The organism is Streptomyces sp. NPDC126503, assembly GCF_040302405.1.
Lineage (GTDB): Bacteria > Actinomycetota > Actinomycetes > Streptomycetales > Streptomycetaceae > Streptomyces > Streptomyces gulbargensis.
In genome coordinates, this window is record NZ_JBEORS010000003.1 from 281,460 (window position 1) to 337,456 (window position 55,997).

At 75.0% G+C, this 55,997-nt stretch carries 53 protein-coding genes, 1 pseudogene and 1 riboswitch (2 of these 55 cut by a window edge); of the genes and pseudogenes, 33 read left to right on the forward strand and 21 right to left on the reverse strand.

Annotated features, from left to right (window positions below):
- From ABTY40_RS06440 to ABTY40_RS06450, 3 genes are all read left to right on the forward strand, one after another.
- Positions 1-512, forward strand: partial view of an ATP-dependent Clp protease proteolytic subunit gene (locus tag ABTY40_RS06440; RefSeq protein ID WP_352058456.1) — the 3' portion only. The gene continues 112 nt to the left of window position 1, outside the view; only the last 512 of its 624 coding nucleotides appear in the window; its start codon lies beyond the left edge, outside the window; it ends in the stop codon at positions 510-512.
- A gap of 7 nt (positions 513-519) precedes the next feature.
- Positions 520-825 carry a hypothetical protein gene (locus ABTY40_RS06445; protein WP_352058457.1) on the forward strand — a complete coding sequence of 102 codons (306 nt, stop codon included), beginning with the start codon at positions 520-522 and terminating at the stop codon, positions 823-825.
- Positions 826-1,164: 339 nt separating this feature from the next.
- Positions 1,165-1,347: riboswitch (cyclic di-AMP (ydaO/yuaA leader) on the forward strand.
- Between the two features lie 3 nt (positions 1,348-1,350).
- Positions 1,351-1,827: a C40 family peptidase gene (locus ABTY40_RS06450; RefSeq protein ID WP_345284725.1), complete on the forward strand. Its 477-nt coding sequence runs from the start codon at positions 1,351-1,353 to the stop codon at positions 1,825-1,827.
- A 233-nt stretch (positions 1,828-2,060) separates the two neighbouring features.
- Here the strand turns inward: ABTY40_RS06450 and ABTY40_RS06455 are convergent, their stop codons facing one another.
- Both ABTY40_RS06455 and ABTY40_RS06460 read right to left on the reverse strand, forming a co-directional pair.
- A complete protein-coding gene (locus tag ABTY40_RS06455) occupies positions 2,061-2,495 on the reverse strand; it encodes an ATP-binding protein (RefSeq protein WP_352058458.1) in 435 nt (144 codons plus the stop codon).
- Positions 2,496-2,742: 247 nt separating this feature from the next.
- Positions 2,743-3,924 carry an 8-amino-7-oxononanoate synthase gene (locus ABTY40_RS06460; RefSeq protein WP_352058459.1) on the reverse strand — a complete coding sequence of 394 codons (1,182 nt, stop codon included), beginning with the start codon at positions 3,922-3,924 and terminating at the stop codon, positions 2,743-2,745.
- Positions 3,925-4,067: 143 nt separating this feature from the next.
- On the opposite strand from ABTY40_RS06460, the gene bioB reads away from it, so the two are divergent.
- The 11 genes and pseudogenes from bioB (at position 4,068) to mug (ending at position 15,074) form a co-directional block, all read left to right on the forward strand.
- Positions 4,068-5,279, forward strand: coding sequence for a biotin synthase BioB (bioB, locus tag ABTY40_RS06465; protein ID WP_352058460.1), 1,212 nt, complete (start codon positions 4,068-4,070; stop codon positions 5,277-5,279).
- 7 nt (positions 5,280-5,286) lie between these two features.
- Complete coding sequence (locus tag ABTY40_RS06470; protein ID WP_352058461.1) at positions 5,287-6,567, forward strand: adenosylmethionine--8-amino-7-oxononanoate transaminase; 1,281 nt, start codon at positions 5,287-5,289, stop codon at positions 6,565-6,567.
- 256 nt (positions 6,568-6,823) lie between these two features.
- The gene (bioD, locus tag ABTY40_RS06475) at positions 6,824-7,561 is read left to right on the forward strand and encodes a dethiobiotin synthase (protein ID WP_352058462.1); all 738 of its coding nucleotides are present in this window, start codon (positions 6,824-6,826) and stop codon (positions 7,559-7,561) included.
- 4 nt (positions 7,562-7,565) lie between these two features.
- Positions 7,566-7,910: a VOC family protein gene (locus tag ABTY40_RS06480; RefSeq protein WP_352058463.1), complete on the forward strand. Its 345-nt coding sequence runs from the start codon at positions 7,566-7,568 to the stop codon at positions 7,908-7,910.
- 60 nt (positions 7,911-7,970) lie between these two features.
- A complete protein-coding gene (locus ABTY40_RS06485) occupies positions 7,971-8,846 on the forward strand; it encodes a TIGR03621 family F420-dependent LLM class oxidoreductase (protein WP_352058464.1) in 876 nt (291 codons plus the stop codon).
- 89 nt (positions 8,847-8,935) lie between these two features.
- Positions 8,936-9,440 (forward strand): annotated as a pseudogene (locus ABTY40_RS06490) (GNAT family N-acetyltransferase).
- Between the two features lie 219 nt (positions 9,441-9,659).
- Complete coding sequence (locus ABTY40_RS06495; protein WP_352058465.1) at positions 9,660-11,000, forward strand: hemolysin family protein; 1,341 nt, start codon at positions 9,660-9,662, stop codon at positions 10,998-11,000.
- Positions 10,997-12,016, forward strand: a complete 1,020-nt coding sequence (locus ABTY40_RS06500) for a hemolysin family protein (RefSeq protein ID WP_352058466.1) — start codon at positions 10,997-10,999, stop codon at positions 12,014-12,016. The genes ABTY40_RS06495 and ABTY40_RS06500 overlap by 4 nt, the downstream gene beginning before the upstream one ends.
- Before the next feature lie 172 nt (positions 12,017-12,188).
- Positions 12,189-12,998, forward strand: a complete 810-nt coding sequence (locus ABTY40_RS06505) for an SGNH/GDSL hydrolase family protein (RefSeq protein WP_352058467.1) — start codon at positions 12,189-12,191, stop codon at positions 12,996-12,998.
- Positions 12,999-13,071: 73 nt separating this feature from the next.
- On the forward strand, positions 13,072-14,514 hold the full coding sequence (gene purB / locus ABTY40_RS06510) for an adenylosuccinate lyase (RefSeq protein ID WP_352058468.1): 1,443 nt from the start codon (positions 13,072-13,074) through the stop codon (positions 14,512-14,514).
- A gap of 29 nt (positions 14,515-14,543) precedes the next feature.
- Positions 14,544-15,074: a G/U mismatch-specific DNA glycosylase gene (mug, locus tag ABTY40_RS06515; protein WP_352058557.1), complete on the forward strand. Its 531-nt coding sequence runs from the start codon at positions 14,544-14,546 to the stop codon at positions 15,072-15,074.
- 48 nt (positions 15,075-15,122) lie between these two features.
- Here mug and ABTY40_RS06520 read toward each other — a convergent pair whose 3' ends face one another.
- Positions 15,123-15,560, reverse strand: a complete 438-nt coding sequence (locus ABTY40_RS06520; protein WP_352058469.1) for a hypothetical protein — start codon at positions 15,558-15,560, stop codon at positions 15,123-15,125.
- A gap of 151 nt (positions 15,561-15,711) precedes the next feature.
- Here ABTY40_RS06520 and ABTY40_RS06525 point away from each other — a divergent pair, with 151 nt between their 5' ends.
- Positions 15,712-16,869, forward strand: coding sequence for an ROK family transcriptional regulator (locus tag ABTY40_RS06525; RefSeq protein ID WP_352058470.1), 1,158 nt, complete (start codon positions 15,712-15,714; stop codon positions 16,867-16,869).
- A 70-nt stretch (positions 16,870-16,939) separates the two neighbouring features.
- On the opposite strand, the gene ABTY40_RS06530 is transcribed toward ABTY40_RS06525, so the two are convergent.
- The 3 genes from ABTY40_RS06530 to ABTY40_RS06540 all read right to left on the reverse strand — a co-directional run bounded on the left by ABTY40_RS06530 (position 16,940) and on the right by ABTY40_RS06540 (position 20,109).
- Positions 16,940-17,680, reverse strand: a complete 741-nt coding sequence (locus tag ABTY40_RS06530; RefSeq protein WP_352058471.1) for a GntR family transcriptional regulator — start codon at positions 17,678-17,680, stop codon at positions 16,940-16,942.
- A gap of 255 nt (positions 17,681-17,935) precedes the next feature.
- Positions 17,936-18,775 carry an RNA polymerase sigma factor SigJ gene (sigJ, locus tag ABTY40_RS06535; RefSeq protein WP_502990505.1) on the reverse strand — a complete coding sequence of 280 codons (840 nt, stop codon included), beginning with the start codon at positions 18,773-18,775 and terminating at the stop codon, positions 17,936-17,938.
- Positions 18,776-19,107: 332 nt separating this feature from the next.
- Positions 19,108-20,109, reverse strand: a complete 1,002-nt coding sequence (locus ABTY40_RS06540; RefSeq protein WP_352058473.1) for an EamA family transporter — start codon at positions 20,107-20,109, stop codon at positions 19,108-19,110.
- Positions 20,110-20,260: 151 nt separating this feature from the next.
- Between ABTY40_RS06540 and pdxR the strand changes: the two genes are divergently transcribed.
- From pdxR to ABTY40_RS06565, 5 genes are all read left to right on the forward strand, one after another.
- Positions 20,261-21,745, forward strand: coding sequence for a MocR-like pyridoxine biosynthesis transcription factor PdxR (gene pdxR, locus ABTY40_RS06545; RefSeq protein ID WP_352058474.1), 1,485 nt, complete (start codon positions 20,261-20,263; stop codon positions 21,743-21,745).
- Between the two features lie 220 nt (positions 21,746-21,965).
- The gene (locus tag ABTY40_RS06550) at positions 21,966-23,546 is read left to right on the forward strand and encodes an alkaline phosphatase D family protein (RefSeq protein WP_352058475.1); all 1,581 of its coding nucleotides are present in this window, start codon (positions 21,966-21,968) and stop codon (positions 23,544-23,546) included.
- A gap of 139 nt (positions 23,547-23,685) precedes the next feature.
- Entirely contained in the window at positions 23,686-25,056 is a 1,371-nt protein-coding gene (locus tag ABTY40_RS06555; RefSeq protein WP_352058476.1) for an SWIM zinc finger family protein, read from the forward strand.
- On the forward strand, positions 25,053-27,761 hold the full coding sequence (locus ABTY40_RS06560) for a DUF7824 domain-containing protein (RefSeq protein WP_352058477.1): 2,709 nt from the start codon (positions 25,053-25,055) through the stop codon (positions 27,759-27,761). The genes ABTY40_RS06555 and ABTY40_RS06560 overlap by 4 nt, the downstream gene beginning before the upstream one ends.
- Positions 27,762-27,849: 88 nt before the next feature.
- Complete coding sequence (locus ABTY40_RS06565) at positions 27,850-29,274, forward strand: GNAT family N-acetyltransferase (protein WP_352058478.1); 1,425 nt, start codon at positions 27,850-27,852, stop codon at positions 29,272-29,274.
- On the opposite strand, the gene ABTY40_RS06570 is transcribed toward ABTY40_RS06565, so the two are convergent.
- Positions 29,201-30,412 (reverse strand): trans-sulfuration enzyme family protein, encoded by a 1,212-nt coding sequence (locus tag ABTY40_RS06570; protein WP_502990501.1) that lies wholly within the window; start codon positions 30,410-30,412, stop codon positions 29,201-29,203. The two genes, ABTY40_RS06565 and ABTY40_RS06570, sit on opposite strands and share 74 nt — an antisense overlap.
- Before the next feature lie 59 nt (positions 30,413-30,471).
- On the opposite strand from ABTY40_RS06570, the gene ABTY40_RS06575 reads away from it, so the two are divergent.
- The 3 genes from ABTY40_RS06575 (at position 30,472) to ABTY40_RS06585 (ending at position 33,235) form a co-directional block, all read left to right on the forward strand.
- Positions 30,472-30,969: an Lrp/AsnC family transcriptional regulator gene (locus tag ABTY40_RS06575; RefSeq protein WP_309050979.1), complete on the forward strand. Its 498-nt coding sequence runs from the start codon at positions 30,472-30,474 to the stop codon at positions 30,967-30,969.
- Between the two features lie 40 nt (positions 30,970-31,009).
- On the forward strand, positions 31,010-32,719 hold the full coding sequence (locus tag ABTY40_RS06580) for a DUF885 domain-containing protein (RefSeq protein WP_502990502.1): 1,710 nt from the start codon (positions 31,010-31,012) through the stop codon (positions 32,717-32,719).
- A 69-nt stretch (positions 32,720-32,788) separates the two neighbouring features.
- Entirely contained in the window at positions 32,789-33,235 is a 447-nt protein-coding gene (locus ABTY40_RS06585) for an Lrp/AsnC family transcriptional regulator (protein WP_345284775.1), read from the forward strand.
- A gap of 36 nt (positions 33,236-33,271) precedes the next feature.
- Here ABTY40_RS06585 and ABTY40_RS06590 read toward each other — a convergent pair whose 3' ends face one another.
- From ABTY40_RS06590 to ABTY40_RS06600, 3 genes are all read right to left on the reverse strand, one after another.
- Positions 33,272-36,325, reverse strand: a complete 3,054-nt coding sequence (locus tag ABTY40_RS06590) for an AAA family ATPase (protein ID WP_352058480.1) — start codon at positions 36,323-36,325, stop codon at positions 33,272-33,274.
- On the reverse strand, positions 36,322-37,491 hold the full coding sequence (locus tag ABTY40_RS06595) for an exonuclease SbcCD subunit D (protein ID WP_352058481.1): 1,170 nt from the start codon (positions 37,489-37,491) through the stop codon (positions 36,322-36,324). The genes ABTY40_RS06590 and ABTY40_RS06595 overlap by 4 nt, the downstream gene beginning before the upstream one ends.
- Positions 37,492-37,619: 128 nt before the next feature.
- Positions 37,620-38,246, reverse strand: a complete 627-nt coding sequence (locus ABTY40_RS06600) for a YigZ family protein (protein ID WP_352058482.1) — start codon at positions 38,244-38,246, stop codon at positions 37,620-37,622.
- A gap of 182 nt (positions 38,247-38,428) precedes the next feature.
- Here ABTY40_RS06600 and ABTY40_RS06605 point away from each other — a divergent pair, with 182 nt between their 5' ends.
- A complete protein-coding gene (locus ABTY40_RS06605) occupies positions 38,429-38,851 on the forward strand; it encodes a CoA-binding protein (RefSeq protein ID WP_345286420.1) in 423 nt (140 codons plus the stop codon).
- A gap of 31 nt (positions 38,852-38,882) precedes the next feature.
- Here ABTY40_RS06605 and ABTY40_RS06610 read toward each other — a convergent pair whose 3' ends face one another.
- A complete protein-coding gene (locus ABTY40_RS06610; protein WP_352058483.1) occupies positions 38,883-39,446 on the reverse strand; it encodes a YbaK/EbsC family protein in 564 nt (187 codons plus the stop codon).
- Positions 39,447-39,489: 43 nt separating this feature from the next.
- Positions 39,490-40,083: a helix-turn-helix domain-containing protein gene (locus ABTY40_RS06615; RefSeq protein WP_352058484.1), complete on the reverse strand. Its 594-nt coding sequence runs from the start codon at positions 40,081-40,083 to the stop codon at positions 39,490-39,492.
- Between the two features lie 142 nt (positions 40,084-40,225).
- Between ABTY40_RS06615 and ABTY40_RS06620 the strand changes: the two genes are divergently transcribed.
- Positions 40,226-41,089 carry an EamA family transporter gene (locus ABTY40_RS06620; protein WP_352058485.1) on the forward strand — a complete coding sequence of 288 codons (864 nt, stop codon included), beginning with the start codon at positions 40,226-40,228 and terminating at the stop codon, positions 41,087-41,089.
- 44 nt (positions 41,090-41,133) lie between these two features.
- On the opposite strand, the gene ABTY40_RS06625 is transcribed toward ABTY40_RS06620, so the two are convergent.
- The gene (locus ABTY40_RS06625; RefSeq protein WP_352058486.1) at positions 41,134-41,892 is read right to left on the reverse strand and encodes an acyltransferase; all 759 of its coding nucleotides are present in this window, start codon (positions 41,890-41,892) and stop codon (positions 41,134-41,136) included.
- Positions 41,893-42,011: 119 nt separating this feature from the next.
- Between ABTY40_RS06625 and ABTY40_RS06630 the strand changes: the two genes are divergently transcribed.
- On the forward strand, positions 42,012-42,539 hold the full coding sequence (locus ABTY40_RS06630) for a gamma carbonic anhydrase family protein (RefSeq protein WP_352058487.1): 528 nt from the start codon (positions 42,012-42,014) through the stop codon (positions 42,537-42,539).
- A gap of 175 nt (positions 42,540-42,714) precedes the next feature.
- On the opposite strand, the gene ABTY40_RS06635 is transcribed toward ABTY40_RS06630, so the two are convergent.
- From ABTY40_RS06635 to ABTY40_RS06645, 3 genes are all read right to left on the reverse strand, one after another.
- The gene (locus ABTY40_RS06635; RefSeq protein WP_352058488.1) at positions 42,715-43,377 is read right to left on the reverse strand and encodes a DedA family protein; all 663 of its coding nucleotides are present in this window, start codon (positions 43,375-43,377) and stop codon (positions 42,715-42,717) included.
- 201 nt (positions 43,378-43,578) lie between these two features.
- On the reverse strand, positions 43,579-43,998 hold the full coding sequence (locus tag ABTY40_RS06640) for a helix-turn-helix domain-containing protein (RefSeq protein WP_352058489.1): 420 nt from the start codon (positions 43,996-43,998) through the stop codon (positions 43,579-43,581).
- 114 nt (positions 43,999-44,112) lie between these two features.
- Positions 44,113-44,550, reverse strand: coding sequence for a DUF4442 domain-containing protein (locus ABTY40_RS06645; RefSeq protein WP_345286576.1), 438 nt, complete (start codon positions 44,548-44,550; stop codon positions 44,113-44,115).
- Positions 44,551-44,683: 133 nt separating this feature from the next.
- On the opposite strand from ABTY40_RS06645, the gene ABTY40_RS06650 reads away from it, so the two are divergent.
- Positions 44,684-45,826: a DUF8017 domain-containing protein gene (locus ABTY40_RS06650; protein ID WP_352058490.1), complete on the forward strand. Its 1,143-nt coding sequence runs from the start codon at positions 44,684-44,686 to the stop codon at positions 45,824-45,826.
- A gap of 98 nt (positions 45,827-45,924) precedes the next feature.
- Positions 45,925-47,247, forward strand: coding sequence for an MFS transporter (locus ABTY40_RS06655; RefSeq protein ID WP_352058491.1), 1,323 nt, complete (start codon positions 45,925-45,927; stop codon positions 47,245-47,247).
- Here the strand turns inward: ABTY40_RS06655 and ABTY40_RS06660 are convergent.
- From ABTY40_RS06660 to ABTY40_RS06675, 4 genes are all read right to left on the reverse strand, one after another.
- Entirely contained in the window at positions 47,209-48,054 is an 846-nt protein-coding gene (locus tag ABTY40_RS06660; RefSeq protein WP_352058492.1) for a spermidine synthase, read from the reverse strand. The genes ABTY40_RS06655 and ABTY40_RS06660 overlap by 39 nt on opposite strands.
- 33 nt (positions 48,055-48,087) lie before the next feature.
- Positions 48,088-48,945 carry a patatin-like phospholipase family protein gene (locus ABTY40_RS06665; RefSeq protein ID WP_352058493.1) on the reverse strand — a complete coding sequence of 286 codons (858 nt, stop codon included), beginning with the start codon at positions 48,943-48,945 and terminating at the stop codon, positions 48,088-48,090.
- Between the two features lie 48 nt (positions 48,946-48,993).
- The gene (locus ABTY40_RS06670) at positions 48,994-49,281 is read right to left on the reverse strand and encodes a hypothetical protein (RefSeq protein WP_352058494.1); all 288 of its coding nucleotides are present in this window, start codon (positions 49,279-49,281) and stop codon (positions 48,994-48,996) included.
- A gap of 136 nt (positions 49,282-49,417) precedes the next feature.
- Positions 49,418-50,179: a DNA alkylation repair protein gene (locus tag ABTY40_RS06675; RefSeq protein ID WP_352058495.1), complete on the reverse strand. Its 762-nt coding sequence runs from the start codon at positions 50,177-50,179 to the stop codon at positions 49,418-49,420.
- Between the two features lie 100 nt (positions 50,180-50,279).
- On the opposite strand from ABTY40_RS06675, the gene ABTY40_RS06680 reads away from it, so the two are divergent.
- The gene (locus ABTY40_RS06680) at positions 50,280-51,098 is read left to right on the forward strand and encodes a TVP38/TMEM64 family protein (RefSeq protein ID WP_352058496.1); all 819 of its coding nucleotides are present in this window, start codon (positions 50,280-50,282) and stop codon (positions 51,096-51,098) included.
- A 291-nt stretch (positions 51,099-51,389) separates the two neighbouring features.
- Here the strand turns inward: ABTY40_RS06680 and ABTY40_RS06685 are convergent, their stop codons facing one another.
- A complete protein-coding gene (locus tag ABTY40_RS06685) occupies positions 51,390-52,559 on the reverse strand; it encodes a thiolase family protein (protein ID WP_352058497.1) in 1,170 nt (389 codons plus the stop codon).
- Positions 52,560-52,676: 117 nt separating this feature from the next.
- Between ABTY40_RS06685 and ABTY40_RS06690 the strand changes: the two genes are divergently transcribed.
- The 4 genes from ABTY40_RS06690 to lnt form a co-directional block, all read left to right on the forward strand.
- Positions 52,677-53,147, forward strand: a complete 471-nt coding sequence (locus tag ABTY40_RS06690) for a winged helix-turn-helix transcriptional regulator (protein ID WP_309056615.1) — start codon at positions 52,677-52,679, stop codon at positions 53,145-53,147.
- Between the two features lie 81 nt (positions 53,148-53,228).
- The gene (locus ABTY40_RS06695; RefSeq protein ID WP_345286450.1) at positions 53,229-54,101 is read left to right on the forward strand and encodes an undecaprenyl-diphosphate phosphatase; all 873 of its coding nucleotides are present in this window, start codon (positions 53,229-53,231) and stop codon (positions 54,099-54,101) included.
- A gap of 93 nt (positions 54,102-54,194) precedes the next feature.
- The gene (locus ABTY40_RS06700; protein WP_352058498.1) at positions 54,195-54,638 is read left to right on the forward strand and encodes a nuclear transport factor 2 family protein; all 444 of its coding nucleotides are present in this window, start codon (positions 54,195-54,197) and stop codon (positions 54,636-54,638) included.
- 101 nt (positions 54,639-54,739) lie between these two features.
- Positions 54,740-55,997, forward strand: partial view of an apolipoprotein N-acyltransferase gene (lnt, locus tag ABTY40_RS06705; RefSeq protein WP_352058499.1) — the 5' portion only. Its footprint extends 371 nt past the window's final position; 1,258 of the gene's 1,629 nt are visible here — the first part of the coding sequence; its start codon is at positions 54,740-54,742; its stop codon lies off the right edge, out of view.

Here is a 55,997-nt window from a genome sequence, read left to right on the forward strand (position 1 = left end):
CCGTGGACGAGACGGCGGCGACGGACGTCATCGCGCAGCTCCTGCTCCTCGACCACCAGGCACCGGGACGGGACATCGCGCTGTACATCAACAGTCCCGGCGGCGACCTCGGCGCCATGACCGCGATCCACGACACGATGGGGTCGCTCGCGAGCGACGTGGAGACGACCTGCCTGGGGCAGGCCACGGCCGCCGCGGCGGTGCTCCTCGCGGCCGGCGCACCCGGCAAACGGATGATGCTGCCCGGCGCCCGCGTCACACTCCAGCAACCGTCCCTGGACGAGCCGTTGCGGGGGCAGCTCGGCGACCTCGACCTCCACGCCCGCGAACTCCTGCGGCTGCGGGCCCTGATGGCCGGGCTGCTCGCCGGGCACACCGGGCAGCCCCGGGAGCGGATCGACGCCGACCTCGACCGGCCCACCGTCCTCGACGCGCCGGCGGCGCTCGCGTACGGACTGGTGGACCACGTCCTCACGAGCCGGCGGGGTCCCGCCGGCGGTTCCGGCAGGTGAGGCGGCCGTGTTCCCCGAGCTTCCGCCGCTGCCCGCGCTGACCCGCGCGGAGGGCGAGTTCATCGACGCGTACCTCGAAGTCGTGGACCTCCTCGGGCGGATCAACCCGTCCCGGGGGGCGCACACCTACGGCGCTCTGCGCGCGGCGCAGGCGCTGGTGGGCCAGGCGCGGGCACTGCGCGAGGCCCTGACGCTCATGCACATCCGGGGCGAGAGCGAGGTGCACGCGGGCACGCTGACGGAGGCTCTGCGCGTGCTGGACGGAGAGCGCCGGGCGGACCGCGTCACGCTGCCCCGGCGATCCGTCAGTTGACATTCCCGCGTGTCGTGTCGAGCCCCGGACGGCCCACGCGAACTGCGGAAACGCTCCCTCGTTCGGCGTAGTCGACGTATCGACATGGAGAGGGGGTGACTTGCACAACAGGTGTACGCATCTGGCGGAATGAGACGTTCCACCCCTGGTGCGGGGCTCGTTGGCCAAACCTACGACGATCACGAAACCCGCTTGTCCACCCGTATGGATCAGTCGTGAGGAGCCTCACAAATCGCCGTTTCCGCTCGGTTTTCGGCCGTGTCGTGGGTCAAGATCCCTCACGACGACAAGCCCCCGCCACCGCGGCGGGGCGGTCCGGGCGGACGCCGAGTCCTGCCGCTGTCCCGGACGCCTGGTCGACAGGAGTGGATCGGCAGGAGTGGAGGACCCGAGCAGTACGGGACGTGCGCGCCGCATACCGCGACGCGACCGGCCCTCGGGGTGAAGCCGCAGCCGCGGCCGGGCATCTTCGCCTGCCCGAACCCGACAGGTCATCCTTCACAGGCGGCTGACGAAGGGTTGCGCATGACTGCGCAGATGCATGTCCCGTCCCTGCTGTCCCGGGCCGGAGCCGTCTCGGCTCTCACCCTCGCCGCCGTCGGCGGCACGCTCGTCGCGCCGGGTGCGGCGCCGGAGGCCCAGGCGGCCACGGCCCACGCGAGCAAGGCACTGACCGTCGCGGCGGCCAAGAAGGGGGCGCCCTACAAGTACGGGGCCGTCGGACCCAGCCGGTTCGACTGCTCAGGACTGACGCTCTACGCCTACAAGCAGGCGGGCAAGACGCTGCCCCGCACCGCGCAGCAGCAGTACAACAAGACCCGGCACATCTCCGCCTCCAGCCGGCAGAAGGGGGACCTGGTCTTCTTCCACTCGGGTGGAAGGGTCTACCACGTGGGGATCTACGCCGGGAGCGGCAAGATCTGGCACTCCCCCAAGACGGGGTCCTGGGTGAAGCTCGACAAGATCTGGACCTCGAAGGTCCTCTACGGCCGGGTCCGCTGACCCGGCTCCGCCTCCGGCCGCCGTCCCGCCCGGGCGGCCCGTCCCCGCCCTGGCGGCGCGGGAACCGGGGTCCGGGCCGGGGCCGCGCGTCAAGCGGCCCCTGACGGAAGGGCCGGAAGGCCGGAGAAGAACACACCGGCCCCCGGGCCGGTCCGAGGGGCCCCGGACGGCTCCCCTGCCCCTCGCCCCCCGCGGGCGGCGCGCAGGGCCCCGGGGTCCCGCCCGCCGTCCCGTCAGACCGGGACCGGCGCCGCCGTCCACGGCATCGTGATCGCGACCGTCTTGCCGCCGTCGGCGGTCGGGGTCACCGAGAGGCGGCCGCCGGCCTCCGCCGCCAGGACGCGGATGATGCCCATGCCCCGGCCGTTGTCCTGCTGGACGGCGGCCGGCAGGCGGCGCGGCCGGCGCGGGTGGCTGTCGGTGACCCCGACGACGAGCCGCTCCTCGCGCTCGAGGCGGAGGCCCACCGTGAAGGTCGGCGACTGCCCGAAGGTGTGCTGCACGGCGTTGGTCGCCAGCTCGGAGACGATCAGCCGGATCGCGTCCACCGCCTCCGTCGCCCCGTCCAGGCCCCACGCGGCCAGGACCTCCACGGCATGGCGCCGGGCCCTGGGGACCGAGGCGGGCTCGCTCGGCAGCGTGACGGATGCTTCCAGGTGATCGGCCATGACGACGCTGTCCCTTTCCCGCCGGGGCGGCCGGCCGCCCCGGATCGCGCTTCCGCGTCAGAGTGCCACCGATCGTGCCGCCCCGGGCGGCGTTCTCCCGGGAGAGGGCCCCATCTGTCGCTCGAAGCGGTGAACTGCCCTGACCTGCCGTAACCCCGGGCCCGCGGGGCCTTTGCCGGCGCGGTCGGCGGGCTCACCGGTGTCGTCGCCGCCGGGCTCGGACGCCCCCTCGTGGGGCCGGAGCGGCTCAGGCGCCTTCCGGGGCCGTCCGCAGGACGGTGCCGACCGCGCGCTCGACGTCGGCGGCGGAAAGGTCGGCGCGAGCGGTGAGCCGCAGCCGCGAGATACCGTCCGGGACGGACGGGGGCCGGAAGCAGCCCACCACCAGACCGAGTTCTCGGCAGTCGGCGGCCCAGCGCAGCGCCGCCTCCGGGGAGGGCGCGCGAACGGAGACGACCGCCGCGTCCGGCCGGGCCGCGGTCAGCCCGGCCTCGGTGAGCCGGCGGTGCAGGGTGGTGGCGACGGTACGGACCTGTTCCGCGAGCCGGGGCGCGGCCTCGATCAGGCGGAGCGCCGCGAGGGCGCCGCCCGTGGCGGCCGGGGCGAGCCCGGTGTCGAAGATGAAGGTGCGGGCCGCGTTCACGAGGTGCTCGATCACCCGCGCCGGGCCGAGGACGGCACCGCCCTGGCTGCCGAGGGACTTGGAAAGGGTCAGGGTGGCCACCACGTCCGCGTCCCCGGCGAGACCGGCCTCGTGGAGCGCGCCCCGGCCGCCGTCGCCGAGGACGCCGAAGCCGTGGGCGTCGTCCACGACGAGTCCGGCGCCGTGGGCCCGGCAGGCCTCGGCGAGCGCGGTGAGCGGGGCCTTGTCGCCGTCGACGGAGAAGACGGAGTCGCTGACGACGAGGGCCCGCCGCCCGGGATGCGCCTCCAGGGTCTTCCGTACGGCCTCGGGATCGGCGTGCGGGACCACGGCCGTCTCCGCGCGGGCGAGCCGGCAGCCGTCCACGATCGAGGCGTGATTGGCGGCGTCGGAGACCACGAGGGAGTCCCGGCCGCCGAGCGCGGTGAGCGCGGCCAGGTTGGCGGTGTAGCCGGACGAGAAGACGAGGGCCGCCTCGAAGCCGCAGAAGGCGGCGAGTTCGCGCTCCAGGCGGGTGTGCAGGGCGGTGGTGCCGGTGACGAGCCGGGAGCCGGTGGAGCCCGCGCCCCAGCGGCGGGCCGCGTCGGCCGCCGCCGCGGTGACCTCCGGGTGGCGGGTCAGCCCGAGGTAGTCGTTGCCCGCCAGGTCCAGCAGGTCCGTCACCGCCTCGCGGGGCCGCAGCGTACGGACGAGTCCCGCCTGCGCGCGGCGTCGCGCCTCGGCCTCGGTCCAGTCGAACGCGGTACGGCGCGGGCCCGCGGCCCGCGTCTCGTCGGCCTGTGGCATGCGACGTTCCTTTTGTAGGCAGCGGACAGACCATAGCCGCAGGACGGCGGGGCCGGGATGTGGTCATACACACACCTCGAACGGCGTCGTTTGTTCGGATCCTCCTTGGCCGCGGGGTGCGCCGTAGGCGAGGATCAGCGGTTATGGACCTGCTGAACACGCTGGTGGAGAAGGGGCTGCGGCGCGAGCCGCCGACCCGTGAAGAAGCGCTCGCCGTCCTGGCGACCTCCGACGACGAACTGCTCGATGTGGTGGCCGCGGCCGGCAAGGTGCGCCGCCAGTGGTTCGGGCGGCGGGTGAAGCTCAACTACCTGGTCAACCTGAAGTCGGGCCTCTGCCCCGAGGACTGCTCGTACTGTTCGCAGCGGTTGGGCTCCAAGGCCGAGATCCTGAAGTACACCTGGCTGAAGCCGGACGAGGCGTCCCAGGCGGCCGCGGCCGGTGTGGCGGGCGGAGCCAAGCGGGTCTGCCTGGTGGCGAGCGGGCGCGGCCCGACGGACCGTGACGTCGAGCGGGTCGGCAGGACCATCGAGGCGATCAAGGAGCAGAACGAGGGCGTCGAGGTCTGCGCCTGTCTCGGTCTGCTCTCCGACGGCCAGGCGGAGCGGCTGCGGGAGGCCGGCGCCGACGCGTACAACCACAACCTGAACACCTCCGAGGGCACCTACGGGGAGATCACCACCACCCACACCTACGCGGACCGGGTGGACACGGTGCAGAAGGCGCACGCCGCCGGCCTCTCGGCCTGCTCGGGTCTGATCGCGGGCATGGGCGAGACCGACGAGGACCTGGTCGACGTGGTCTACGCGCTGCGCGAGCTGGGCTCGGACTCGGTCCCGGTCAACTTCCTCATCCCCTTCGAGGGCACGCCGCTGGCCAAGGAGTGGAACCTCACCCCGCAGCGCTGCCTGCGGATCCTCGCGATGGTGCGGTTCGTCTGCCCGGACGTCGAGGTCCGCATCGCGGGCGGCCGCGAGGTGCACCTGCGCTCGATGCAGCCGCTGGCCCTGAACATCGCGAACTCGATCTTCCTCGGTGACTACCTGACGAGCGAGGGCCAGGCCGGCAAGGCCGACCTGGAGATGATCGCCGACGCGGGCTTCGTCGTGGAGGGCACGGACACGCCGACCCTGCCGCGGCACCGGGCGGACGCCGTCGAGGCGGCCGCCGCCGCGCCGGGCGGCTGCGGGTCGCACGCCGCGGCCGGCTGCGGTTCGCACGCCGGGGAGGGCGGCGGCTGCGGCCCGTGCGGCGGGCACACGGTGCCGGAGGCGCCGGCGGCCACGGAGGCCCGCACGGACCTCGTCGCGGTGCGCCGCCGGGGCGCAGGCACGGACCTCGCCCCGAACGCGTAGGGCCGCGATGCGCACCGACGAGCTGATCGCCCTGGACCGGGCGCACGTCTGGCATCCGTACGGCCCCATGCCGGGCCGCACCGACCCGCTGGTCGTCGCGTCGGCGTCCGGGGTGCGCCTCACCCTCGCCGAACCGGCCGAGGGGCACACGGAGTTGATCGACGGCATGTCCTCGTGGTGGTCGGCCGTGCACGGCTACAACCACCCCGTGCTGAACGAGGCGGTGCGCGGGCAGCTGGACCGGATGAGCCACGTCATGTTCGGCGGGCTCACCCATGAACCGGCCGTCCGGCTGGCCGCGCGGCTCGTGGAGATCACCCCGGAGCCGCTGCGGCACGTCTTCCTCAGCGACTCGGGATCGGTCGCCGTCGAGGTCGCGGCCAAGATGTGCCTGCAGTACTGGCGCTCGCTCGGACGTCCCGGCAAGCAGCGGCTGTTCACCTGGCGCGGCGGGTACCACGGGGACACCTGGCAGCCGATGTCGGTGTGCGATCCGCAGGGCGGCATGCACGAGCTGTGGACCGGTGTCCTCCAGCGGCAGGTCTTCGTGGACGCGCCGCCCGCCGCGTACGAGGAGTCGTACGCGGAACTGCTGCGGTCCGGGATCGCGCGGCACGCGCACGAGCTGGCCGCCGTGGTGGTGGAGCCGGTCGTGCAGGGCGCGGGCGGGATGCGTTTCCACGACCCGGCCTATCTGCGGGTGCTGCGCGAGGCCTGCGACGAGCACGACGTGCTGCTGGTGTTCGACGAGATCGCGACGGGCTTCGGGCGGACGGGCACGCTGTTCGCGGCCGACCAGGCGGGCGTGTCCCCCGATGTCATGTGCCTCGGCAAGGCGCTGACCGGCGGCTATCTGTCGATGGCGGCGACGCTCTGCACGAGCCGGGTGGCCGACGGGATCTCGCGGGGCGAGGTGCCGGTGCTGGCGCACGGGCCGACGTTCATGGGCAACCCGCTCGCGTCCGCGGTGGCCTGTGCCTCCATCGACCTGCTGCTCTCGCAGGACTGGGCGGTCGAGGTGAAGCGGATCGAGGCCGGGCTCCGTGAGGGGCTGGCCGCCGCCGCGGAGCTGCCGGGCGTGCGCGAGGTGCGGGTGCTCGGCGCGATCGGCGTCGTCCAGCTCGACCACGAGGCCGACATGGCCGCGGCGACCCGCGCGGCGGTCCGGGAGGGCGTGTGGCTGCGCCCGTTCCGCGACCTGATCTACACCATGCCGCCGTACGTGACGGACGACGGGGACCTGGCCCGGATCTGCGCGGCGGTACGGGCGGCCGCGGCCGCCGGCTGACGGCTCCTCGCGCGCCGGCGCCGTTCCCGCTCCGGGAGCGGCGCCGCTCCGGGACCCCCGCCGGTGCCGGCGGGGGCCGGATGCCCGGCGGGCCGTCCGCCGGCCCCGGCCCACCCGTTCGCGGCGCGCGCTTCCCCGCCCGTACGGCCCGGCGCCCACGCGGCTCCCCGGTCCGCCCGGAGCCGTACGCCGGCCCCCGTGCGGGCCCCCTCACGGCCCGGCCCCGCCGGGTCTCTCCCAGCCAGGAAGGAACAGCATGAGCATCATCGTCGTCAGCGGCACCGGCACCGAGATCGGCAAGACGGTCGTCACGGCGGCCGTCGCCGCCGTCGCCACCGCCGCCGGGCGCTCGGTCGCGGTCCTGAAGCCCGCGCAGACCGGGGTCGGACCGGACGAGCGGGGCGACGCCGACGAGGTCGTACGGCTCTCGGGGGCGGCGGCCTCGGCCGAGCTGGGCCGGTTCCCGGAGCCGCTGGCGCCGGGCACGGCGGCGCTGCGGGCCGGGCTCGCCCCGGTCGGGCCGCGCCAGGTCGCCGAGGCGGCGCGCGCCCTGGCGGCCGAGCACGATCTGGTGCTCGTGGAAGGCGCGGGCGGGCTTCTGGTCCGCTTCGACGAGGAGGGCGGCACGCTCGCCGACGCGGCCGGTCTGCTCGGCGCGCCGGTCCTCGTGGTGACGCCGGCCGGTCTCGGGACGCTCAACTCCACGGCCCTGACGGCCGAGGCGCTGCGGGCGCGCGGGATCGACCAGCTCGGCGTGGTGGTCGGCAGCTGGCCGGCCGAGCCCGACCTGGCTGCGCGCTGCAATCTGGTGGATCTTCCGGAGTCGGCCGCCGCCCCGCTGCTCGGGGCCGTGCCGGAGGGCGCGGGGGCACTCGACCCGGCCGCCTTCCGCGCGGCGGCGGGCGGCTGGCTGGCCCCGGCGCTCGGCGGGACGTGGGACGCGGCCGCGTTCGCCGCGGCTCAGGCACCGGCGGCCCTGGGCTCCGTACGCTGACGGCATGCGCGCACACGTACAGGAGATCGTCGTCGACTGCGGTGACCCGGCCCGCCTCGTCCGCTTCTGGGCGGGGCTGCTGGGCGGGGAGCCGGTCGACCGGAGCGCCGACTGGTCGTACGTGGATCCGCCCGGGTTCACGCGCCTGGCGTTCCAGAGGGTGCCGGAGGGCAAGACGGTCAAGAACCGCGTCCACCTGGACGTGGAGGTGGCCGATCCGGTGGCGGCGGCCGAGGAGGTGCTGGCACTCGGCGCGCGGCGGTCCGGTGGCCTGGTCACGGACGAACAGGGCTCGTTCCAGGTGATGTCCGACCCCGAGGGCAACGAGTTCTGCTTCGTGACGGGATGATCTTGATCCGGTCCGGAAGGTAGGTTCGGGGGCGGAGACCGACAACGAGGGGAAGCCGCCGTGGAGTCGCCGTTCCGATTCGCCGTCAACATGCTCAAGGAACCGGAGTCCGGGGGCGAGTGGCGCAGCCGCTGCCGCCGGGCGGAGGAGCTGGGCTACGACGTCATCCTGGTGCCCGACCACCTGGGGATGCCGGCGCCGTTCCCCGCCCTGGTGGCGGCGGCCGAGGCCACCACGCGCCCCCGGTTGGGCACCTTCGTCCTCAACGCGGGTTTCTGGAACCCCGCGTTGCTCGCCCGCGAGGTGACGACGACGGCCGCCCTGACCGGAGGCCGCCTCGAACTGGGCCTGGGCACCGGCTACGTACGGGCGGAGCACGAGCGGGCCGGCATCCCCTTCCTGCCGCCGGGCGGCCGGGTGGACCATCTGGCGCGGGTCGCCGGGGAGCTGGAGCTGTCCGGGGCGCTGAAGGGCGGCGAGGGGTCGCCGGCCGTTCCGCTGCTGATCGGCGGCAACGGGGACCGGGTGCTGCGGCTCGCGGCGCGGCACGCCGACGTGACCGCCTTCTCGGGGGGCCGGTTCACCGGCGAGTCGGTGACGGTGCTGACGGCGGAGGAGCTGGCCGCCCGGGTCGCGGCGTACCGCGGCTTCGAGGAGGCGGCCGGGCGCACCGCTCCGGCGGAGCTGAACCTGCTGATCCAGCGCGTGGCCGTGACGGAGGACCCGGCCGCCTGGGCGGCGGACTTCCTGCCGAGCGCCCCCTACCTCACGGTGGAGCAGATCCTCGGCCTGCCGATCGTCGCGGTGGGGACGGTGGACGGGATCGCGGAGCGGTTCCTGGCGCTCCGGGAGCGGTTCGGCTTCTCGTACTTCACCGTGCTCGACGACGCGATGGAGACGTTCGCCCCGGTGATCGCGCTGCTGCGCGGGCGGTGACGCCCGCCTCCGCCGCCACGCCCCGGTGGCCCGTCCTGCTCCGTGGAACGCGGTCGACGCCGGCGGTCCGGCGGTGGTGGGATCTCCTCATGAACGATCTTCGGATACGGGCCGCGGTGGCGGCCGACATCGACGCCGTGCTCGCCTTCTGGAAGGTGGCCGCGGAGGGGACGAGCATCAGCGACGACCACGCCGGGGTGGCGCGGCTCGTCGAGCGGGACCCCGAGGCGCTGCTGCTCGCCGAGCGGAGGGGCGGGCCGGACACGCCGGGCGCCCGCGGGAGCGGGGGAAGGGGCCGGTGTACTCGTCGGGACGGTGATCGCCGGCTTCGACGGCTGGCGGTGTCACCTCTACCGGCTCGCCGTCCACCCCGGCCACCGCCGCCGGGGCATCGGCCGCGCCCTGATCGCGGCGGCCGAGGAGCGTTTCGTACGCCTCGGCGGGCGGCGCGTCGACGCGATGGTGCTCGACAGGAACCGGCTCGGCCGGGCGGCGTGGCGGGCGGCGGAGTACGGCGCCGACGAGGAGTGGACCCGCTGGGTGAAGCCGCTGGCCCCGATGGCCGCCCCGGCGGCGAGGCCGGACACGCCCTGACCGGCCTGGCGCTTTGCCCGTCCTTTACCCTGGACGGGCAGAATCGATCGACCGATCAACCCGATCACTCCGACCGTCCTGGTCGATTTCCGGTACGACCGAAAGGTGTGAGCGTCCGCCCATGGGCGAGCCTCCCAGTAGCCCCACCCGCGGCCGACATCGCGCGGTCCGCCCCTCCCTGACTGATCATGGGTCTCGTCGAGGGACGGAGGTGAAGCGGTGACCGAGGTACTGCTGCTGCTCGTGGCGCTGCTGCTCTCCGTCGCCTGTGGTGCCTTCGTCGCCGCCGAGTTCTCGCTGACCACGGTCGAGCGCGGCGAGCTGGAGGCCGCCGCCGGACGCGGCGAGCGTGGCGCGGCCGGCGCCCTCGAGGCCGTCCGGTCGCTCACCTTCCAGCTCTCCGGGGCCCAGCTCGGCATCACCGTGACCAACCTGATCGTCGGCATGCTGGCCGAGCCGTCGATCGCCGCGCTGATCCGGGGGCCCGCCGAGGCGGTGGGCCTGTCGTCCTCGGTGGCCTCCTCCGTCGCGCTCGTGCTCGGCACGGCCCTGTCCACCGTGGTCCTGATGGTGGTGGGCGAGCTGGTCCCGAAGAACTGGGCGATCTCCTCGCCGCTGGCCGTGGCCAAGGTGGTGGCCACCCCGCAGCGGGTCTTCACGGCCGCCTTCAAGCCGCTGATCGGCCATCTGAACAACACCGCCAACCGGATCCTGCGGCGTCTGGGCATGGAGCCGGCGGAGGAGCTGGCCTCGGCCCGTTCCCCGCAGGAGCTGGTCGCCCTCGCCCGGCACTCCGCCCGGGAGGGCGCCCTGGAACCGGACACGGCCGAGCTGTTCGTCCGCACCCTCAACCTCGCGGAGCTGACCGCCGAGAACGTGATGACGCCCCGCGTGCAGGTCACCGCACTGGAGGTGCAGGCCACCGTCGAGGACGTCGCCAACGCGACCCGGGCGACCGGGCTGTCCCGCTTCCCCGTCTACCGGGGCAACCTCGACACGGTGGTCGGCATCGCCCACGTCAAGGACGTCCTGGCCATACCGGCCGCGGAGCGTCCGCGCCGCCGGATCGGCGAGATCCTGCGCGAGCCGCTGCTCGTGCCGGAGACGCTGACCGTGGACCGGCTCCTCGACCGCCTGTCGGGCAGGCAGACCATGGCCGTCGTCATCGACGAGTACGGCGGTACGGCCGGGGTCGTGACCCTGGAGGACATCGTCGAGGAGGTCGTCGGCGAGGTGCGCGACGAGCACGACCCGCACGAGACGCCCGACCTGGCGCGGGCGGGCGAGGACGCCGACGGCCGCGCGCTGTGGTCCGCCGACGGAGCCGCCCGCACGGACCAGCTGCGCACGATCGGACTGCGGGTGCCGGACGGCCCGTACGAGACGCTCGCGGGCGTGCTCGCGACGGAGCTCGGCCGGATCCCGGCCGTCGGCGACAGCGTGGAGCTGGCCGGCTGGCAGCTCGACGTGGTGGACGCCTCGGGCCGCCGGGCCGCGCGCGTCCTGCTGCACGCGCCGGCCGGGACCGACGGGGACGAGACCGCGGAGGCGGGCCGATGACCGCGATCCAGTTGCTGATCGGCCTGCTGACGCTGGTCGTCAACGCCTTCTTCGTCGGCGCCGAGTTCGCCCTGATCTCGGTGCGCCGCAGCCAGATCGAGCCGCTGGCCGAGTCCGGCGACCGGCGGGCCCGCAGCGTCATGTGGGGTCTGGAGCACGTCTCGGCGCTGCTCGCCGCGGCCCAGCTCGGCATCACCCTGTGCACCCTGGTCCTGGGCATCGTGGCCGAACCGGCCATCGCCCATCTGCTCGAACCGCTCTTCGACGCGGCGGGGGTGCCGCACGGTCTGGTGCATCCGATCTCGTTCGTGATCGCCCTCTCGGTGGCCACGTACCTGCACATGCTGCTGGGCGAGATGGTGCCGAAGAACATCGCCCTGGCCGAGCCGACGCGGACGGCGCTGGCGCTCGGCCCGCCGCTCGTCACCCTGGCGCGGGCACTGCGGCCGGTCATCTTCGCGATCAACGCCTTCGCGAACGCGCTTCTGAAGCTGCTGCGGGTGGAGGCGAAGAACGAGGTGGCGGCCACCTTCTCGGACGACGAGCTGGCCCGGATGGTCACCGACGCCGGTGACGCGGGGCTGCTGGACGACCGGGCCGCCGAGCGGCTGCACGACGCCCTCGAACTGGGCCGCCGCCCCGTGCGGGACGTGGTGATGCCGGTGACGCGGGTCATGTACGCGCAGGTCGGAACGACACCGGAGCAGCTGGAGGCGCTGTCCGCGCAGTCGGGCTTCTCCCGCTTCCCGGTCGTCGACTCCGGCCGCCGGATCCTCGGCTACCTGCACGTCAAGGACGCCCTGGACATCACCCCGCGCGACCTGCCGTTCCCCGTGTCGGCCCTGCGGCCGATCGCCCGGGTGCGGGCGGCGACACCGCTGGACGACGTCCTGACGGCGATGCGGCGCAGCCGGACCCATCTGGCGGCGGTGCTGGACGAGGACGGCAAGCTGGCCGGTCTCGTGACCATGGAGGACGTGCTGCGTGAGCTCGTGGGGCGGCCCGCGGCGTCCTGAGGGACGCCCGGCGGGTGCGCCGGCGGCTCGCCGGGAGGTGGGCCGCCCGGTGCGCGAGCCGGCGGACGCGGGCGGAGGGTCCCGGCGGCACGCCCCGGGGCACTCCGCCCCGTCGGGCCGGGGCGGTTCACGGCGACCCCCCTCGCATACCGCGCGGTATGATCGCTCCGCCATGGAGATCAATGCCGCATACAACAGTTTCGTCGCCCTGGGCGACAGCTTCACCGAGGGCATGTCGGACCTGCTGCCCGACGGCTCCTATCGGGGCTGGGCCGACGTCCTCGCGGGCCGCCTGGCCGCCCGGAACCCCGACTTCCGGTACGCCAACCTCGCGGTGCGCGGCAAGCTCATCGGCCAGATCGTGGCGGAGCAGGTGGACGCGGCCGCCGCGATGGAGGCCGACGTGGTGACCCTCGTCGGAGGGCTCAACGACACCCTGCGGCCCAAGGTCGACATGGCGCGGGTACGGGACCTGCTCACCGAGGCGGTGGAGCGCCTGGCGCCCACCTGCGGCCGGCTGGTCCTCATGCGCAGCCCGGGCCGCAACGGCCCGGTGATGGAGCGCTTCCGGCCCCGGATGGAGGAGCTGTTCGCCCACCTCGACGCCCTCGCGGCCCGGCACTGCGCCCTGGTGGTCGACCTCTACGGCGAGCCGGTGCTCGGCGATCCCCGGCTGTGGGACGTGGACCGGCTGCACCTGACGGCGGAGGGCCACCGTCGGGTGGCCGAGGCCGTGTGGCAGGCTCTCGGCATGCCCCCCGAGGAGGACTGGCGCGAGCCGCTGCCACCCGTGGGCCGCCCGCGGTGGGCGACCCGGCGGATCGCGGACGCCCGGTTCGCCCGGGAACACCTGGGGCCCTGGATCGGCCGGCGGCTCACCGGCCGATCGTCGGGTGACGGACGCGCCCCCAAGCGCCCCGAGCTGCTGCCGTACGAGCCCGGGAGCGTGCCGTCCGAGGCGGGGCGCCGGACCTCCCCGTGAGCTGCGTCTCGTAGCAAGCTCCAGCCCGTACCGTGGCGTTGGCCTGCACGAACCGCCAGTAGAATCAGGACACGTGACTGCTGCCACGGTGAAGCCCCGTATCCCCAACGTCCTGGCCGGCCGCTACGCCTCCGCGGAGCTCGCCGTCCTCTGGTCCCCCGAGCAGAAGGTGAAGCTGGAGCGCCGGCTGTGGCTCGCCGTGCTGCGTGCGCAGAAGGACCTCGGGATCGAGGTTCCCGACGCGGCCCTCGCCGACTACGAGCGCGTGCTCGACCAGGTCGACCTGGCCTCCATCGCGGAGCGCGAGAAGGTCACCCGGCACGACGTGAAGGCGCGCATCGAGGAGTTCAACGCCCTCGCCGGACACGAGCACGTCCACAAGGGCATGACCTCGCGCGACCTCACCGAGAACGTCGAACAGCTGCAGGTCCGGCTCTCCCTGGAGCTGATGCGGGACCGTACGGTCGCCGTCCTGGCCCGCCTGGCGAAGCTCTCCGCCGAGTACGCGGAGCTGGTCATGGCCGGCCGCTCGCACAACGTCGCCGCGCAGGCCACCACGCTGGGCAAGCGGTTCGCGACCGCCACGGACGAGCTCCTCGTCGCCCACGGCCGGCTCGAGGAGCTCCTCGGCCGCTACCCGCTGCGCGGCATCAAGGGCCCGGTCGGCACCGCGCAGGACATGCTGGACCTGCTCGGTGGCGACGCCTCGAAGCTGGCCGAGCTGGAGAGCCGGATCGCCGGCCACCTCGGCTTCGCCCACGCCTTCACCTCGGTCGGCCAGGTCTATCCGCGCTCGCTCGACTACGACGTGGTCACGGCCCTGGTGCAGCTGGCCGCCGCTCCCTCCTCGCTCGCCAAGACGATCCGCCTGATGGCGGGCCACGAGCTGGTCACCGAGGGCTTCAAGCCCGGCCAGGTCGGCTCCTCGGCGATGCCGCACAAGATGAACACCCGCTCCTGCGAGCGCGTGAACGGCCTGATGGTCATCCTGCGCGGCTACGCGTCGATGACCGGCGAGCTGGCCGGCGACCAGTGGAACGAGGGCGACGTGTCCTGCTCGGTGGTCCGCCGCGTGGCGCTGCCGGACGCGTTCTTCGCGCTGGACGGCCTCCTGGAGACCTTCCTCACCGTGCTCGACGAGTTCGGCGCCTTCCCCGCCGTGATCGCCCGCGAGCTCGACCGGTACCTGCCCTTCCTCGCCACCACCAAGGTCCTCATGGGCGCGGTCCGCGCCGGTGTCGGCCGCGAGGTCGCCCACGAGGCCATCAAGGAGCACGCCGTCGCCTCCGCCCTCGCGATGCGCGAGCGGGGCGCCGAGCGCAACGAACTGCTCGACAAGCTGGCGGCCGACGAGCGCATCCCGCTGGACCGGGCGCAGCTCGACGAGCTGATGGCGGACAAGCTGTCCTTCACGGGTGCCGCCGCCGACCAGGTCGCCTCCGTCGTCGCCCGCGTCGAGGAGATCCTCAAGCAGCACCCCGAGGCCGCCGCCTACACGCCCGGAGCGATCCTCTGACCCGGGCCCCCCGGTTCACCCAGCAGGAGCTGGAGGCCGCTCGCGACCGCGTCGTCCCGGACGTCGTCGCGAGCGGCCTCTCCGTGCTGTTCTGCGGGATCAATCCGGGCCTGATGTCGGCGGCGACGGGCCATCACTTCGCCCGTCCGGGCAACCGCTTCTGGCCGGTGCTGCACCTGTCCGGGTTCACCCCGCGGCTGCTGCGGCCCGACGAGCAGGAGGAGCTCCTGTCGTACGGCCTGGGGATCACCAACGTGGTGGCGCGGCCGACCGCCCGGGCCGACGAGCTGAGCCGCGAGGAGTACCGCGAGGGCGGCCGGATCCTGGCGGAGAAGGTGGAGCGGCTGGCACCGCGCCTGCTGGCGGTGGTCGGGGTGACGGCGTACCGGACGGCGTTCGACGAGCCGAAGGCGGTCATCGGACCGCAGGAGCGGACGGTCGGCGCGACCCGCGTCTGGGTGCTGCCGAACCCGAGCGGGCTGAACGCCCACTGGACGGCGGCGACGATGGCCGAGGAGTTCGCCCGGCTGCGCGAGGCGGCGGGCGCACCGGAGCTCTGACGGCGTGCCGGCAGCGTCACCCTACGGGGGCGGGTGCGCCGGCCGGGGTCAGGGCGGGTCGACCGTGGTGACGAGGGCGAGGAGCTGGAACGGCAGCTCCTTGTCCCACTGCGAGACGCCGAGGCCGACCCAGTGCCCGTCCGCCCGCCACAGCCGCAGGTCCGGGACGTGGCAGCTCAGGGTCGCCCACGGCTCGGGTATGTCCTCGCCGTCCATGCTCCGCTCCAGGACGGAGTGGAGGCTCAGCTCGGACGGCGGGCCCCAGCGCGCGGTGAGCAGGACGGAGAGCCCGTCCCGTTCCGCTTCGTACTGCTCCTCGGCGAGCGCGCGGCCCGTGCCGTCGTCCTCCCAGAACTCCTCGCTCGTGGCGAGCTCACCTATGTGGAAGCCGGGCCCGCTGTCGAGGACCCCGGATCGCTCCGGGCGGGCCGGGAAGGCGCGGGCGCGGAGCAGGTCGAGGGTCGCCAGGTGCCGTGCCGTGGTCATGGGGCCAGTAAACCCTCCCCCACCGACAGTTGGCGTCCCGTCAGGAGCCGGGGCGGCTGCCCGGCCGGCGGCGCCCGGGGCCGCCGCTCGCCGCGTCCCCACCCATTGAGTACCATCCGGCTCAGACGCGCACGAGCTGGGAGGACACACGGTGGGGCGGCTGACCGGCGGGGATCCGTCTCTTCTGCGGCGGATCAACTCCGCGGTGGTGCTCCATGCCCTGCGGGGTGCCGACGCTCCGACCCTCACGGACCTGACCCGGATCACGGGCCTGTCCCGGCCGACGGTCGAAGGGGTCGTCGAGGGCCTGATCGGGAGTGGGCTCGTCGTCGAGGCGGCGCCCGAGGAGGGCGAGGCGCGGCGCCAGGGGCGCCCGGCCCGGAGGTTCCGCTTCCGCGCGGAGGCGGGGCATCTCCTCGGTGTCGAGATCGGCCCCCACCGTGTCGCCGCCCTCCTCTCGGGCCTGGACGGCCGGATCATCGGTGCCGGATCGCGCGAGGTGTCGGAGTCGGCGCCCGAGGACGAGCGGCTGGAGAGGGTGCGGACGGTCGTGGCCGACGTGCTGCGCCGGACCGGCGTGGCCCGGTCGAACCTGCGGGCCGTGGGCGTCGGCACGCCGGGGATCGTGGAGGCGGACGGCACGGTACGGCTGGGCACGGCGCTGCCCGGCTGGACGGGTCTCGCGCTCGGCGAGCGGCTGCGGCGTTCCTTCCGCTGCCCCGTGATCGTGGAGAACGACGCGAACGCCGCGGCGGTCGCCGAGCACTGGAAGGGCGCGGCGACCGACTCCGACGACATCGTCTTCGTCCTGGCCGGGCTCAGCCCGGGGGCCGGCTCGCTGATCGGCGGCCGGCTGCACCGGGGGTACGGCGGCGCGGCGGGCGAGATCGGCGCGCTGCACCTGCTGGGGCGCGAGGTCACTCCGGAACACCTGCTGTCGACGACGGACGAGCCGCTGCACCCGCTGGACGAGCAGGCGGTCGCCGAGGTGTTCGCGCTGGCCCGGCAGGGTGACGTACGGGCGCGGGCGGCGGTGGAGCGCTTCATCCAGCGGCTCGTGCACGACGTGGCGGCGCTGGTCCTGGCGCTCGACCCCGAGCTGGTGGTGGTGGGCGGCTGGGCCGCCGGTCTGGACGGGGTGCTCCAGCCGCTGCGGGAGCAGCTGGAGCGGTTCTGTCTGCGTCCGCCCCGGGTCGCGCTCTCCCTCCTCGGGGAGGCGGCGGTGGCCACGGGCGCCCTGCGGCTGGCCCTGGACCATGTCGAGGAGCAGCTGTTCGCCGTCGAGGGAACGGTGACGGCCCGCCGCTGACCGCCCGGGAGGGCGGCCGCCGGCGGGCCGGACCGGGGCCTGGAGGACCGGTGGTGCGGGTGTCCCGGTCTCAGGAGGCCATGACCAGGTCGACGGAGTCGCCGAAGGTGAGGCGGCAGGTGTCGGCGCGGTAGGTGGCCACGGAGATCGCGGCCGTACGCCCCTCGGAGAGGTAGCGGGTCGTCACGACGAGCACGGGCGCGCCCGGCAGCCGGTCGAGCTCCTTCGCGTCGTCCGCGCGGGCCGAGCCGAGCTCCACGGAGCGGTCCTGCCCGTCCAGGGCCAGGTGGTGGAGCTCCCGCAGGACCGAACGGGCCCGGGCCGGGCCGGCCGGGGCGTCGATGGCGGTGAGCCCGGGGACGGAGCCCTCGGGGACGTACAGCAGCTCGGCCGCGACCGGCTGGCCGTGGGAGACGCGCAGGCGGCGGACGATGTGCACCCGCTCCTCCGCCTCGGTCTCCAGCGCCCGCGCGACGGCGGGCGGCGGCACGTCGACGGCGGAGTCGAGGGACTGCCAGCCGTCGTCGCCGGCGCCCGGCCAGGAGTGCTGGGTGGTGGAGACGTCGACGCCGACGCGCGGCGGGGCGACCGTGGTGCCGACGCCCCGGCGGCGCTGGAGACGGCCCTCCAGCTCGAGCTGTTCGAGGGCCTGGCGGAGCGTGGCCCGGGCGACGCCGAAGCGTGCCGCCAACTCCCGTTCGTTGGGCAGGATCTCCCCGACCGCGAACTCGGAGTCGAGCGCTTCGCCGATCACCGTCTTCAGGTGCTGGTACTTGGGCTCCGGCACCGGTTCCAGCTGAGTGGTCCCCACCCTGATCCTCCGCAATCGCCGTGTCCCGCGGCGTCTTTTCCGCGCCCTTGTTTATTAAAGGTTCCTGCACTAACTCTGCGACCATAAGACGAGCCACACCCTTGGTCAAGACCAATCCTCGGCCGAAGGCGTCCAAATGTGACCCTCTGACCTGGATCGTTCACAGGACGTTCGCGCTCCGGCAGGGCGCGCGCGGCGGACCGCCCCGCCTCCGGCGCGGAGACGGGGCGGGCGGAAGGGCGGCCGCGGCGGGGGTCAGAGGCCGGTGAGGCCGCGCAGCTTGTCGGGGTTGCGGAGCAGGTAGACGCGGTGGACGCGCCCGTCGAGCACCTCCAGCTGCAGGACGGAGTCGGGCCGTCCGTCCACCAGGGTGACGACGGCCGGGGCGCCGTTGATCTCGGCGAAGCGGTGGACGTGCGTGATCCGCACCGGCGGGGCCACGGCGGCGAGGAAACGGCCGACCTTGTCGGCGCTCTCGATGATCCGCAGCGGCGCCTTGGCCTTGCCGCCGCTGTCGCCGACGAGCCGGACGTCCGGGGCCAGCAGCGCGAGCAGCTCGCCCAGGTCGCCGCCGGCCGCGGCCGCGAGGAACCGCTCGGTGAGTTCCCGGCGCTGGGCAGGGTCGACGTCGTACCGCGGTCTGCCCTCGTCGACATGGCGCCGGGCGCGGCCGGCGAGCTGCCGGACGGCCGGCTCGCCGCGGTCCAGGACGGCGGCGATCTCCGCGTACGGGAAGCCGAAGGCCTCGCGCAGCACGAAGACGGCGCGCTCCAGCGGCGAGAGGGACTCCAGGACGACGAGGACGGCGAGCGAGACGGAGTCCACGAGGAGGGCGCGCTCGGCGGTGTCGGGCACGGCCGGGCCGAAGTCGGTGAGGACCGGCTCGGGGAGCCACGGGCCGACGTAGGACTCGCGGCGGGCCCGCGCCTGGCGGAGGCGGTCGAGGGCGAGCCGGGTCGTGACGCGTACGAGGAAGGCGCGGGGCTCGCGGACGTCGGAGCGGTCGCCGGCGGTCCAGCGCAGCCACGCCTCCTGCACGACGTCCTCGGCGTCGGCGACACGGCCGAGCATCCGGTAGGCGACGCCGAGGAGCATCGCGCGGTGCTCCTCGAAGAGGGCGGTCGGCGCGTCGACGCCGTCGCCGGCCGCGTCCTGCCCGGATCGGGTGGCGGTCTCGGTGTCGGTGGGGATGTCGGTGGGCACCCGGCCATCCCAGCCGACGGGGGTCCCGCTGTCCAGTTCCGGCCGGGGCTCGAACACCCGGCCACCGGCGTTCACCGGACGCTCGCCGCGGGCCGGACCGCGCTCGTCCACGGTTTCCCGGCGGTCCCGGCCACCGTCCACCCGGGGCGCCCGGGACCGGCCGCTGCCGCGCCGTCGGAACGTACGCGCCCCCGTGGACGCTCTCCGGCACCCGACTCGGCCGACTACCCGGCCACGGGCGCCTGCCAGGGAACGGCGGCCCCGCTCTCGTCGCCCGCGCCGCCCGCGTCGTCCTGGACGACAGCCGCTGACGGAGCGGCCGGGGCGGCGGGCGTGGCCGGGGTGGCCGTCCGGCGGGTGAACAGGCCCGTGCCGAGGGCCGCACCGGCCCCCACGAGGAGGGCGCCGGCCGCCTGCGGCAGGCCGAAGGCGGCCGTACCGACGAGGGCGGCGCTCAGCGCGGCGGCCACCGGGATCGCCCCGGTGTAGAGCGTGGCCCGCTCCACCCCGATCCGCTGCACGCCCATGTAGAAGAGGACGAAGCCGACGACCGTGGCCAGCGCCGCCTGCCAGACCAGCGCGCCCGCCTCCACGGCCGTCGGCGTCCGCAGGAAGTCCGTCCCGTCCACCGCGAGGCCCAGGAGCGCCGACTCGGCCGCCCCGATCCCGCAGACCACGGCCGTCAGGAGCTTGGGGCCGAGGACCCGGAGCACGGGTACGGCGAGCACGGTGAAGCCGACCTCGCCGGCGAGGGCCGCCACCGAGTAGCCGAGCCCCGCCAGGTCCGTACGCCCCCAGCCCTGCACGGCGAGGGCGCCGGCGGCGACGAGCAGGGCCCCGTACAGGACGGCGCGCGCGGGCCGGCGGCCTTCGGCGAGGGGCACGAGGACCGCGACGACGACGGGGGCGCAGCCGACGAGGACCCCGGGGACGGCCGGTTCGGCGGTCCGCTCGGCGGCCAGGACCGCGAGGTTGAAGCCGACCATGCCCACGGCCGCGAGCGCGGCGAGGCGTACCCAGTGACGTGTGGTCAGGAGCCTGAGTGGGGCGAGGCCGCGGCGGCCTCCGAGCAGGGGAAGCAGGAGGAGGCAGGCGGCCGCGTAGCGCAGCGCCTGGCCGCCCGCGTACGGGTAGTCGCCGAGCAGGCTGTTGGCGGTGAAAGAGGCGCCGACGAGGGCGTAGGCGAGGGTGACGAGCAGCACCCCGCGCAGGGAGTTGGCGTTCATGGTCCGACCGTAGGAACGCGGGCGGTTCGGTTTAAGGTCCACTTCCATGACGTCATCGGGGACCACATGGGGTGGACGGGCGGGGCGGGACGAAGCGGAAGCGGCACCGGGGGGACGTACGGGCCCCGGTGAAGGGGCGGCCGCCGGAGGAGTGACGGCGGCCGGGACGGGGCCGGGGCCCGGGACGGGGCCGGGGCCCGGGACGGGGCCGGGGCCCGGGACCGCTGGGCAGCCGGCCTGGGAGTTGTTGCTGCCCGCGGCCGGGGCTCCGGCGCGGCGGCGGGGGCGCGCGCTCCAGGAGGCGCTGCGCGAGGCGGTGCGCTCGGGCCGGCTCCCCGCGGGGACCCGGCTGCCGTCGAGCCGTGACCTCGCGGCCGACCTCGGCGTCTCGCGGGGCCTGGTCACCGAGGCGTACGAGCAGCTCACCGCCGAGGGTTATCTGCGCAGTGACCGCGGGTCGGGGACGTGGGTGGGCGGAGCCGCCCGGGCGGCCGTCAGGGGCGCCCGTGACCTCGCGCCGCGCGCCCCCGGCGTACGCGTGGACTTCCGGCCCGGGACCCCGGACCTCTCGCTCTTCCCGAGGTCCGCGTGGGCGGCGGCGCAGCGGACCGTTCTCGCGCGGACCCCGCACAGCACGTTCGGTTACCCCGACCCGCGTGGGCTGCCGGAACTGCGGGAAGCGCTCGCGGCGTTGCTGACGCGGCGGCGCGGGGTGGTGGCCGATCCCGAGCGGCTGGTGGTCTGCTCGGGAGTCGCGCAGGCCTCGACGCTCATGGGGTTCGCGCTGCGGGGGCGGGGGGTGCGGACGGTGGGGATCGAGGACCCGGGCAGCCCGGAGCACGGGCGGCTGTTCGCGTCGACCGGCCTCGGGACGGTGTGGCTGCCGCTGGACGGGGAGGGGCTGCGGCCCGGACCGCTCGCCGCCTCCGGGGTGGGCGCGGTGGTCGTGACGCCCTCGCACCAGTTCCCGTCCGGCATCGCCTGGTCCGCGGACCGCCGGGCCGCGCTTCTCGACTGGGCGCGGACCGCCGGCGGCTACGTCCTGGAGGACGACTACGACGGTGACTTCCGCTACGACCGGGCGCCCGTGGGTGCCCTTCAGGGGCTCGATCCCGAGCGCGTGGCGTACGCGGGCTCGGTCAGCAAGTCCCTCGCGCCGGGGCTGCGGCTCGGCTGGATGCTGGTGCCGGAGGCCCTCGTGGACGAGGTCGCGGAACGCAAGCGGACGATGGACCTCGGCAATCCGGTGCTCGACCAGGCGGTGCTGGCGGAGTTCGTGCGGAGCGGCGCCTACGACCGGCACCTGCGCCGCTGCCAGCGCGCCTACCGGGAACGCCGTGACGCGCTGCTCGCCGCGCTCGCGGAGTTCCTGCCGGGGACCGCCGTGTCCGGGATCGCCGCCGGACTGCACGTCATCGCGCGCGTACCGGCGCGTTTCGGCCCGCCGCAGCGGTTCCTGGAGCGGGCGGCGGAGGCGGGGGTGGCGCTGCGCCCTCTGGAGGATTACGGCACGGGGCGTCCCGCGGACGGGGACGTACGGCTGGTGATCGGCTACGCGCACCTGACGCCGCCGGTCCTCGCGGAGGGGATCCGGCGGGTGGCGGAGGCGGTGGGGGCCGGCGGCACGCGCGCGTGAAGGGCGGGTGGGATCCGGGGGCCGGGCACGCGCCCGAGGACGGGGGCCGACACGCGCGCGTGGACGAGCCCGCAGCGGGGCGTGCGAGGGCCTGGGGCCTCCGGTGCGCCGCCCGGGCGGGTGATCTGTTCACGCGGGGTTCGCTCGGGCGCCGCTCCCGGCCGTTAGGCAGGGGGCGGCGCGATCACCCGCGCCACCGCCGTCGTCCCCTGGAGGTCCCATGTCCGAGCCCGTTCCCGTCCCCTCCCCCGCGCGGCGCCAGGTGCTGCGCGGCTCGCTGGCCGCTTCCGCCGCTCTCGCCCTGGGCGGGACGGGCCTCGCGTCGGCCCCGGCGTTCGCCCTTTCGGGACGGCCCCGGGCCGCCTGGGGCGTGCAGACTGGAGACGTCACCGCCCACTCCGGCCTGGTGTGGGTACGCGCGGACCGGCCCGCCCGGATGATCGTGGAGACCTCCGCGACCGACTCGTTCCGCCGCGTGCGGCGGCACCACGGGCCGCTGCTGGGCGCCGGCACCGACTTCACCGGAACGACCGCCCTGCACGGGCTGCCCGCCGGGGAACAGATCCACTACCGGGTCGTCCTATCGGACCCGGACGACCCTCGGCGCACCGGCGAACCGGTGGCCGGAACCTTCCGCACGGCTCCGGAGCGGCGCCGGGACGGGATCCGGTTCCTGTGGTCCGGGGACATCGCGGGGCAGGGCTGGGGCATCAACCCGGAGATCGGCGGCTACCGCGCGTACGAGGAGATGCGCCGTCTCGACCCCGACTTCTTCCTGTGCAGCGGGGACACGATCTACGCGGACGGGCCGCTCCAGGAGCGGGTGACGCTGCCCGACGGGCGGATCTGGCGCAACGTCATGACGGCGGAGAAGGCGAAGGTCGCCGAGACCCTCGACGAGTACCGGGGCAACTTCCGCTACAACCTCCTCGACCGTCACGTCCGGGCCTTCAACGCCCAGGTGCCGTCGGTGGTGCAGTGGGACGACCACGAGGTGCGCAACAACTGGTACCCGGGGCAGATCCTGGACGACGCGCGGTACGGGGAGAAGAACGTGGACGTGCTCGCCGCCCGCGCCGCGCGCGCCTTCGGGGAGTACTTCCCCGGGACGCTGCGGGCGCGCGGCACCGAGCGCCGGATGTACCGGGTGGTGCGGTACGGGCCGCTGCTCGACGTGTTCGTGCTCGACATGCGCTCGTACCGGAACGCCAACTCCCCCGGCCGGCAGGCGGACGACACCACCGGCATCCTCGGCGCGGAGCAGCTGGCATGGCTGAAGCGGGAGCTGTCCCGGTCGCGTGCGGTGTGGAAGGTGCTCGCGGCGGACATGCCGCTGGGGCTGGTCGTGCCGGACGGCGCGGCGAACTTCGAGGCGGTGGCCCAGGGCGATCCGGGCGCGCCGCTGGGCCGGGAGCTGCAGATCGCGGAGCTGCTGCGGTTCGTCAAGCACCGGCGGATCACCGGCACGCTGTGGCTGACGGCGGACGTGCACCACACCTCCGCGCAGCACTACGCGCCGGAGCGGGCGGCGTTCCAGGACTTCGCGCCGTTCTGGGAGTTCGTGTCGGGGCCGCTGGCGGCGGGCGGGTTCCCCGCGAGCCGGCTGGACGGCACCTTCGGCCCGGAGCGGGTGTTCGTGCGGGCTCCGGAGCGGGCGAACGTGTCGCCGATGGAGAGCCCGCAGTACTTCGGCGAGGTCGACATCGACGGGGACGGCGGAGAGCTGACGGTGCGTCTGCGGGCGGAGGGCGGGACGGTCCTGTTCACCACGGTGCTGCAGCCGGGGCGCGTCGGGCAGTGACTCCGGTCTCCCGCGCGGTCCGGGGGCGGCGGCGACTCCGGCCCCCTCCCCCGCTCACGGTCCGGGGGCGGCGGGCAGCGGCTCCCTCCTCCCCCGCGCGATCGGGGCGTTGTCAGTGGTCGGGCCTACGGTCTTTCCCATGACGCGATCCGTACAGGCGCTCGCCTACGCACGCCCTTCCGCGCTGGAGTCCACGGGCTCCGGGCGGCTTCTCGGTCTGGAGACGGCCGGGGGCCTCACCCCTCGCGGGGCCGAGGCCCACCCCCGGTTCTTCTCCGGCTTCCTGGCCTCCCCGCAGGTCGCCGCGCGCGGCCTGCTCGCCGTCGCCGATGTGGCGGCGGCCCGCTACCACCAGCGGACACGGCCGGGTTCGCTGGACCCGGTGGTGACGGGGAACGGGGACCGGCTGCGGTTCGAGTCCTTCTCCGGCTGCGGCGGGGTGTACGCGCGCCTGGACGTGCTCGACGAGGGGCTCGGCGGTGCGGAGACCGGGCACGGCACCACCAATGTGGACGTCAACGATCCGCTGCGGGAGGCGCTGTCGCGGATGGCGGGGGACGATCCGCTGCATCTGCGGGTCGGGCCCGAGGGGATGGCGGTGACCACCCTCGGCGGGGCGGTCGTGGAGAAGAAGGTGCCGCTGCCGGACCGCTGGCTGCGGGGCTTCGCCGAGGCGCAGGTGGCGTCGGCGCGGTTCGATCTGCGGGCGGAGCTGACGGGGGCCGAGGCGGTCCGTTTCCTGCGGTCGCTGCCGCGTGCGCGGAGCCGGGGCCGGGCACCGCTGTGGGTCATTCAGTCGGGCCGGACGCTGCGGCCGACGACCCGGCCGGGCCCGGGCGCGGTCTGTCTGCCGGGTCCCGACCGGCTCGCGGCCCTGGAGCGGGTGCTGCGGTACGCGACGGGGCTGCGGGTGTACGGGCCGGTGCCGGACGGCCTCGCCGCGCCGAGCGCATGGGAGGTCGTGCTTCCGGGGATGCGGCTGACGCTGACGCTCTCGCCCGACCCGGCACGGGGCTTCTCCGGTGAGGGCGGGGTCCTGGAGGCGCTCGCGACCGAGGAGGCGGCGCAGGACGCGGAGCTCGTCGCGGTGCTGCTGGCCTGGGAGCCGAGGATCGATCCGGCCGACCTGGCGGCGCAGGCCGGGCTCACGGCCGAGCGGGTGCGGGCGGCGCTGACGCGGCTCGGCACGGCCGGCCGGGTCGGGTACGACGTGGCGGACGCGGCCTACTTCCACCGCGAGCTGCCGTACGACGCGGACCGGGCCGAGCGGCACAATCCGCGCCTGGTGGCCGCCCGGGAACTGGTCGCCGGGGGCGCGGTGACGCTCGACGGCGATCTCGCGACGGTGCTCTCGGGCGAACGGCGCTACCGGGTGCGGCAGGCGGACGGGGCGCTGAGCTGCACCTGCCGGTGGTGGACGGACCACCGCGGCCGGCGCGGGCCGTGCAAGCACGCGCTCGCGGTGCGGATGGCCCGGCGGGGCGCGGTGCTCGTGGAGGCGGGCCGATGACGGCCGCCGGGGTGGAGACGACGGTGGAACGACGGGGGACGGACGGGGAGATGACGGTCGAGAAGCTGGTCGAGGCGGTGCGCGCGGGGCGGGCCGACGAGGTGCCCGCGCTGCTGGAGCCGCTGGACGCGGCCGCGCGCAAGGAGGCGCTCGCGCGGCTGAAGGCGCTGCGGTCCGAGGTGCGCGCCTGGGACTGGAAGCGGTGGAACGAGGCGTCCCGGATACGGCGGGCGCTGCACGTGGCGGGGGCGGGCTGCCACACGGGCGCGGCGGCCACGGCCTCCTGGCTGGGCGGCCGGGATCTGCTCGGCTGGCGCACGGACGACGCCGGTCCGGTGCTCTCGGTGCTCCGGGACCGCGACCCGGCCTGGCTGGCCGACGTGGCGGGCCGGCTCGCGGCCCGCAGGGCGGTGGCCGAGAGCTGCTACGACCTCGTCCACGGGCTCGTCGTGCGCTCGGGCCGTCCGGCGCCCGCCACCGACGGGTACGTCATCGGCTGGACGCGGAAGGTCACCGGGGACCGCCTGCTGGAGCGGCTGCGGGAGGACCCGCAGACCCCGGTCCTGGTGGCGCACGCGATCTCCATGGCCGACGCGCCCGACGCCTTCACCTGGCCTCTGCCCCCGGCGGCGGTCACCTGGCCGGCGGCGGTCGCGGCGCTCGTCGCCGACGGCGTCCTCGACCGGGCGACCGTGGTGGACCTGGCGGTGTCCCGTCTGTTGCGCGGTGGCCGCCCGCGTGACCTGCGCTTCCCGCTGGAGCTGCTGCGGCTGCTCGCACCGGACGTGGCGGAGCACCGGGAGCGGGTCGCGGACTGGATCGGGATGACGGCCGACGCGCCGTCGCCGGTCGCCGGTTACGCGCAGGAGGTGCTGTCCGGCCTCGCGGCCGAGGGGGCGCTGCCGACCGCCGCGCTGGCCGAGATGACGGCCGGGGTGCTGTTCCGTCCCGAGAAGAAACTGGTGAAGGCCCAGCTGGTACTGGTCGGGAAGGTGCTGGCGCGTGACGCCGGCGCGGCGGGTGAGCTGCTGCCGGTGGTGGCCGAGGGTGCCTTCGGGCACGAGGACACGGCGCTGCAGGAGCGGGCCCTGAAGCTGGTGGGGCGCCATCTGGAGGCGGTGGACGGGGCGGTGCGGCGCGAGCTCGCCGGGGCGGCGTCGCTGCTGAGCCCGGTGCACCGGGCAGCGGCGACCGCGGTGTTCGGCGACGTCCCGGACGGTGCGGAGTTCCCGTACGAGGAGATCCTTCCGCCGGTGCCGGAGCCGCAGCCCCTCGCCGCGCCGCCGGCGACGGTGGAGGAGCTGATGGAGGACCTGCTCGCACTGCGCAGGTCCGAGGGGCCGATGGAGCTGGAGCGGGCCCTGGACGGTCTGGTGCGGCACGCGCACCGGGACCGGGCGGCGGTGGCCGAGGCGGTGGGGGAGGCGTTCGCGAAGGCCTTCTGGCAGGAGTCGCAGTACGTCGCGCGTGAGGGGTTCGACTACTTCGCGCACACCCCGCACGGGATCCACGTGGTGCTCGCCGCGCTCGTGGGCCAGGTGCGGAAGTCCCGGATCGAGCAGGGCCGGCGGCAGCCGCTGCCGTCCTCCTCGTGCGTCCACGCGGCGATGGACGCGGTGCGGGACGCGCGGCTGTGGGAGGCGGCGGACCTGATCGGTACGGGGGCGCTGCCGTTCCTCCTGGCGACCCCGACCCGGCACACGGGCGGGATCGATCCGCTGGTTCTCGTGGAGCGGCTGAGGGCCTACGCGGAGGCGGGGGTCGAGCCGGCGCCGGCGGATCTGGCGCAGGCGCTGCTGCGGGTCCGGCGGGACGATCCGTCGGCCGAGCGGGCGGCCGGGGAGGCGGCGGCGCTGGAGGGCGCGGCCGGGGAACGGCTGGCCGGGTGGCTGCGGGCGGAGGCTCCGGTGGCGGCGTCGGTGCGGTTCCACGAGCGCGGGTCCGCCCGGTCCGAGGGGCGGTGGTGGCTGGTGGACCGGATCCTCGTCGCGTTCGAGGACCGGCCCGTGGTGCGGGAGTTCCCTTCGGCGTTCCGGTGGCTGGGCGGCGGGCTGCTGCCGAACGCCCGCCGCTGCTACCACTCGGGGTGGGCCCCGGCCCACTGGGCCACGCAGCTGCCCGCCGACCGTGAGGTGCTCGCCGCCGCCCTGCTGTCCTCCGTGGCGAACGCGGTGGACGGCGATACGGTCCGTGGTGTGACGGAGCCGCTGACGCTGCTGTCCGAGGCGGAGGGCCGGGGCGGGCGGGCGGTCTCCCTCGTCCTCGCCTTCGGGCTGGGGTGTGTGGACGCCGACGACCGGCTGCGGGCGGTCGACGCGCTGCTGGTGCTCGCGGCCCGGGGGGAGCTGGACGCCCCGGGGCTGGGCGAAGAGGTGGCGTGGCTGGTCGCGGAGGGCTCGATGAAGCCGAACCGGCTGGCGGACGCGGTACGGACGGCGGCGGCCACCGGGGCGTACGGGACGGTGTGGGCGGTTCTCGCGGCGGCGTTGCCCGGGCTCCTCGGGGCGGAGAAGCCGGTGCGCGGGCTCGGGGAGGTCCTGGCGGTGGCCGCCGACTGCGCGGAGCGGTGCGGCGCCACGGGAGAGGTGCCGGGGCTCGCGGACGTGGCCCGGGCGAAGGGCTCCTCGCAGCTGGTGACGCAGGCCCGGCGACTGCTGAACACACTCCATCGGACGACCGATCAGAACAAGACACAAACGGTCTGAATCGGCCGCTAAGGCACCAGATCGGCACTTAACCCGTCAGTCACAGAACGTTCGTGATCACGCAACACCGCTGGGTCACAGTGAAGCCATGACCGACGTCACGTCTTCCAAGAGCGCCCGCCGTCCGCACCACTGGCGGCACGATCTGATCGAGCTGGCCGCGCTGTTCACGGCCGTGGTGGTGGCCGACACGATCGCCAAGACCATCGCCAAGGGGCCGGACGGCCCCTACCTCCTGGTCTTCTCCGCGATCGCGCTGATCGCCACCGCGACCTTCCACACCTGGTGGGCGCGGAGGCACAGCCATGCTCCGCCCGCCGGCCATACCGGCGGGCGGAGCACGCCCGTACCGCCGCACCACACCTCGCCGCAGCCCGTACCCGCCGCCACCCCCGGCCCCCGGCCCGCCGGGGAGACCGTCCTGTGGCGGATGCGGACCACCGTCGACGACACCCCGGGCAGCCTCGCCGCCCTGTGCGGCGCCCTCGCCGGGCTCAGGGTGGACATCCTGACGCTCCAGACCCACCCGCTCACCGACGGAACGGTCGACGAGTTCCTGCTCCGCGCCCCCGCCGGTCTCCCGGCCGGGGACCTCGCCCGGGAGATCGCGGCGGCCGGCGGCCGCGACACCTGGACCGAACGCGCCGACGCCCACGACCTGGTGGACACGCCCACCCGGGTCCTCGGCCTCGCCACCCGTACGGCGCTCGACGCGGCCGAACTGCCGCTCGCGCTGCGCCGGCTCCTCGGCCGCTGCACCCTGCACTCGGTGCCCGCCGTCTCGCTGACCGGCCGCCCGACCGGCGAACAGGCCCCGGTCGAAGGGGTCCTGGAGGAGACCGTGATGAAGCTGCGGGACCCCAGCGGGGGCACGCTTCTCATCGAGCGCCCGCACCTGCCGTTCACGCCGACCGAGTTCGCCCGGGCCCGCGCCCTGGTCGAACTCGACGCCCGTCTCGGGCCCCGCGTCCCGCGCAGCAGCGACGTACTGACGCTGCCCGAGGGCAACGAGATCACCGTCCGCCGCGCCGACCAGCGCGATCTGCGGGCCGCCCGCGCCCTGCACGACCGCTGCTCCCCCCGCACCCTCGCGCTGCGCTACCACGGCCCGGTCGGCGACGCCGACCGCTACCTCGACCACCTGCTGAGCCCCCGCTTCGGCCGGACCCTCGCCGTGCAGACGGCCTCCGGCCGCCTCGTCGCCCTCGGCCACCTGCTGTGGGACGGCGACGAGACCGAGGTCGCCCTCCTCGTCGAGGACGACTGGCAGCGGCGGGGCATCGGCTCCGAACTCCTCGGCCGCCTGGTGGCGATGGCCGAGGAGACCGGATGCGCCAGTGTGTACGCCGTCACGCAGGCGTCCAACACCGGCATGGTGGCCGCGATGCGCGCGCTGAACCTGCCCCTCGACTACCAGATCGAGGAGGGCACCCTGGTGATCACCGCCCGACTGGCCGGGGCACCGCCGCGGACGGAACGTCCGCACGAGCAGGCACGGCAGTCGGAGCACTGAGCGCCTGCGTCAGGTCCCGCCAGAGGTCCTCGACGTCCTCCAGGCCCACCGACATCCGCAGCAGACGGTCGCTGACCCCCGCAGAGCGCCGGTCTCCCTCGGCCACGATCCGGTGGCTGATGGAGGCCGGGTGCTGGATGAGGGTGTCGACGCTGCCGAGACTGACCGCCGGGGTGATCAGCCGCACCCCGGCGATGACGTCCTGCGGCTCCCCGTACACCTCGAAGGCGATCATCGCCCCGCCGATCCGCGGGTAGTGGACACGGGCCACCCGGGGGTCGGTGACGAGCCGCCGGACGAGCTCGGCCGCCGTCGCGGACGCCGCCCGGACCCGTACCGAAAGGGTCGCGAGCCCCCGGTGCAGCAGATATCCGGCGAGCGGGTGCAGCACGCCGCCGGTCGCGAACCGAATCTGCCGGAGCGTACGGGCGAACTCCTCGTCGCAGGCGACGACACCGCCCATGACATCGCCGTGGCCGCCCAGGTACTTGGTGGCGCTGTGCAGCACGAGCCGCGCGCCCTCCTCCACCGGTCGCTGGAGGACCGGGGTGGCGAAGGTGTTGTCGACGAGCAGCGGCACCGAGCCGCAGGCGTGCGCCAGGGCCCGGACGTCGACCTCGGCCAGGGTGGGGTTGGCCGGCGTCTCGACCATGACGAGGCCGGTGTCCGGCCGGATCGCGTCGGCCACGCCGGCCGGGTCCGTCCACGTCACCTCGGTGCCGAGGAGACCCGTGTCGAGCAGGTGGTCGCTGCACCCGTACAGCGGGCGGACCGCGACCACGTGCCGCAGACCCTGGCTCGCCCGGGCGAGGAGCACCGCGCTGAGGGCCGCCATGCCGCTGGCGAAGGCCACGGCCGCCTGGGTGCCCTCCAGCCGGGCGAGGGCGTCCTCGAAGCGGGCGACGGTGGGGTTGTCGAGCCGGGCGTAGACGGGCGGGCCGTCGGGCCGGGCACCGGTGGTGGCGAACTCGTCGATGCGGGCCGCCTCGGCCCGGACGTCGTACGAGGGGTAGGTGGTCGACAGGTCGATCGGCGGAGCGTGCAGTCCGAGTCCGACGAGGTCGTCGCGGCCGGCGTGCACGGCTTCGGTGGCGAGGGCCCTGGGGGTGACCGAGGGCTCGCGGTCCATGGCGTCCATGGCGGCACTGTGAACGGATACCGGGAAGTAGCGGGAAAAGGCCGTGCTACGTTCGACCGATGGCCGATTCTGTCGTACTGGACGCGGTCGATCTGCACATTCTTCGCCTCTTGCAGAACGACGCCCGGACCACTTACCGCGAGCTCGCCGCCGAGGTGGGCGTCGCGCCCTCGACCTGCCTGGACCGGGTGGCCCGGCTCCGCCGCACGGGGGTGGTCCTCGGACACCGCCTACGACTGGATCCGGCCAAACTCGGCCGGGGACTCGAAGCGCTTCTCCTGGTGCAGGTCCGACCCCACCGGCGGGAACTGATCGGGCCGTTCGTCGACCGGATCCGGGCGCTGCCGGAGTCCCGGGCCCTCTTCCACCTCACCGGGCCCGACGACTACCTGGTCCACGTGGCCGTCGCGGACCCCGCCGACCTGCAGCGACTCGTCCTGGACGAGTTCACCTCGCGGCGCGAGGTGGCCCGGGTCGAGACCCGGCTGATCTTCCAACAGTGGGAATGCGGCCCCCTGCTGCCGCCCTCCGCCCGCCCGCCCATGTCAGCCGACTGACGCCGGACGGGGATGACGCGGAAGCGGTGCAGGCCCCAGGATGGCCCCCATGCCAGAGAGTTCCCGCAGCCCGCTGCCCCGCCAGGTCGCCGACGACTACGTCGACGCCCTCATCGCCCTCGACCCGATCACCGGTACCCACCTGGGAGTGAAGGAGTGCGCCGGGCGCCTCCCGGACTTCTCGCCCGCAGGCCAGGAAGCGGTCGCCGGACTCGCCCGCCGCACGCTCGCCCTCCTCGACGAGGCCGAGCGCCGGCCGGGCGCGGAGAGCGACGCCGAGCGGCGCTGTGCCCGCCTGCTGCGGGAGCGGCTGACGGCGGCGCTCGCCGTCCACGACGCCGACGAGGGACTCCGCGCGGTCAGCAACATGCGCTCGCCCGCGCACAGCGTGCGGCTCGTCTTCACGGTCATGCCGACCGAGACGGAGGAGGACTGGCGGGCGGTCGCCGCACGGCTGAGCGCGGTACCGGACGCCCTGGAGGGCTATCGGGCCTCCCTGGCGCTGGGACTGGAGCGGAAGTTGTTCGCCGGTCCGCGTCCCACCGCCACCTTCGTCGGCCAGCTGACGGAGTGGGCCGGCGGGAGCGGGAGGCGCGGCTGCTTCGAGGAGTTCGCCGCCGCCCGGCCGGACACGCTGCCCGAGGCGCTCCGCGCCGAACTCGCCGAGGCGGGCCGGACGGCGAACGCGGCGGTGGCCTCCCTGCGGGACTGGATGCGGGACGTGTACGCGCCGGCCGCCGCCCATGCCCCCGACACCGTGGGCCGCGAGCGCTACCAGCGCTGGACGCGCTACTTCAACGGCACCGACCTGGACCTCGACCAGGCGTACGCGTACGGCTGGTCCGAATACCACCGGCTGCTCGCGGAGATGCGGACCGAGGCCGACCGGATCCTGCCGGGCTCCGACCCGTGGGAGGCGCTCGCCCACCTCGACGAGCACGGCACCCACATCGAGGGCGTCGAGGAGGTCCGCGTCTGGCTGCAGCGGCTGATGGACGAGGCGATCGAGGCGCTCGACGGCACCCACTTCGAACTGGCCGAACGGGTACGGAAGGTGGAGTCGCGGATCGCCCCGCCGGGCGGCGCCGCCGCCCCGTACTACACCGGCCCGTCCGAGGACTTCTCGCGCCCCGGCCGCACCTGGCTGCCGGTGGACGGCCAGACCCGTTTCCCGGTCTACGACCTGGTGTCGACCTGGTACCACGAGGGCGTGCCCGGCCACCACCTCCAGATCGCGCAGTGGGCGCACGTCGCCGACCGGCTCTCGCGCTACCAGGCGACGGTCGGCGGGGTCAGCGCCAACGCGGAGGGCTGGGCGCTGTACGCCGAGCGGCTGATGGACGAGCTCGGTTTCCTGCCGGACGCCGAGCGGCGCCTCGGCTATCTCGACGCGCAGATGATGCGGGCGTGCCGGGTCATCGTGGACATCGGCATGCACCTGGAGCTGGAGATCCCGGCGGACTCCCCGTTCCACCCCGGCGAGCGGTGGACGCCGGAGCTGGCGCAGGAGTTCTTCCAGCGGCACAGCAGCCGGCCGCCGGCCTTCGTGGAGAGCGAGATGACCCGCTATCTGTCGGTGCCGGGCCAGGCCATCGGATACAAGCTGGGCGAGCGGGCCTGGCTGCTCGGCCGCGAGAACGCGCGGGCGGCACACGGCGACGCCTTCGACGCCAAGGCCTGGCACATGGCGGCCCTCTCGCAGGGGCCGCTCGGCCTCGACGACCTGGTCGAGGAGATCTCCCGGCTCTGACCGTCTCCCCAGGTGAGAATCCCCGGCCGGTCCCTTGATCAGCCGGGGATCGCCCTGTTGTCTTCGTCCGTGACCGAGTACGTTCCCGACGCCACCGACTGGCGCATCCTCGAGGCCCTCCAGTCCCAGGGCCGGGCCAGCTTCGCCGAGCTCGCCCGCGCCGTCTCCATGTCGCCGTCCGCCGTGACCGAGCGGGTGCGGCGCCTGGAGGAGGCCGGCGTGATCGCCGGCTACACGGCGGTGGTGGACCAGGAGCGGCTCGGCCTGCCGATCCTCGCCTTCGTCCGGCTGCGCTATCCGCACGGGAACTACAAGCCGTTCCACGACCTGATCGCGGCCACGCCCGAGGTCCTCGAGGCGCACCACGTGACCGGTGACGACTGTTTCGTCCTGAAGGTCGCCGCCCGCTCGATGCGGCACCTGGAGGAGATCACCGGGAAGATCGCCGGGCTCGGTTCGGTGACGACGAGCGTGGTGTACTCCTCGCCCCTCCCCCGGCGCGCGATCGGCCGCTGACGGGCTCGCCGGGGCACGGGGGCGGGGGCGGGGCCGTCAGCCGCCGAGGGCCTCGCCGTCCGTGCGCAGCCGTACGGAGGAGCCGCGGCGGCCCTTGACGACCTCCAACTGGGCCGGGACGCGGCGCTTCAGGTCGGCGACGTGGCTGACGATGCCCACGCTGCGGTCCCGCTCGCGCAGCGAGTCCAGGACGTCGAGCACCTCGTCCAGCGTCTGGTCGTCGAGACTGCCGAAGCCCTCGTCGATGAAGAGCGTGTCGAGCCGCACGCCACCCGCCTCCTCGGTGACGACGTCGGCGAGGCCGAGCGCGAGCGCGAGGGAGGCGAAGAAGGTCTCCCCGCCGGAGAGGGTGGCGGTGTCGCGTTCGTTGCCGGTCCAGGCGTCCACGACGTGCAGGCCGAGACCGGCCCGCTTGCCGCCGGAGCGGGCGTCGGAGTGGACGAGGGTGTACCGGCCGGAGGACATGCGCCGCAGCCGGGCGGTCGCGGCGGCGGCGACCTGTTCGAGCCGGGCGGCGAGCACGTACGACTCCAGGCGCATCCGGCGCTCGTTCTCGGCGGAGGTGCCGGCGGTGAGGGTGGCGAGGCGGGCCACCCGGTCGTGTTCCGCGCGCAGCGGCCCCAGGCGGCGGACCTCGGTCTCGGCCTGCCGGGAGAGCGAGGCGAGGTCCCTGGCCCGCTCGCGGGCGGCGGCAAGGGCCGACGCCGCGCCGCGCAGGGCGCGCTCGGCCGTGTCGTGGGCGGCGGCCGCGGTCTCGAGGTCGGCGGGCGGGCACGCGGCGGCGGCCCGGGTGGCGGGCTCGGCGAGCCGGTCGGCGACGGCGGCGGCCTCGGCCTGCCAGGCGTCGACGCGCCGCTGGAGTGCGCGCCGCTCGGTGTCGCCGAGGAGCGCGGCGGCGGCCTCGGCGGGGGTGGTGAAGCCGGCGCGGTAGGCGGCGTCGGCGAGCCGGTCGTCGGCCTCCTTGAGCCGCTGGGCGGCGAGTTCGGCGTCCCGTACGGCTCCGGCGGCCCCGACCAGGGTGGCGATCCGCCGCTCCAGGCGGGTGGCGTGTTCGGCCACGGTGGCGAATTCACCGCGTCCCCGGACGAGTTCCTCGTCGAGCGCGGCCCGCTCGCGGTCCAGCGCCTCGCGCCGTGAGGTCCGGGCGGCCACCCGCCGCTCCGCCTCCCGCTGCGCGGCGACCCGTTCCTCGTACTCCCGTCCGGCACGCGCGAGGGCCTCGCGGGCGGTGTGCGTCCGCGCGGCGAGCGCGTGCGCCTCGGCGTGCTCCCGCTCCAGTCCGGCGACCACGTCGGCGAGTTCGGCGACGGTCGGCTCGGCGGCCCGGTCGTGCCCGTCGGTGGCCGGGGCCGGGGACAGGACCTCGGTGCGGGCCGCGGACCAGGACTCGCGGGTGACGGCGAGATCGCGTTCGGCGGCGGTCCGGTTCTCCTCGGCGCGGGTGTAGGCGGCGTAGGCGGCCTCCTCGGTGGCCCGGTCGACGTGGTCGGCGGTCGCGCGGGCCGGGGCCGGGTGGTCGGCGGAGCCGCAGACCTGGCAGGGGGCGCCCGGGGCGAGGGAGGCCGCGAGTTCGGCGGCGATGCCCCTCAGGCGGCGGGACTTGACGTCGAGCCACTCCTCGTGGGCGGTGTTACGCCGCTCGCGGGCGGCGGCGAGCCGCTCCTCGGCCGCGAGGACGTCCTCGGCGAGCGCGTCCCGGCGGCGGGCCGCGGCGAGCCGCCGGCGGGCGGGTTCCAGGCGGCCCGCGAGGTGCTCGGCGCGGGCCGCGGCCTCCTGCGCCGCCTCCACGCGCGCGGCGAGCGCGACCCGGCGCGGCTCCCAGTCCGCGAGCCAGCCGGCCGCGTCCTCCAGGGCGTCCTCGTCGGCGCGCGCCTCCCGGTCGAGTACGGACCGTTCCTCGGCGAGCAGGGCGGCGCGGCGCTCCGCGCGGCGGGCGGAGTCGAGCGCTCCGAGCTCCGCCCGCAGCCGGTGCTCGAGTGCGGAGAGCTGTTCGGCGCCCGCGTCGGCGAGCCGCTCGGGCAGCACGGCGAGGGCGCGCTCACGGGCGTCGAGGGCGGCGGCGTGGGCGCGTTCGGCGTCGCGCCGCAGGCCGAGGGCGGGCGCCACCCGGTCGGCCTTGAGGGACCGGTCGAGGGCTTCCTGGTCGCGGTCCCGTTCGGCGGCCCGGGCGGTGAGCCGCTCGCGCCGCAGGAGCGCCTCGGCGTGCCGGGCCTGGCGTTCGGCGAGGTCCCGTTCGGCGTCGAGGGCGGCCCGGGCGGCGGCCTGCCGTTCCTCGGCGGCGGCGAGGCGCACGGAGGCGCGGTCGACGGCTTCGCGGGCCTCGGTGCGGGCGACGGCGCCCCAGGTGAGGACGGTGCCCGCGAGGCCGGGGTCGCCGGGTTTGCCCTCGACGGGGGTGCGGGCGGCGCCGAGGCCCCCGGCGGCCTGCGCCATGCGCTCGGCGAGGGCGAGGAGCCGCCGGTCGCCCTCCTCCACCTGCCGCTGGGCGGCGAGGCGCAGTTCGGCGAGACGGTCCTCGACGGCGGCGAAGCGGCGGGTGTCGAAGAGGCGTCCGAGGAGCTTGCCGCGGGCCTCGGCGTCGGCGCGCAGGAAACGGGCGAAGTCCCCTTGCGGGAGGAGGACGACCTGGCAGAACTGGTCGCGGCTCATGCCGAGGAGCTGGGTGATCTCCTCGCCGATCTCCTGGTGGGACTTGCTCAGTCCGGTCCATTCACCGGTGGCGGGGTCGCGCTCGCGCAGCCACGTCTGCGCCTTCTCGGTGGTGAAGCCGCCGCCGCGCTTCTTGGGGCGCTGCTGGGCGGGGCGGCGGGTGATCTCCAGGCGCCGCTCCCCCACGGTCAGTTCGAGGAGGACCTCGGTGGACGTGCCGACCGCCGCGTGGTCGCTGCGCAGGGAGCCGCCGGGCGTCTGGCGGGCGCCGGGGACGCTGCCGTACAGGGCGAAGCACACGGCGTCGAGGACGGAGGTCTTTCCGGCGCCGGTGGGCCCGTGGAGGAGGAAGAGGCCGGCCGGGGACAGGGCGTCGAAGTCGACCGTCTGCGTGGTGGCGAAGGGCCCGAACGCGGTGATCTCCAGGCGGTGCAGCCTCACCGGCCCACCTCGCGCCCGGCCGTGTCGACGCGTACGTCGTCGAAGGCGCCGTACAGGATCGCGCGTTCCGCCCCGTCGAGTCCGGCGCCGCCGCGCACGTGGGCCACGAAGTCCTCCGCGATCTGCTGGTCGGTTCGGTCGCGCAGCCGGCGGGCGTAGGAGGCGTGCGGGTCGCCGGCGGTGCGCTCGGGGTCGAAGACCAGGTTCAGGGTGTGCGGGAAGCGCGCGGTGAGGCGGGCCATGGGTTCGGCGGGCCGTACGGGGTCGGTGAGGGTGGCCTCGACCCAGGAGTCCTCGTGGCGGGCGAGGGCGGGGTCGGCGAGCAGGTCCTCCAGCCGGCCCCGGATGCGGGCGAGGGGGCGGGGGACGGGGCAGTCGACGCGTTCGGCCGCCTCGACGGCGCCGTCGGCCCCGAGGTCGATCAGCCACATGGTCTTGCGGTGGTCGGCCTCGGAGAAGGAGTAGGCGAGCGGGGAGCCGGAGTAGCGCACCCGGGGGGTGAGGGTCTGGCTGCCGTGGAGGTGACCGAGGGCGACGTAGTCGACCCCGTCGAAGACGGCGGCGGGTACGGCCGAGACGCCGCCGACGGTGATGTCGCGTTCGCTGTCGCTGGCGGCGCCGCCGGCGACGAAGGCGTGGGCGAGGACGATCGAGCGGGTGCCGGCGGGCCGGCCGGCGAGGTCGGCGCGGACCCGGTCCATGGCGGCGGTGAGCACGGCCTCGTGGCCGGTCCGCTCGGCGCCGAGCGCGGCGCGGACGAGCGCGGGTTCGAGGTAGGGCAGGCCGTAGAGGGCCACGTCGCCGTGGGCGTCGCGCAGGACGACCGGGCTGCCGATGCCGGCGGGGTCGGTACGGAGGTGGATGCCGGCGCGCTCGATGAGCCGGGCGCCGACGCCGAGGCGGCGGGCCGAGTCGTGGTTGCCCGAGATCATGACGGTGGGCACCCCGGCCTCGGCGAGCCGGTGCAGGGCGCTGTCGAAGAGGGCGACGGCGGGCAGCGGGGGGACGGCCCGGTCGTAGACGTCCCCGGCGACGAGGACGGCGTCGACCTCGCGCGCGTGGACGGTGGCCACGAGGTGGTCGAGGAAGGCGGCCTGGGCGTCGAGCAGGCAGACGCGGTGGAAGGACCGGCCCAGGTGCCAGTCCGAGGTGTGCAGGAACCTCACGATGCCGTCCCACCCCGCATGTGCCCGTGCTCCTCGCCCCTGGTTCCCGTCGTGTGCGGCCTCCACGCTAACCCGGCGGGAGGCGTGGGTGTGCCGGGTCCCGTACTTCCGTCCGGTCCCGGCTCCGCTCAGGCGTCCCCGTACGCCTCGCCGCCGAGTTCGCAGGTGGCGGTGCCGGCGGTGGCGTCGGCGAGCCAGGCGCGGAAGGCGGGGACGTCGGCTTCGGGGAGGCCGATCTCCAGCGTGACGGCGTCGGCGTACCGGACGTCACGGACGGCGCGGCCGGTGGCCCGCAGGTCGTTCTCCAGTTTTCCGGCCCGCTGGTGGTCGACGGTGACGGTGGCGAGCCGGAAGCGCTGCCGGGTGAGGGTGCCGAGCGCGTCGAGGGCCTCGCCGACCACGCCGCCGTACGCGCGGATGAGCCCGCCGGCCCCGAGCTTCACGCCGCCGTAGTACCGGGTGACGACGGCGGCGACGTACCGCATCTCGCGGCGCAGCAGCATCTGGAGCATGGGGACGCCGGCGGTGCCGCCCGGCTCGCCGTCGTCACTGGCCTTCTGGACGGAGGCGTCGGCGCCGAGGACGTACGCGAAGCAGTTGTGGGTGGCGGTCGGGTGCTCCCTGCGGACCCGGGCCACGAACTCCTGCGCCTCCCGCTCGTCGGCGACGGGCGCGAGCGCGCAGAGGAAGCGCGAGCGGTTGATCTCGGTCTCGTGGACACCTTCGCGGGCGAGGGTGCGGTACTGCTCCTGCATCCCGCCAGCCTACGTTCCTCCGCTCCGGCCGGTCCCCGGCGGCCGGAGCGGCGGGTGACCCGGCGGTGACGGGGCGGGTGGCACGGTGGGGGCGCGGTGGCGGGTGCGGCCGGCGGGAATCACGCGCCGTGGCGGCTCGTTGACGCGGGTGACAGCACTTCCGAGCGAGAGAAGGCACGGCGATGAGCGTCGAGACCACGACCACCGAGTCGGACACCGTCCGCAGGATCCTGACCGAGTCCGGGGACACCTGGGCGATCGTGGGCCTCTCCTCGAACCGTTCCCGGGCCGCCTACCAGGTGGCGGCCGTGCTCCAGCGGTTCGGGAAGCGGATCGTTCCGGTGCATCCGAAGGCGGAGACGGTCCACGGCGAGCAGGGGTACGCGTCCCTCGCGGACGTCCCCTTCCCGGTGGACGTGGTCGACGTGTTCGTCAACAGCGAGCTGGCCGGCGGGATCGCGGACGAGGCGGTGGCGGTGGGCGCGAAGGCCGTCTGGTTCCAGCTGGACGTCGTCGACGAGGAGGCGTACGCCCGGACCCGGGCGGCCGGGCTGGACATGGTGATGGACCGCTGCCCGGCCATCGAGATCCCCCGGCTGGGCTGAGCCCGGGCCCGGCCGCTCGCGGGGCGGGCGGTCAGGCGGCGGGGACGCCGAGGCCTTCGAGGACGACGGCGCCGGGCAGGTCCGCGAGGGCCTTGCCCGGCACGATGAGCTTGCCGCGGCGCCGGCCGCTGCCGATGAGCACCCACGGGGTGTCGACGACGGTCGCGTCCACGAGGACCGGCCAGGCCGCCGGCAGGCCGATCGGGGTGATCCCGCCGTACTCCATCCCGGACTCGCCGGTCGCGGTGTCCATCGGCGCGAAGCTGGCCTTGCGGGCACCGAGGTGCTTGCGGGCGACGCCGTTCACGTCGACGCGGGTGGCCGACTTCACGACACAGGCCGCCAGGGTCGTGCTCTCGCCGCGTTTCCCGGTGAGGACCACGCAGTTGGCCGAGGCGTCCAGCAGTCCGGCCCCGTGGTGCTCGACGAAGACGGCGGTGTCCGCGATGTCCGGGTCGGTGTCCACGTACAGCAGCTGCCCGGCGGGGACGCTGCCCGTCCAGGCGCGGACGGCGGCGGCGACGGGCTCGGTGAGGAGCTCCAGGCACTCGGGGGCGGGCAGGGCCCGGTCGAAGTCTCCGATGGGTGCGCGCATGCGGGCACGCTAGCAAGGCCGCCGGGCCGCGTGCCCGGGCGTCTCAGCGGGTGGGCGGGGCGGCCCGGCGCACCGGCGGGATGGAGACGGCCATGGTCAGGGTGGCCGGCTCGTCGCCGTCGTTGCGGTACGCATGGGGCGCGTTGGCCTCGAAGACGGCGGAGGACCCGGCGGGGATCCGGTGTTCCTGGCCGTCCACGACGAGGGTGAGCGTCCCGGCCGTGACGTGCAGGAGCTCGGTCGTGCCCTCGGGGTGCGGATCGGAGGCGCTGACGTCGCCCGGCATGAGGGTCCACGACCACAGCTCCAGCGGGCCGCGCGCCTCGGTGCCGACGAGGAGGGTGGTGCTGCTGCCGGCGGGGGTGGACCACATGCGGACGGCCTGGTCCGGCGGGACGATCCGGACCTGGGGGCCCTGCTCGTGGTCGAGGAGGGTCGTGATCGAGACGCCGAGGGCGTCGGCGAGCTTCACGGTGGTGCCGACGCTGGGGTTCGTCCGGGCCTGCTCGATCTGGATGATCATGCCCCGGCTGACACCGGCCCGGGCGGCGAGGGCGTCGAGCGTGAAGCCCCGCTCGTTGCGCCAGCGCTTCAGGTTCCGGGCGAGCGACTGCGTGAGCTGGTCGAGGTCCGACACATTCCGTCCAATATTTTGGATGACAGAGTTCAACAGATTGAACTACGGTGGAGTGCCCCCGATCGTTCACTGCACTGTACTGCCCTGCCCCGGGCCGCCGCCCCGTGCCCGCACCGGCCCGCACCCCACCCTGCGAGGAAGCATGACCGCCCTGTTCGCCCTGGCCACGAGCCTCCTGTGGGGGCTTGCCGACTTCGGCGGGGGTCTCCTCACGCGCCGGATCCCCGCCCTCACGGTGGTCGTGGTCTCCCAGGTCCTGGCCGTGATCGTGCTCGGCGCCGTGGTCCTCGCCACGGGCGCCTGGACCGAGGCGGGTCCGGGCCTCTGGTACGCCGTGGCGGCCGGTGTGGTCGGTCCGGCCGCCATGCTCGCCTTCTACAAGGCGCTCGCCCTCGGCCCCATGGGCGTGGTCTCGCCGCTCGGCTCGCTCGGTGTCGTCGTACCCGTCTCGGTGGGTCTGCTCCTCGGCGACCGGCCGGGCGTCCTCCAGTTCGCCGGGATCGGCGTGGCGGTCGCCGGCGTCGTCCTCGCGGGCGGCCCGGAACTGCGCGGGGCGCCGGTCCGGCGGCAGGCGGTGCTGCTCACCCTGGTCGCGGCGTTCGGCTTCGGCTCCGTGATGGCCCTCATCGCGGAGGCCTCCACCACCGTCACGGGCCTCTTCCTCGCGCTGTTCGTCCAGCGCGTCACCAACGTCCTGGTGGGCGGCGCCGCCCTCGCCGCCTCGGTGCGGCGCGGCGGCCGCGCCCTGCCGCAGGAGGGCCCCGGCGTGATCCGCGCGGCACTCCCGGCCCTGGCCTTCGTCGGCCTCGCGGACGTCGCCGCCAACGGTACGTACGCCGTCGCCGCCCAGCAGGGGCCGGTCACGGTCGCCGCCGTACTCGCCAGCCTCTACCCGGTGGTCACGGCCCTCGCCGCCCGCGCCGTCCTGAAGGAACGGCTCCGCGCGGTCCAGGCGGCGGGCGCGGGCCTCGCCCTGGTGGGCACGGTCCTCCTGGCCACCGGCTAGGAAGCAAGCGGCTCCCGGGGGCCCGCTCGGGAGCCGTCCGGTGGCTACGAGGAGGCGCCGGCCGCCTGCTCGACCTCCCAGGCCGCCAGGGCGGCGAGCTGTTCGGGTGTCACGTCCGCCGGCAGCGGGACCGGGGCGGGGGTGCGCAGCGGCGGCTGCCAGCCGTTCTCCGCGTCCCAGCGGCGCACCACCTTCGCCGGGGCGCCCGCGACCACCGCGTGGTCGGGGACCTCGCCGCGTACCACCGCGCCCGCCGCGACGACGACGTTCCGGCCGATCCGGGCGCCGGGCAGGATCACCGCACCGGTGCCGAGCCAGCAGCCGGGGCCGATGGAGACGGGTTCGGACCGGGGCCACTGGCGGCCGATGGGCTCGTCGGGGTCGTCGTAGCTGTGGTTGGTGGAGGTGATGTAGACGTACGGCCCGCAGTAGGTGTCCGAGCCGATGGTCACGGTCGTGTCCGCGATGACGTGGCTGCCCCGGCCGAGGACGACGCCGTTCCCGAGCGTCAGCACCGTCTCGGTGCCCAGGTCGAGGCCGGGCATCATGCCCGCCGTCAGCGTGACCTGCTCGGCGATGATGCAGCACTCGCCGATCTCGATCCACCGCTCACCGAAGACCGTGCCCTGCGGGAAGGCGAGCCGGGTGCCCGCGCCGAGACGCCGGAACCGCAGCCGTCCCGGGTGCTCCGCCGTGACGGCGCCGGCCTGCTGCGCCCAGCGCCAACCGCCCTGCAGGGCGTGGGCGACGACCCGGCGCCGCCAGGCGGCGAGGGAGGAGAACGTGTTTCTGTTCCTGGGCACCCGGCCACGGTAGTCCGCACCGTCGTACCTGATCAGTGCGGTGCGCTGTGATGTCCGTCATGGGCACGGCATAGGCTGCCGCCCGGCGCGACAACCGCACGGACGATCAGGAGCGAACCATGGCAGAGGCGTTGATCAAGGCAGTGGGCGGCAAGGAACCGCGCGTCGACCCGAGCGCGTTCACCGCCCCCACTTCCGTGGTCCTGGGCGAGGTCACGCTCGGCGCCCGGGCCAGCGTCTGGTACCACGCGGTGCTGCGCGCGGACTGCGGTCCGATCGTGGTCGGCGAGGACTCCAACATCCAGGACAACTGCACCGTCCACGTCGACCCCGGCTTCCCCGTCACCATCGGCGCCCGCGTGACCGTCGGCCACAACGCCACCGTCCACGGCTGTGTCATCGAGGACGACGTGCTCGTCGGCATGGGCGCGACGGTGCTCAACGGGGCTCGGATCGGCGCCGGGTCGCTGGTGGCGGCGCAGGCGCTCGTTCCCCAGGGGATGGAGGTGCCGCCCGGCTCGCTGGTCGCGGGCGTCCCGGCGAAGGTGCGCCGTCCGCTGACGGAGGAGGAGCGGGCGGGCATCCGGCTCAACGCCGAGATGTACCTGGACCTGGCCAAGGGCCACGCCGAGGCGTTCCGGGACTGAGCGGTAGAGGGCTCCCCGGGGCCCGCACCGGGCGCGCGGGGCGCTGCCCGCGCCGTACCCGTGTCCGTACACCCGCGTACCGGCACCCCGGCGCACCCGTACGCCTCCGGGCCCGTACGTGACGGAGGGCGGCACCCGGCACCGGGTACCGCCCTCCGTCCGTACCGGACGCCGGTCAGTCGCCGACCGCCACCGGCTCGGGCCGCTGCTCGGGGGCGGCGGCCGACTGCTGCGCCGCCGCCTTCTTCGCCCGGTTCCTGATGATGAGCATCGAGGTCAGGCCGACGAGCACCGCGAGGACGAGGCCGAGCCAGGAGAAACGCTTGAGCCAGGCCTCGGCGACGATGCCGACCGAGTAGATGACGGCGGTGGTGCCGCCGGCCCAGAGGATGCCGCCGAAGACGTTGGCGACGAGGAACTTCCAGTACGGCATGTGCAGGACGCCCGCGAGCGGTCCGGCGAAGATGCGCAGGAGGGCGACGAAGCGGCCGAAGAAGACCGCCCACATGCCCCACTTCTGGAAGGAGCGCTCCGCAAGGCCGATGTTGGCCTCGCTGAAGTGCCTGGGGAACTTCTTCCCCAGCCAGGCGAGGAGCGGCCGGCCGCCCCTGCGGCCGATGGCGTAGCCGATCGAGTCCCCGATGATCGCGCCCGCCGTGGCGCAGCCGCCGAGCACGTACGGATTGATGTCGCCGTGCTGCGAGGCGAGCAGCGCCGAGCTGACCAGCACGATCTCGCCCGGGAGCGGGATGCCGAGGCTCTCCAGGCCGATCACCACACCGACGAGGACGTAGACGGCGATCGGGGGGATCGTCTCCAGCCATTCCTGGACGTGCAACGCGCTTTCCTCCCGTTTCGACTTCCTGTCCGGTGTCCGGCGCCCGGTCTCCGGTGTTCACCGGGGCGCCGTGGCACCCCTTCGTGGCACCGGCCGTGGTCACGGGCGGGCACCGGCGCGCACCGCCGGGGCGCGCCGGGGCAGCCTACCCGGTCGGGGGAAGGGCGGCGGGCACGGTCGGCGCGGCGACGCCCCCGCCCGTCAGGCCAGGGGCGGTGTCCGCGTCTCGCCGTTCTTCACGGGACGGCTGTGGATCTTCGAGATGCAGGCCGGGAGGGCGGCGGCGTCCCCGTGGTCACGGGCGCGGTACGCGCTGGGGCTCTCGCCGACGAGCTCGGTGAAGCGCGTGCTGAAGGAACCGAGCGAGGTGCAGCCGACCGCGAAGCAGACCTCGGTCACCGACAGGTCGCCCCGGCGCAGCAGCGCCTTGGCGCGCTCGACGCGGCGCGTCATCAGGTAGCTGTACGGCGTCTCGCCGAAGGCGGCGCGGAAGCTGCGCGAGAAGTGCCCGGGCGACATGTGCGCGCCCTGAGCGAGGGCGGTCACGTCGAGCGGCTCCGCGTACTCACGGTCCATCCGGTCGCGGGCCCGGCGCAGCCGGACGAGGTCTTCCAGGTTCACGAGGTCCACCTTGGCACGGCGAAGGCGGTCGGGCCACGGCCTCGCGCCGCGCCCCGACCGCCTCCGAGGGGGTCGTTCCGTACGGGATCGGACGTACGCCGCCCTCCGTCGGGATCAGCTGTTCGGCCGGAGCGTCCAGACGACCGTCATCTCGCCGGTCACGGCGCCGTCCGCGCGGGTGATCTCGATGTGGACGGGGAACTCGGGGCGCTCGCCCGCGTCGAGTTCGGCGACGACCTCGGCCGCCGGGCGGCCCAGGGTGGCGGTGGCGGTGACGACGCCCATGGCGAGCTTCTTGTAACCGATCTCGGCCTTGACGGCGAGGGGCACGGCGCGCTGGAGCTGGTCGCCGAAGGCCGCGAGCACGATGGCACCGCTCGCGGACTCGGCCAGCGTGAACATGGCTCCGGCGTGCGGGCCGCCGACGTGGTTGTGGTAGGCGGGCTGGTCCGGCAGGCGCACGACGGCGCGTTCGGCGGTGGTCTCCAGGAACTCGAGGTTGAGGGTTCCTGCCATGGGGACCGTGGCGGCGAGCATCTCGCCGACGGACATCTGGTCTGCGCTCATGGAGCGCGATGTTACCCACCAGTAGGAGCCTTGGCCATCCCTTCGCGCGGCTCCCTCGCGGAGGGCGTGCGGGGGCGGGCGTGGCCGGGCCGCCTCCGCACCTCTATGGTTACTGGCCATGTGGCCAGGACAGCAGCCGCCCGGGGGCGAGCAGAACCCGCAGGACCAGAGTCAGAATCCGTACCAGCAGCCGGGATACCAGCAGCCGAACCCGTATCAGCAGCCGCCGGCCCAGCCCGGCTACCCGCAGCAGCCCCAGCAGCCGGGCCCGCCCGGTTACCCTCAGCAGCCGGCCCCGCCGGGACACCCCGCGCAGGCGGGCACTCCGCAGGGATACCCTCAGCAGCCGCAGCAGCCGGGGTACGCGCAGCCGAACCCGTACCAGCAGCCGACCGTGCCGCAGTACGCGATGCCCGGCCCGGTGCAGCCCGGCGGCCCCGGTGACGGGAAGAAGAAGCAGACCACCCTGGTCGCGATCGCCGCCGCCACCGCCGTCGTGGTGGCCGCCGGTGTGACGGGGTATCTGGTGCTCGGCGGCGAGGACGAGAAGCAGCCGGTCGCGCAGGACCCCAAGCCGTCCGCCAGCGCCACCATGGCGCCCGGCGAGGAGACGCCCGACTCTCCCCCGCCGACCGTCGACAATCCGCGCGACGGGGCCGGGCAGCAGCCGACGATCCCGGGCTGGAAGGTCGTCCACAACCCGAAGTACGGCACCCTCTTCGACGTGCCGCCGGAGTGGGAGGTGAGCAAGCCGGGCTCGGTCACCTACTTCGAGGACGAGAAGAAGAACGACGGCAGCCCGCTGGTCACCATGTCGGGGCCGACCCACCTGAAGACCAAGTGGTGCACCTACGACGTCGACAAGAACGGCACCGACGAGACCTGGGGCCTGGCCACCGCCGGCACGAAGGGCGGGCAGGGCGCCAAGAACACCTCCGAGGCGGCGTTCAGCGAGGCCGGCACGTGGGTGTGGGGCGGCTACGCGCAGCACATGCCACAGAAGATCATCAAGATCACGAAGGCCGTGCCGTACACGACGGCGTCCGGGCTCAAGGGCAGCATGTCGACGGCGCTCGCGCCGGGCGTGAAGAAGCGCAACAAGTGCGAGACGGACGGCAAGTCGATCGCCTTCACCTTCAAGAACGCGAAGGGCGACTTCTCGACGTGGGTCCTCTACGGGGCCGACGGCGTGAAGGACGAGGTGCCGGACGAGACGATCAAGAAGATCCTCTCCACGGTCCGGCTCGCGCCGGAGTCCTGACCCCGGCTCCCGGCGGCGGGGCCCCGCCCGGACGGCGGCGGCCCCGCCGTCCGGATATCGGTTTGGCAGGAGGGGCGGCCGCCAGGGATAGTCCCCGGGTGACCACTCCCGCCGCCTCCCCCGGCCACCCCCCGGCGCGCTCCCGGCGCCCCGCGTGGGCCGGCCGCAACTACGTGCTGCTGACCGCCGCGACCATCGCGACGAACCTGGGTGCCCACGGTGCCCTGATCGCCACCACCTGGGCCGTCTTCGAGTCCGGGGGCGGCACGGGTGACGTCGGCCTGGTGGCCATGGCCCGCTTCCTGCCGCTCGTCCTCTTCCTGCTCATCGGCGGGGCGGTGGCCGACCGGTTCCCCCGGCACCGGGTGATGGTCGCCGCGAACGCCCTCAACTGCGTCTCGCAGGCCCTCTTCGCCGTCCTCGTGATCACCGGTGAGGCCCGCATCTGGCAGATGATGGTCCTCACCGCCCTCTGCGGCGCCGGCCAGGCCTTCTTCAACCCGGCGGCCGAGGGCATGCTCATGGCGAGCGTGAGCGGGGAGCAGGCCGGGCGGGCCTTCGCCGTCTACCGGATGGCCATGCACGGCGCCGGCATCGGCGGCGCGGCGCTCGGCGGCGCGCTGGTCGCCTTCGTCGGCCCCGGCTGGGTCCTCGCCATCGACGCGCTCGCCTTCGCCGTCGCCGGCGCCCTGCGCGCCTTCCTCGACGTGAGCGGCATCCCGGAGCGGGCGCCCGGCGGCGGACTGCTCTCCGACCTCCGCGAGGGGTGGCACGAGTTCATCGGCCGGCCCTGGCTCTGGTCGATCGTCGCCCAGTTCTCCGTCGTGGTGGCGCTGATCGGGGCCGTCGAGGCGGTGTACGGGCCGATGGTGGCGCGGGACGAACTCGGCGGCGCGCGCCCCTGGGGCGTCGCGCTCGCCGCGTACGGCGTCGGAACCCTGGCGGGCGCGGTCCTGATGACCCGCTGGAAACCGCGCCGGCTGCTGTTCGTCGGCACCCTGTGCGTCTTCCCGATCGCGCTGCCCTCGGCGGCCCTCGCCGTGCCGCTGGACGCGGCGGGGCTCACCCTCGCCATGTTCGTCAGCGGGGTGGCGATCGAGGTCTTCGGCGTCTCGTGGATGACGACGATGCACCAGGAGATCCCCGAGGAGAAGCTGTCCCGGGTCTCCGCCTACGACTGGTTCGGCTCGACCGCCCTGCTGCCGCTGTCCACGGCCCTCGCCGGACCGGCGGAGGAGGCCTTCGGCCGGCGGGAGGCGCTGTGGGGCGCGGTGGCGCTGATGACGCTGGTCACCGCGCTCGTCCTGCTCGTGCCGGACGTACGGAACCTGACGCGCCGCCCGCACACCAAGGAGGTCGCGGGCGGCGGCGCCGTACCGGCGTCAGCCGATGCCGAAGGCTCCGTCCCGGGGAACGGGTGACGGGACGGCCCCCGCGTCCGTGACCGGCGCGGCGGCGCCGGTGAACCGTGCCAGGGCCGGGCCGTGCTCCACGCGCGCGGGGAAGGCGTCGGCCGCCGTCCGCCGGGTGAGCCGGGCGGTGTCGACCGCCCGGTCGGAGGCGACGAGCACGGCGTTGCCGAAGCGGCGGCCGCGCAGCACCCCCGGTTCGGCGATCAGGGCCAGCTCGGGGAAGACCCGGGCGAAGGTGGCGAGCTGCGAGCGGAGGAAGGCGAAGGGCGAACCGTCGGCCAGGTTGGCGGCGTAGACGCCGCCGGGCCGCAGGACGCGCCGGACGTGGCGGGCGTACTCGACCGACGTGAGGTGCGCGGGGACGCGCGAGCCGCCGAAGACGTCGCCCACGACGAGATCGGCGGAGGCGGCGGGCGCCGACTCCAGCCAGGCGCGGGCGTCCGCCGCGTGCACGGTGATCCCGGAGCCGGCGGGCAGCGGCAGGTGCTCGGCGACCAGGTCGAGCAGGCCCCGGTCGGCCTCCACGACGTCCTGACGGGAGCCGGGCCGGGTGACCGCCACGTACCGGGGCAGCGTGAGCCCGCCGCCACCCAGGTGCAGGACGTCGAGCGGCGCGCCCTCGCCGGCCAGCGTGTCCACGAGGTGGCCGAGCCGGCGGGCGTACTCGAACTCCAGGTGGTCGGGGGCGTCGAGGTCGACGTACGACTGGGGCGCGCCGTCGACCGTCAGGAGCCAGGCCCGCTCCCGGTCCACGTCGGGCATGAGGCGCGCGGTGCCCTGGTCGACGTCGCGGATGACGGCAATCTGCTCGTTCACCGTCCCATTGTGCCGCCGGGGCCGTACGGGCCGTCAGCCGGTCCAGAGGGCGGCGATCCGCTCGGCGTGGGCGCCCGCCTGGGCGCGCCCGGCGCGGGCGGCCGCGGCGCGGTGGGCCGGGTCGAGGGCCTTGCGGCCGAGGGCAGCACGGGAGGCGGCGTCGGGGGTCACGACCTCGACCAGCGCGCCCGAGGCGGTCAGCTCGGCGCCCTGCCGGGCCGGGGAGGCCAGGACCTTCGTGCCCAGGGCGCTCGGGGCGAGGAGGACGACCCGTTCGTACCCGGCGGCGAGGTGGGCGTTGGCGGTGGAGTGGAGTCCGCCGTCGAGGTAGCGGCGACCGCCGATCGTTGCGGGCGGCCAGGCACCGGGGACGGCGCAGCTCGCGGTGACGGCGTCGACCAGGGGGACGCCGCTGTCCGCGTCGAAGACGGCGAGTTCGCCGCTCTCCGCGTCCACGGCGGTGATCCGCAGCGGGCGGGCGGGCCAGGCGGTGGCGGTGCCGAGGCGCCGCGCGACCGTCTCCCTGCGGACCGACTCGTCCACGGTCCTGGCGCCGAGGGCGAGCCGGCCGAGGGCCCGTCCGTACGCCTCGGGGGTACGGGAGGTGAGGACAGCCCACGCGTAGCGCAGGAACGCGGAAGCGCCGAGCCGGACGGCGGGTTCGGTGGCCTCGTCGCCCACCTGCCGCTCGTACAGCTCCTCCGGTCCGGCGGTGCCGGCGGCGAGCTGGACCCCGACGACCGCGCCCGCCGAGCTGCCCACGATCAGATCCGCGCCGCAGAGGTCGATCCCGGCGTCGCCGAGCCCCCGTATCACCCCGATCTCCCAGCCGGCCCCGACGAGCCCGCCCGCCCCGAGCACCAGTGCCGTCCGTCGCTGAGTTGACGTCATGTCCCCAGTGTGCGCGCGGCGTTGGGGCGAAGGACGGGCGGGGTCGCCTTACGGGCCGTCCGGCCGGACGACCGCCTCCAGACCACGCCCGCGCAGGCGGGTCGCCAGCACCTCCATTTCCACGGACGTCCCGACGAGTCCGCCGGCCATGAGGCGCTCAGCTGTCGGTCGGGCGTCGGCGAGGGCGAGGCCGCCCTCCTCGCGCAGGGCCAGGAGCACGCGCACGCCCTGCGGCGCGCCGTCGGGGACGAGGCGGAGGCGCGCGGCACCGTGCGCGCGCAGCAGAGCCTGCCGGATGTCCTCCGGGGTCTTCGGCCCGGTCCCCCCTGCTCGCACCAACCGTCCCCGCAGCCCTCGCAGCCCGCCTCGACACTCCAGCGGAGCAGACCGCGGTCGAAGAACTGGCCGACGTCGCGGACCGAAGTGCCCCCGCAGCCGTCGCACACGCCGGTGAGGCGCGTCCCCTGCGTGATCACACCGGCCCCTCCCCCGGAAGCGGCGGCAGGTTCTTCAGGGCCTCGCGGGTGGAGAGCGGGGAGAGGCGGGAGCCGTGGGCGGTGAGGAAGGCGCGGACCTCGGCCGGGGCGGTCTTCGCGTACTCGCGCAGGCTCCAGCCGATCGCCTTGCGGAGGAAGAAGTCGGTGTCGCCGGCGCGCCGCAGGCAGTGGGCGAAGAGGCGGTCCGCGTCGGTGGCGTCCTTGAAGCGGAGCTGATGGAGGAGGGCGGTGCGGGCGACCCACAGGTCGTCGTCCTCGATCCACCGGTCCATCTCGGCCGCCAGGGCGGGCTCGGCGGCGACGAGGCCGCCGACGACATGGGCGGCCAGGTGGTCGACCGTGTCCCACCAGGAGTCGGTGGTGACGAGCCGGCGCGCGACGGGCAGGAAGGCCGGGGAGCAGCGGCGGACGTGACGGCGGAGGTAGTCGACGGCGAAGTAGTGGTACTCGCGCTCCGGCAGGGCGAAGCAGCGCAGCGCGACGGCGGCGCAGTCGTTCTCGCCGGGCGGCGGGGTGCCGTCGAGGACGGTGCGGGACAGCGCCCGGCGCGCGGGGGCGCGGATGCCGAGGAAGGGCACGACGCCCTTCATGTACGCGACCATCTCCTGCGCCCGGAAGGGGTCACCGGCCGCCGGGTAGACGGTGGTGAGCCGGTCGAGGAGCGTGTCGGCGAGCGCGCTCGCCGGGGCGCCGGGAAGCGCGGACCCCGGACCGGCGGCGGTCGGCAGGCGGGTCATCGTGGGCCCCTCTCGGTCGCGGTGGGCTCCGGACCCCGGGCCCGGCCGGACATGACGCACGTTACGGCGATCATACGGGCGGGTCCGATACGCTCCCCGGATGCTCGCTCCCGTCCCCCGGCCGCCGGGCTCCCTCGCCGTCCGCTGCTCGCGCGCCCTCCTCTCGCCCCGCTCCCGGCTCTCGCTGCTGGCTCTGACACTGCTCGGCGCGGCGACCCTGGTGGTGCTGTACGAACCGCAGCGGCTGCTGGCCTCGGGACCGCCGCCGCAGGCCACCGGGGCGGGCGCGGTTCTCCTCTTCGCCCTCGCGTACGGGGCGTGCACGGCGGCCTTCGTCCCGCGTCCCGTGCTCAACCTGGCCGCCGGGGCGCTGTTCGGCTCGGCCGCCGGACTCACGGCGGCGGTGGCGGGGACGGTCCTCGGCGCGGGCCTCTCCTTCACGCTCGGCCGGGTCCTGGGGCAGGACGCGCTGCGGCCGCTGCTGCGGGGCCGGCTGCTGACGGCGGCGGACGGCCAGCTCAGCCGCCACGGATTCCGGTCGATGCTGGCGATCCGTCTCTTCCCGGGGGTGCCGTTCGCCGCGGCCAACTACGCCGCGGCGGTCTCCCGGATGGGTTACGTGCCGTTCCTTGCGGCGACGGGGCTCGGCACCGTGCCGAACACGGCGGCCTACGTGATCGCCGGCGCCCAGGCCGGCTCGCCGGGCTCACCCGCCTTCCTCGTCTCCGCCGGGTTCATCACCCTGTCGGGCCTGGCGGCGGCGGTCGTCGCCTGGCGCAAGCGCCACCAGCTGCGCGCGGGTCTGCGCCGCGGCCCGCGCCGGCGCGGCGGAGTCCCGGCCGCCCCTGCCCCGTCCCTGCCGGGGGTCGCCGTGCCGACGGCCTCTCTGGCGGGCGCGGGTACGGAGACGCGACGGTAGGACGCCGGGGGACGCCCGTGTCGCACGGGGCCCGCCTGCCCGGCATCCCTCGGGGCGCCGGGCGCGCACACGCGTACCCACGGGCGGGAGACGCGCCCACGGGCGCGCGCCGCGGCACGCGGTCGACGATTGACCGCGCCCTGAGGCGCAGCGGGCCGCCACCTCCACGGCTCCCCTCGCGGGACGCCGCGCCGGACTCCGTACCGCCGCGCCTGTACCGGGGGACGGCGTCGGACGCCCGCGCGGCCCCTGGCCCGGCGGCGCTCCCCCGGGCCCGCGCCCCGCTCCCCGTCAGAGCGCCTCCACGATCATCGCGTTGGCGAGGCCGCCCGCCTCGCACATGGTCTGGAGGCCGTACCGGGCGCCCCGGGCCCGCAGGGCGTGGACGAGGGTGGTGGTCAGGCGGGTGCCGCTGGCTCCGAGGGGGTGGCCGAGGGCGATGGCGCCGCCGTGGACGTTGACCTTGGCGGGGTCGGCGCCGGTCTCCCGCTGCCAGGCGAGGACGACGCTCGCGAAGGCCTCGTTGACCTCGAAGAGGTCGATGTCGTCGAGGGCGAGTCCGGCGCGCCGCAGGACCTTCTCGGTGGCGGGGACGACGCCGGTGAGCATGAGGAGCGGGTCGGAGCCGGTGACGGCGAAGCTGTGGAGCCGGGCGAGGGGGCGCAGGCCGAGGGTGCGGGCCGTGTCGGCCGCCATGACGAGGACGGCGGAGGCGCCGTCGTTGACGGGGCTGCTGTTGCCGGCGGTGACGCTCCAGCCGATCTCGGGGAAACGCGCGGCGAAGGTGGGGTCCTCGAAGGCGGGGCGGAGTTTCGCGAGGATCTCGGGGGTGGTGGCGGGCCGGACGGATTCGTCGTGGCGGACGTGGCCGTACGGGACGACCTCGCCGTCGAAGAGGCCCGCCTCCCAGGCCCGCGCCGCCTTGGCGTGGGAGCCGGCGGCGAAGTCGTCCATGGCCTCGCGGCCGAGGGACCACCGGGCGGCGATGAGTTCGGCGCTGATGCCCTGCGGGACGAGTCCTCCGGGATAGCGCTCGGCGACCCCGGGGCCGAAGGGGTCGGCGCCGGGCGGCACGTTGGACCACATGGGGACCCGGCTCATGGATTCGACGCCGCAGGCGACGGCGATGTCGTACGCCCCTGAGAGCACGCCCTGCGCGGCGAAGTGGACGGCCTGCTGGGAGGAGCCGCACTGCCGGTCGACGGTGGTGGCGGGCACGGACTCGGGAAGTCCCGCCCCGAGCCAGGCGTAGCGGGTGGTGTTCATGGCCTGTTCGCCGACCTGGTCGACGGTGCCGCCGATGACGTCGTCGACGAGGGCGGGATCGAGGCCGGTGCGGTCCATGAGGGCGCGCAGCGTGTGCGAGAGGAGGGCGACGGGGTGGACGTGGGAGAGGGCGCCTCCCGGCTTGCCCTTCCCGACGGGGGTCCGGACGGCTTCGACGACGACGGCGTCACGCATGGGGCGCTCCTGGCTCGGAGGGACTGAGTTGGAAAACTGGATGTGGACGCGTCGGTAACATATCCCGGCGCGTTGGATTTTCAAACCCTCTCCGGGGTGCTGGCCTAGGCTGGGGCCATGAAGGCCGCTCCCCGCCCCTGCTCGATCGCCGACACCCTCGCCCTCGTTGGTGAGAAGTACGCCCTGCTCGTGCTGCGCGAGGTCTCGCTCGGCGTCCGCCGTTTCGACCGGATCGCCCGTAACACCGGCGCCCCGCGCGACATCCTGACGGCCCGCCTCAAGCGGCTCGTCGAGGCCGGGATCCTGGAGAAGGTGCCGTACAGCGACCGCCCGCCGCGCTTCGAGTACCGGGCCACGGCGGCCGGCGAGGAGCTCCAGCCGGTCCTGGTCACGCTCATGGCCTGGGGCGACCGCCACCTCAACGCCGACGACCGCCCGGTGGTCCTCGAACACGACTGCGGCGAGGTCCTGAGCCCCCGTCTGGTCTGCGCGCACTGCGGCGGCGAGGCCGGCCGCGACAGCCTGCGCCACCACGTCCGGGCGCCCGGCTGGACGACGGCGGGGCCGGTGGAGCCCGGCGCGTCCTGATCACCGGGGCGTTCACCTAGGGACGGTACGCTGCGCTCGACCTTCTGACCGCACACGTACATACGGGACGGCCCTAGCCCCATGAGTTGGTTCGAATCGTTCATCCTCGGACTCGTCCAGGGGCTGACGGAGTTCCTACCCATCTCCTCCAGCGCGCACCTCCGCCTCACGGCGGCCTTCGCCGGCTGGCACGACCCGGGCGCGGCCTTCACCGCGATCACCCAGATCGGTACGGAGACCGCGGTCCTGATCTACTTCCGCAAGGACATCGCGCGGATCGTCTCGGCCTGGTTCCGCTCGCTCACCGACAAGGCGATGCGCTCCGACCACGACGCCCAGATGGGCTGGCTGGTCATCGTCGGCTCGATCCCGATCGGCGTCCTCGGCATCACGCTCAAGGACCAGATCGAGGGTCCCTTCCGCGACCTGCGGCTGATCGCCACGACCCTCATCGTCATGGGCGTCGTCCTCGGGGTCGCGGACCGGCTCGCCGCCCGCGACGAAGCCGGCGGGCGGCACCGGGCCATCCGCGAGCGCAAGACGCTGAAGGACCTCGGTGTGCGGGACGGCCTGATCTACGGCGTCTGCCAGGCGATGGCGCTGATCCCCGGCGTCTCCCGGTCCGGCGCCACGATCTCGGGCGGTCTGCTGATGGGCTACACCCGCGAGGCCGCGGCCCGTTACTCCTTCCTCCTCGCGATCCCCGCGGTGCTCGCCTCGGGCGCGTACGAACTGAAGGACGCGGGCGAGGGGCACGTCTCCTGGGGGCCGACGATCTTCGCCACGGTCGTCGCCTTCGTGGTCGGCTACGCGGTGATCGCCTGGTTCATGAAGTTCATCACCACGAAGTCCTTCATGCCGTTCGTGATCTACCGGATCCTGCTCGGCATCCTCCTCTTCGTCCTGGTCGGCATGGGAGTCCTGAGCCCGCACGCGGGCGAGTCCGCCGGCTGACGGCCGCGCCGCCCCGGACTCCGCGGCCGGGGTGGCCGAACTCCCGTACGCACGGGTCTTGGCCCCGGGTGCGGGGCGGCCCACACTGAACCGATGACGCAGCGCGTGGATCTGGCGGCCCTGCGGGACCGGCTCGCCGTCGACGACCTCATCAGCGGGTACGCGGCGGCGGTGGACGACGGCGACCGGTCCGCCTACCGCGCCCTGTTCACGCCCGACGGACGCGCGGACCACCGGGGGGCGGGCGGCATCGAGGGGCCCGCGGCCGCCGTGGCCGACTGGCTCGCCGAGACGGCGGACCGCTTTCCGGTACGCCCGCACCTCATCGTGAACCGGCGCTTCCACTTCCCCTCGGCCGGCGGGTTCCCCGAGCGCGGCGACCTCGCCGAGGTCCGCGCCGACTACGTGAGCCCCCTGCCGCACGGCGCCGGTGAGGGCGTCGCCGGCGGCCGCTGCGCGTTCACCGCGCTGCGCACCGACGACGGCTGGCGCCTGCGGTCGGTGGTCGTGGAGGAGCGCTGGCGCCGGCCCCACTGAGCGGCGGGGGATGCCTGTCCGACCCGGCCGTCCTCCGTCCCGCCGGCGCTCCCGGTCCCCGCCCCCGAGTCGGACACTGGAGGCGACGGCGGGAGGACACGATGCGGATTCCCCACCCGGGCCGGCAGCGGCACCCGGTCCCTCCTGAGGAGGGCGCACGCGCGTTCCGGCACCGGATCCCGCGTGCGGCGGGGCGGGGGCTGCTCGCCGCCGGCTGCGGCGCGCTCCCCGCGCTCGCCTTCCCCGAGCCGGGCCTGTGGTGGTGGGCGTACGCGGCCCTCGTTCCCTGGCTGCTGCTGCTCCGTACGGCTCCGGGGCCGCGCCGCGCCGCGCTCGACGGGTGGCTGGGCGGCACGGGCTTCGTCCTCGCCGTGCACCACTGGCTGCTGCCCGGTCTGCACGTCTTCCTGCTCCCGCTCGCCGCGCTGCTCGGCCTGTTGTGGCTGCCGTGGGGCCTGCTGGTGCGCGCCCTGCTCGGCGGCTCTCCCGCACCGCCCCGGGCGCTCACGGCACTGGTCGCGGTGCCGTCCGGCTGGCTGCTGATCGAACTGGTGCGGTCCTGGGAGGGCTTGGGCGGGCCGTGGGGGCTGCTCGGCGCGAGCCAGTGGGAGGTGCCGGCCGCGCTGCGGCTCGCCTCGGTCGGCGGGGTGTGGCTGGTGAGCCTCCTGGTGGTGGCGGTGAACACGGCCCTGGCCCTGCTGGTGGCGGTGCGGGGCGCGCGGGTCCCGGGCGTGGCGGGGCTCGCCGCCTGCGCGCTCGCGGCGAGTGCGGCGGCCTGGGGCACGGGGGTGCCCCGCCCGGAGGGGACGGTGCGCGTCGCGCTCGTACAACCGGGGGTGTTCGGCGGTCCGGACGGGCCCGAGCGGCGGCTCGCGCGGGCCGGGGAGCTGACCCGGTCGCTCGCCGGGCAGCGCGTCGACCTGGTGGTGTGGGGCGAGAGCGGGGTGGGGGCGGACCCGGCGGGCCGGCCGGAGCTCGCGGCCCGGCTGGGGGCGCTCTCGCGGGCCGCCGGTGCGCCTCTCCTGGTGAACGTGGACGCCCGCGCGGCCGGCCGTTCGGGCATCTTCAAGAGCGCGGTCCTGGTGGACGCCGGGGGTCCCACCGGCGTCCGGTACGACAAGACGCGGCTGGTGCCGTTCGGGGAGTACGTCCCGGCGCGCGGGCTGCTGGGCTGGGTGACGTCGGTGGGCCGGGCGGCGGAGGAGGACCGGCGCCGGGGCACCGGTCCGGTCGTCATGGCGCTGCCGGCCGCCGGGGGAAGCCCCGTGGGAGGGCCGGCGCTGCGGGTAGGACCGCTGGTCTGCTTCGAGTCGGCCTTCCCGGACATGAGCCGGCAGCTGGCACGGGCGGGCGCCGGCC

Coding starts and splice junctions, on each gene's coding strand:
- ABTY40_RS06555 (WP_352058476.1), top strand. CDS start 23,686: ATGACGCGATCCGTACAGGCGCTCGCCTACGCACGCCCTTCCGCGCTG.
- bioB (WP_352058460.1), top strand. CDS start 4,068: ATGGACCTGCTGAACACGCTGGTGGAGAAGGGGCTGCGGCGCGAGCCG.
- ABTY40_RS06685 (WP_352058497.1), bottom strand. CDS start 52,559: ATGCGTGACGCCGTCGTCGTCGAAGCCGTCCGGACCCCCGTCGGGAAG.
- ABTY40_RS06690 (WP_309056615.1), top strand. CDS start 52,677: ATGAAGGCCGCTCCCCGCCCCTGCTCGATCGCCGACACCCTCGCCCTC.
- ABTY40_RS06460 (WP_352058459.1), bottom strand. CDS start 3,924: ATGCCACAGGCCGACGAGACGCGGGCCGCGGGCCCGCGCCGTACCGCG.
- ABTY40_RS06675 (WP_352058495.1), bottom strand. CDS start 50,179: ATGACCCGCCTGCCGACCGCCGCCGGTCCGGGGTCCGCGCTTCCCGGC.
- ABTY40_RS06580 (WP_502990502.1), top strand. CDS start 31,010: ATGGCCCCCATGCCAGAGAGTTCCCGCAGCCCGCTGCCCCGCCAGGTC.
- ABTY40_RS06570 (WP_502990501.1), bottom strand. CDS start 30,412: ATGGACGCCATGGACCGCGAGCCCTCGGTCACCCCCAGGGCCCTCGCC.
- ABTY40_RS06470 (WP_352058461.1), top strand. CDS start 5,287: ATGCGCACCGACGAGCTGATCGCCCTGGACCGGGCGCACGTCTGGCAT.
- ABTY40_RS06680 (WP_352058496.1), top strand. CDS start 50,280: ATGCTCGCTCCCGTCCCCCGGCCGCCGGGCTCCCTCGCCGTCCGCTGC.
- bioD (WP_352058462.1), top strand. CDS start 6,824: ATGAGCATCATCGTCGTCAGCGGCACCGGCACCGAGATCGGCAAGACG.
- ABTY40_RS06450 (WP_345284725.1), top strand. CDS start 1,351: ATGACTGCGCAGATGCATGTCCCGTCCCTGCTGTCCCGGGCCGGAGCC.
- ABTY40_RS06645 (WP_345286576.1), bottom strand. CDS start 44,550: ATGTCCGTCGGCGAGATGCTCGCCGCCACGGTCCCCATGGCAGGAACC.
- ABTY40_RS06605 (WP_345286420.1), top strand. CDS start 38,429: ATGAGCGTCGAGACCACGACCACCGAGTCGGACACCGTCCGCAGGATC.
- ABTY40_RS06575 (WP_309050979.1), top strand. CDS start 30,472: ATGGCCGATTCTGTCGTACTGGACGCGGTCGATCTGCACATTCTTCGC.
- ABTY40_RS06560 (WP_352058477.1), top strand. CDS start 25,053: ATGACGGCCGCCGGGGTGGAGACGACGGTGGAACGACGGGGGACGGAC.
- ABTY40_RS06665 (WP_352058493.1), bottom strand. CDS start 48,945: ATGACGTCAACTCAGCGACGGACGGCACTGGTGCTCGGGGCGGGCGGG.
- ABTY40_RS06455 (WP_352058458.1), bottom strand. CDS start 2,495: ATGGCCGATCACCTGGAAGCATCCGTCACGCTGCCGAGCGAGCCCGCC.
- ABTY40_RS06620 (WP_352058485.1), top strand. CDS start 40,226: ATGACCGCCCTGTTCGCCCTGGCCACGAGCCTCCTGTGGGGGCTTGCC.
- ABTY40_RS06695 (WP_345286450.1), top strand. CDS start 53,229: ATGAGTTGGTTCGAATCGTTCATCCTCGGACTCGTCCAGGGGCTGACG.
- ABTY40_RS06630 (WP_352058487.1), top strand. CDS start 42,012: ATGGCAGAGGCGTTGATCAAGGCAGTGGGCGGCAAGGAACCGCGCGTC.
- ABTY40_RS06500 (WP_352058466.1), top strand. CDS start 10,997: ATGACCGCGATCCAGTTGCTGATCGGCCTGCTGACGCTGGTCGTCAAC.
- sigJ (WP_502990505.1), bottom strand. CDS start 18,775: ATGCTCCTCGGCGTCGCCTACCGGATGCTCGGCCGTGTCGCCGACGCC.
- ABTY40_RS06650 (WP_352058490.1), top strand. CDS start 44,684: ATGTGGCCAGGACAGCAGCCGCCCGGGGGCGAGCAGAACCCGCAGGAC.
- ABTY40_RS06600 (WP_352058482.1), bottom strand. CDS start 38,246: ATGCAGGAGCAGTACCGCACCCTCGCCCGCGAAGGTGTCCACGAGACC.
- ABTY40_RS06565 (WP_352058478.1), top strand. CDS start 27,850: ATGACCGACGTCACGTCTTCCAAGAGCGCCCGCCGTCCGCACCACTGG.
- ABTY40_RS06480 (WP_352058463.1), top strand. CDS start 7,566: ATGCGCGCACACGTACAGGAGATCGTCGTCGACTGCGGTGACCCGGCC.
- ABTY40_RS06610 (WP_352058483.1), bottom strand. CDS start 39,446: ATGCGCGCACCCATCGGAGACTTCGACCGGGCCCTGCCCGCCCCCGAG.
- ABTY40_RS06700 (WP_352058498.1), top strand. CDS start 54,195: ATGACGCAGCGCGTGGATCTGGCGGCCCTGCGGGACCGGCTCGCCGTC.
- ABTY40_RS06540 (WP_352058473.1), bottom strand. CDS start 20,109: ATGAACGCCAACTCCCTGCGCGGGGTGCTGCTCGTCACCCTCGCCTAC.
- ABTY40_RS06550 (WP_352058475.1), top strand. CDS start 21,966: ATGTCCGAGCCCGTTCCCGTCCCCTCCCCCGCGCGGCGCCAGGTGCTG.
- ABTY40_RS06505 (WP_352058467.1), top strand. CDS start 12,189: ATGGAGATCAATGCCGCATACAACAGTTTCGTCGCCCTGGGCGACAGC.
- ABTY40_RS06520 (WP_352058469.1), bottom strand. CDS start 15,560: ATGACCACGGCACGGCACCTGGCGACCCTCGACCTGCTCCGCGCCCGC.